Source organism: Tautonia rosea (assembly GCF_012958305.1).
GTDB lineage: Bacteria > Planctomycetota > Planctomycetia > Isosphaerales > Isosphaeraceae > Tautonia > Tautonia rosea.
This window is the reverse complement of record NZ_JABBYO010000014.1, coordinates 57,672-115,342: the sequence shown is the minus strand read 5'-3', so window position 1 is coordinate 115,342 and position 57,671 is coordinate 57,672. Positions and strand designations below refer to the sequence as shown.

The following is a 57,671-nucleotide window of genomic DNA, read 5'->3' as shown; positions in this document are numbered from 1 at the left end:
CTCGCGTGAAGCCTCCTGGCAAGGCTTCTGAGAATCAAAAGAACGCAGGATAGGACTGGGAGGGGGATGCGGTACCGCTTTGTGCCTGAGTCTCGAGGAAACTGGCATCGGGGAGTGAGGGCTATCGACGCGGGATCGGGCGTCGTATTCTGACCCGCAATCGAGAGCCGAACCTTGAGTCGCGGAGGGACTCAGCGCCAGAGTTTGTCTCAGGGGCAACCTTTGATGATCCGCGAGTCAGTTCCGAGCACCTTGAGTTCATTCCGGAGACGACAACTGATGAATCGACGCCAATGGCTTCAACTCTCCGCAGGAATGGCCTGGGCTCCCGTGGTTCGTCCGTTTCGGGTCGAGGCGAAGGATGAGGATTCGGAGGACGGTGTCCTGGAGCTTGGCTCACGTCGAGAGCTGTTCGTTGATCGATTTCTGGTCGATCGGATGGAGGGAGACGCTAACTTTTTATTGGCACGACCTCGGGACGAGGGGGTAGCCCTGCCATTTGATCGTCCCTGGGAGGGGGCATTCTGCGGGTATGCGACGGTGTTGCAGGATCAAGGGCTTTTTCGACTCTATTATCGGGGGCTACCCCGATCGGGGAGAGACGGCAGCGACAACGAGGTGACCTGTTACGCGGAATCGACCGACGGACGACACTGGGACCGTCCCGAGTTAGGTCTGTTCGAATATGAAGGACAACGCACAAACAATCTGGTGCTGGCCCATCAGGCCCCCTTTTCGCATAACTTCTGTCCGATGATTGATCCGCGGCCCGAGGTGCCTGCGGGCGAGCGTTACAAAGCCCTTGCTGGCACCGGGAGAACCGGCCTGTGGGCCTTTTTCTCGGACGACGGCCTGCGCTGGCAACGAACCGGTGACGGGCCGGTAATCACCCAAGGGGCCTTCGATTCCCAAAACGTCCCCTGCTGGTCGGAACACGAAGGGCGCTATCTGTGCTACTTCCGTGTCTTCAAAGATGGCTTCCGAAGGGTCGCTCGAACGACTTCGGAAGACTTCCGGAACTGGACCGAGGCGGAGTTGATGACCTACGACGACGATCGGCCGATCGAACATCTCTATACAAATCAAACAAGTCCGTATTTCCGTGCTCCGCACCTGAATGTGGGGATCGCGGCGCGGTTCATGCCCGGTCGTCGGGTGATCTCGGTGGAACAGGCCGAGGACATTGGAGTCGACCCTGGTTACTTCAACGATTGCTCGGATGCTGTTTTGCTTACCACAAGAGGAGGTTCAGTATACGATCGGACGTTCATGGAAGGATTTCTGATCCCGGGGATTGGTCCCGAGAACTGGGTCTCTCGGACAAATTATCCGGCCTTGAACGTAGTGCAAACCAGTGCTCATGAAATGTCCTTCTATGCCAATCAAAACTATGGGCAGCCGACCGCACACCTAAGGCGCTATGCCTTGCGACTCGATGGGTTTGCCAGTATCCGAGCCGGGTACAACGGCGGGGAGTTGATCACGAAACCGATTCGAGTGGAAGGAGGCACGCTGGAGTTGAACTTTGAGACATCGGCGGCCGGAGGCATCCGGGTCGAGGTGCAGGATGCTGAAGGGAACCCCCTGCCCGGCTTTTCGCTGGATGACGCAGTGGAAACGATCGGGAATGAGATCGAGCGCTCGGTCTACTGGAATCATGGGTCTGATGTCTCGGGAATGGCGGGACGCCCGATCCGATTGCGATTCGTCTTGAAGGATGCTGGATTGTACTCCATGCGATTCAAGGCATGATTACGTAAGGAGCAGACGATCGTGACGATTGTGGAGCTGGAGGTCTGCCCGCTGATTGGGGCGACGGTGGACGGGGGCTGGCCCCAGGGGCATGAGCCTCAAGAAAACTTGCATACTCTCGTCATTCTCCGCACCGAGGACGGACTGGAAGGGCTGGGGAGTTGCTTTACGTCGGGCTCCTTGGTTTCAGGAGCAATTGAACTGCTCTGGCCGATGCTTAAAGGGGCCTCGGCGGAGGAGCCGGAACGGGTCTCGGAGACGCTTCGGCAGTCGAGCTTCTGGCAAGGTCGCGGTGGATCGGTCGAACACGCCATCAGTGGGATTGACCTCGCCCTGTGGGACCTGATGGGGAAGATCTGCGGTCAGCCGGTTTCGCGACTGCTTGGAGGGGATTACCGTCAATCGATTAAGCCTTATGGGTCGATTCTTTTTGACGAACCCGAGCCCCTTTGCAAGACACTGGCCGATGTGGTGGAACGAGGGTTTCGAGCGATCAAGCTCGGCTGGCGACCATTTGGGCGTCGGGATCGCAAATTCGACGAGCTGCTCGTGAAGACGGCTCGGAGGGAGGTGGGAGACGAGGTCGATTTGATGGTCGACGCAGGTGGGAGCGAGCAATTCTGGCCGCACGGGGTGAACTGGGCTCGTAACACGGCTGAAATGCTGGCGGATTATGCCATCGTCTGGTTCGAGGAACCTTTGCCTCCGGATGACATTGAAGGATACGCGCAACTCACTCGGGTTTCGCCGGTACCGATTGCAGGAGGAGAAGTCCTCACGAGAAGACAGTCGTTCATGCCCTGGATTGAGCGACGCGCGGTTGACATTCTCCAACCCGACTGCACGAAGAATGGCGGCCTGACTGAGTCGAGGCGGATCGCATGGATGGCGAGTGAGCATAATCTTCAGGTCGTACCTCACGGCTGGAATACGGCGGTCGGCCTGGCTGCGGACCTTCAATTCTCAGCGGCGATTCCGGTGGCCCGCTACGTCGAATACCTGACGCCGTGTGCGTACCTTGATGCGATTACAGTGGAGCCATTTCGACTTGACGATCGGGGCCACCTGGAAATCCCCAGGTCGCCAGGGTTGGGAATTGAGCTGGACCCCGACGCATTGAAACGGTTCTCGCCAACGCGAAAGGTGTTTCGATGAGTGAACCGAGCTCTTTGAAAAGGGTCCTGGCATGAGCACTCGATCAGTCGTTTTGCCCGAAGCCGTTGATCTCGAATCTCCAGGGAGGCGCGATTACTGGGTGGCCCTGGAACACGATACGATGTGGGGAGTTCAGTTGATTCCCTTGACCGTGTTCGTTGGTCCTCGCGTGGAAGTGGGCCGGGGATTGGTTGCGTTCGGGGCGACGCACGGAAACGAGTACGAGGGGCCTGCGGCAATCAAGGGGTTGCTTCATGAGATCGAAGCGGATCGGGTGAACGGAAGAATCATATTGATCCCGGTCCTGAATCCTGAGGCGTTTCGGACGGGGACGAGGGATAGTGTCGAGGCTGATGGCGTGAACCTCAACCGTGCCTTCGTGAATGCGGCTGGACATGGCGCACCGCTCGGGGGAATCACGCACCGCATTGCTAGGTTTGTCCGCGAGCAAATCTGGCCTCATGTGCATGTTGTGCTGGACCTGCATTCGGGGGGTCAGCAAATTCGCTTCGCTCCGTGTGCGAGTTTTCACCCGATCGACGACCCTGAGCAGGCAAAGGCGACGGCGGAGACGGCGCGATGGTTTGGGACTCCGTTGATCATGGTTTACCAGAACCGAACACCCGGATTGCTGACGAGTGAGGCAGAGCGATTGGGAAAGATCACGGTGGGAACGGAGTTGGGATGGGGCGAGGCGGTTCTCTCGCAGGGGGTACGCTCTGGTCGCCAGGGAGTACTGGCGGCGGCGATCCGTCACGGACAGCTGGAGGGGGAGATCGAACCAATCGATCATCATGCATCTGGAACACAGAAATGTGCAGCCATTGTTGATTTTGAGTGTTATGTGCCCGCACCCTTTGCCGGACATTATGAAGAAGTCTTGCGATGTGGTGCGCGGGTGAAGCGAGGAGAGTTGGTGGGACGCCTCCATGACTTTGCTCGGATCGACGAGCCTGCCTGGCCGGTAACGGCGCCGGTCGATGGGATTGTGGTGGGCCAGGCATGGGGGGCTCGGGTGCGGCAGGGGCAATTCATTTGCTGCGTGGGAATCGAGCAACCCTGGTGATTCAAAGGGAGAGTCGGTTCATGAGCGTTGACGATCGGATGCGTCCCACCAATGTTCGCTGGGGCGTGTTCGCCATGGCCTGCGGGATGTCGTTTCTGCTTTACCTGCATCGATATACCTGGAACATCATTGGTCCAGAGCTCCAGGATTCGTATGGCTTCTCGAATACCCAGGCGGGATTTCTCTTTTCCCTTTTTTATTACACCTACGCTGCTGGTCAGATTCCCAGTGGTGTGATCGTCGATCGGTTCGGACCGCATCGATTCCTCGTGGCAAGCGTGATTGGCTGGTCAATCTCGCTGGCGGCGTTGGGACAGACCGGATGGCTCTGGCTGCTGGGAGCCTGGCGTTTGTTGTTCGGGGCGACTCAGGCGGGATGCTACCCGGCTTTGACGAAAGTGACGCGTCAATGGTTTCCGATCGCCAGGCGAACGGTTCTGCAAGGGTGGATCGCCACCACGTTCGGGCGGGGAGGTGGTGCGCTGTCTCCCATCTTACTGGGAACGGTGTTGATGGGGTGGTGGGGCCTGTCGTGGCAATCGGCGCTACTGGTGATGGGGGGGATCGGGATTGGTTACGCAGTGATTTTCGCCGTGTTTTTTCGAAATTCTCCTGAGGAGCATCCCAAGGTCAACGAGGCGGAACGTGAGTTGATCGAGTCGGGTCCCCGAGTCAGCAAGGGGACCGCGCGGGTGGTTCTGCCACCGAAGCGGGCCTTAAAGAGTCGAAGTATGCGGTTTTTTGTGCTCCAGCAATTTCTCGATGCGGGATCGGACGTGGTGTTCGTGGCCTTGATCGGCACGTACTTTCTCCGCGCAAGAGGCTTCGACATCAGTCAGACGGGATGGCTGGCTAGTCTTCCGCTTTGGGGCGGAGCGATCGGGGGGATTGTTGGCGGATGGCTTAACGATCGGTTGATCGCTCAGACAGGAAATCGCCGATGGGCGCGGAGCGGGGTTGGCTTTTCGGGGAAGCTGATCGGGTGTGTGATGCTCGCCTTGGTCGTCGGCCAATCAAGCGGTGTGGCGGCGGCCTGGGTGTTGATGATCGCCAAGTTCTTTAGTGATTGGAGTCAGCCGACGGTCTGGGGAACCTGTACCGATCTCGGGGGACGATTCAGCGCAACGGTCTTCAGCATTATCAACACGGCCGGAACGTTGGGAGGCGTGATCATGCCAATTATCTTTGGGCTGGTCCTTGACGCGTTCACGACCGAGTCCATCGGGCCGTCTGGGCCCACGGCGACGACTGACTGGGGCCCCTTATTTGTTTTGCTGGCGACCATGTATCTCGGCAGCGGCATTTGCTGGCTCCTGATCGACTGTACCCAGTCGCTTGATTCCGAAGAGTGATTCTTCAGACGGAAGTCCAAACACGGTTTTTCTTCGAAGATGGAGGTGATCGGCATGTTTCGATCAGCAACTGAATATCGCTACAATCGATTGACCTGGCCGGAGATCAACGAGGCGATCGGGCAGGAAAAGCTGATCATACTGCCCACCGGATCGACCGAACAGCACGGCAGTCATTTACCTCTGGATGTGGACCTTTTTCTGTGTGAGTCGGTTTGCCTGGAAGTCGGGAGACGGGCAGCAGACCGGGTGCTGGTCATGCCACCGATTTCGTATGGATTGAACCTGCACCACATCGATTTTCCAGGAACGATTCATATTGAACCAGACGTTTTTATTAATTTCTGCTTGAACATTACGAAGAGCGTAGCATACCACGGGTTCAAGAAAATTTTGATTGTGAATGGGCATGGATCGAACGCGCCGTTGATCGACCTGATCGCCCGAAAAACGGTGCTGGAGACGGAGTCGCTTTGCTTTGCCACGACATACTTCTGGTTCTTGATGGAAGCGTTCGAGAAGATCCGCGAGTCGAAGGTGGTGGCACATGCGGATGAGTTTGAAACCTCTCTGTACCTACATTTGGCGGGTGATCGGGTGCAAATGGACAAGGCGGTCGAGGATAATGACCGGATGGGCAAGTACGTGAGTAGTGATAGCACGATGAATTATTTCGTGCGATTCAACGACTTCTGGGGCCGGTGGACAAAGACCGGAGTTCACGGCGACCCGACCAAGGCAACCGCAGAGAAAGGAAAAATCATCTTCGAAGCTGCCGTCGAAGGTCTGATTGGTCTGGTGGACGAGTTACGTGAATGGCCGATCGAGCGGCGGGCGGACATGCATACACATCCGGTACAATCTCAGATTCGCTGGACCTGAAGCCCAGTTGGTGTGGTTCAGGTGTGTTGAACGAACGTCTTTTTGCTAGGCTGGATGAGTACGATCACGGAACTACGTTCGCATCGTCCTGGCCAGGTCTTGTTGAGCGGAAGCCAGTCCAATGAAGATCAAAAGTTACTGGGTGTGTGTCTGGCTTCTACTTCTTGGATTTCAACAGGCACAAGCCTTCGACGACGAGCGGTCGACAACCGATTTTTTTGAAAGAACGATTCGCCCGTTGCTGGTTGAGCATTGCCTCTCGTGTCATGGGGACGAGACGCCCGAGGGAGGGCTATCGTTGACGAGCCGGCAGGCGTTGCTTGTTGGGGGACATTCCGGCCCCGCCGTCGAGCCAGGTAAGCCGGACGAGAGTTTCTTGATCGAGGTGGTTCGGTATGACTCGGAGCCAAGGATGCCTCCGAAGGGGAGGTTGTCCGACCAAGAAATCGAGGCACTCACGCAATGGGTTGAGATGGGAATGCCGTGGCCAGATGCCCCGGAGTCGGGGCAGACCCCTGCAGGATCGTCTGCGTCGCTTGAGGAGGCTGTGGCAAGGCACTGGGCGTTTCAGCCGGTTCGATCGGTCACTCCTCCCGAGATTCGAAACTCGGAGCGCGCGCGGACTCCGATTGATCAGTTCATTCTTGATCGGCTCGAATCGGAAGGGTTGACCCTGGCGCCAGAGGCGGATCGCCGCACATTGATTCGGCGGGCCTCGATTCATTTAACCGGCCTTCCTCCGACTGCGAACGAGGTTGAATCGTTTGTCACCGATGATTCCGCGGATGCCTATGATCGACTCGTCGATCGCTTGCTCGATTCCCCCCAGTTCGGTGAACACTGGGCACGGAAGTGGCTCGACGTGGCGCGGTACTCTGACACAAAAGGGTATGTATATGCACGTGAGGAGGCGTCGTGGGTTCACGCTCAGTCGTATCGCGACTGGGTAATTCGGGCGATCAATGAGGATCTGCCGTACGATCGGTTTCTTCTATTGCAGGTGGCTGCTGATCAGGTGGCGGACGATCCGAGCGATCTGGCAGCGATGGGATTTTTGACCCTGGGTCGACGCTTTCTCGGGGTCAAGCACGACATCATCGACGACCGGATTGACGTGGTCACGCGAGGGATGCTGGGGATGACCGTCGCGTGTGCGCGTTGCCATGATCATAAATATGACCCGATACCAACTGCAGATTATTATGCCCTCTACGGAGTCTTCCGAAACTGTGCCGAGGTTGTGGTTCCAGCGTTTGATGACTCGGAAGCCGGTCTCAAACACGCTGCCTTTGACGATGGCTTGCAGGAGCGTCAAGAGGCGCTACGCGACCGGTTGAATGAGGAACGGGCCGCGGCGGCCGATCGGGTGAGGGAACGGGTGACGCAGTATCTCGTTGCGCAGTTCGCGCTCTCGAAGTATCCGGACGAGGCCTTTAGTCAAATCTTGACTGATCGTGATCTCATTCCGGCATCGGTTCATCGCTGGCAAGAAACGATTGATCGGGCGGGGAGAGTGGGAGATCCCATCTTCCGAGCCTGGCATGAATTTACCCGACTGCCCGAGAAAGGCTTCTCGGAGCGAGCGGCAGCAATCAGCAGGTCTCTCTCCGGAGAATGGAGAGACGAGGTGAATTCGAGGGTTGCTCAAGCATTTGAGAAACCACCGATTGATCGAGACGACGTCGCAACACGCTATGGAATGCTCTTTCAGGAAGTGATCGCCGAATGGGAGGATCGACTGTCCGAGGCCGAGGCGAAGGGCACTCCCCGACCGGACGGACTCGACGATCCCGATTCAGAGGCGATACGACAGGTTCTGTTTGGCCCGGACTCTCCTTGCGAGGTTCCCGACGAATCCCTGGTGAATATTGAGTTTTTCTTCCCGACTCAGACGACTGTGGAGCTTTGGAAGCTTCAAGCGGAGGTCGATCGCTGGCTCCTTCAATCGGCTGAGGCACCACCGTTCGCGACGATCCTGGTCGATCGGGACAGGTCGATCGAGCCAAGGGTTTTCCGGAGAGGAAATTCGGCGAGTCCGGGAGAGGTGGTCCCTCGACGCTTTCTCCAGGCCATCGCCGGGTCAGACGCAGAACCCTTCACGGAGGGGAGTGGTCGTCGAGAACTGGCCCAGGCGATTATCGATCCGACCAATCCCTTAACCGCCCGAGTGGCGGTCAACCGGGTCTGGATGGGCTATTTTGGAGATGGGTTGGTGCGATCTCCGGGAGACTTTGGTACGAGAGCCGAGCCCCCGAGTCATCCTGAGTTGCTCGACTGGCTGGCGTCGCGGTTCATGGAGGAGGGGTGGAGCCAGAAAGATCTGCATCGACAGATTGTGCGATCGGCGACGTTTCGACAATCGTCTCGCGGTCCGAGCGATCCGAAGGTGCGGGCTTTGGCCCTGCAGGTTGACCCTGAGAACCGACTTCTTTGGCAGATGCCGGTGCATCGCCTCACGTTCGAAGAGTTGCGCGATGCCTTGCTCAGGGTGTCAGGATCCCTTGATGAGCGTATGGAAGGGGCCGCGGAGCCGATGTTCTCGCCCCCGTATTCGACCAGAAGAACCGTTTACGGGAAGGTGGATCGGGAGAACCTTCCGAGTGTTCTTCGCGTGTTCGATTTTGCAAACCCTGATTTGCTCATCCCTCAACGATCCGAGACCACGGTGCCACAGCAGGCGCTTTTTTTCCTGAACCATCCGTTTCTGTTGGAACGCGCCAGGGAACTGGCCGGACTGGCGGAGATCATCGAGGTGGAGGATGAGCGGGAGCGGGTTCGTCGGCTGTATCAACGTGTCTCTCAGCGAGAGCCGTCCTCGGTAGAAATGGAGGCGTCGCTCGCGTTGGTGCGAGCGGCGAAGCAGGGACCGAACGAGGACCGATCCCAAACCTCGAACGACTGGCAATATGGATATGGGAGGATGGACGAAGAGTCGGGCCGCTTGGTGGACTTCCAATCGTTGCCTTACTTCTCGGGAACCGCCTGGCAAGGGGGGGCATCGTGGCCCGACGCACGTTTGGGGTGGCTGCAATTGACCGCCGAGGGAGGGCATCCGGGGAACGACCGGAATCATGCTGTCGTCCGACGATGGGTTGCCCCGAAGGAGATGACGATTCGCGTTGAATCGATCTTGATCCACGACGTAAACCAGGGAGACGGGGTTCGAGGGTTCCTGATCGGCAGCCGAGTCGGGTTGATCGCGTCGGCAGAGGTTCAGGATGGTCGAGCATCGCTTGGTGTCGAGGCGCTTTCGGTCCAGCCTGGTGATTCGATTGACTTCGTGGTGGATCTGAAGGACTCGCTCAACAGTAATCAGTTTCTTTGGGCACCTGTACTGACCGAAGTGGGTGTTCAGGAGGCAACGACCTGGGATGCGACGATCGACTTTTCGGGAAAGGGTACCGATCGGCTTGGTCCCTGGGAACAACTCGCCCAGGTGTTATTGATGTCAAATGAGTTCTTGTTCGTGGATTAATTTTGGCCATCGGGAGCATGTCTCATGAATCGCCCGGATCAGGATCGAGGTGGGATAAGCCGTCGCGAATTGTTGACTCGATCAGGGTTGGGTCTGGGAGCGCTGGGAGCGCTGGGAGCGCTGGCGGATTCGGGTTCCCTGTTCGCGTCTCCGATCGAGTCTGAGGCGGGAAGTCTCGCGCCCAGGGCTCCGCATTTTGCCGGCAAAGCAACACGGGTGATCCACTTCTTCCTGAACGGTGGTCCCTCGCATGTGGATACGTTTGATCCCAAGCCAAGCCTGTCCCGCTACTCCGGTCAAGCCCTTCCGGAGACCTTCCTGACCGAGCGGAAGACTGGGGCAGCGTTTCCGTCGCCATTTCGATTCCGACGATATGGCGAGAGCGGGATCGAGGTCAGTGAACTGTTTGCAGAGACGGCGAAGCATATCGATGACATTGTCGTGATTCGGTCGATGTATGCCCAGGTTCCCAATCATGAGCCATCGCTCATGTTGATGAATTGCGGCGACTCGGTCCAATCACGACCAAGTGTCGGGTCGTGGGTGCTATATGGCCTGGGAACGGAGAATCAAAATCTGCCCGGTTTTCTTGCGCTTTGTCCGGGAGGGTATCCGATCAAGGGGGTCGAGAACTGGCAGGCGGGGTTCTTGCCAGGCGGGTATCAAGGAACCTACATCGATTCGAAGCATGAAACGATTGATCGATTGATTGAGAATATTGAGCATCCTCACGTTACGACTGAGGCCCAACGGAGGCAACTCGATTTGTTGAGGGTATTGAATTCGGAGCATCAATCGACCTTGACCGACAGTCGGCTTGACGCTCGCATTCAGTCGTTTGAACTCGCGTTTCGTATGCAGATCGAGGCGGCCGAAGCCTTTGACCTTTCGCGAGAGCCAACGCACATCAGGGCCCTCTATGGAGACGGTGTGCATGGTCGGCAAACTCTGATCGCACGTCGGTTGATTGAGCGCGGTGTGCGTTACGTGCAACTCTGGCACGGGGCGGGTCAGCCGTGGGACAACCACGACCAGATTGAGGCCAATCACCGACGTCTTGCAGCGGAGATCGACGGCCCCATCGCCGCGCTTCTGACCGATTTGAAGGCACGAGGACTGCTGGACGAGACGCTCGTGCTCTGGGGAGGGGAGTTCGGACGCACACCGACCGTTGAGTTGTCGGCCGATGGGACGTCGATGCAAGGGCGCGACCATAACCACTATGGGTTTAGCGTCTGGATGGCCGGTGGGGGGATCAAAGGAGGAACAACCTTCGGCGCAACCGACGAATTCGGATTCCGGGCGGAGCGCGATCCGGTCAGCGTGCACGACCTGCACGCCACCGTGTTGCACCTGCTCGGGTTCGACCATGAGCGGCTCACGTTTCGCTATGCTGGTCGTGATTTTCGCCTGACCGACGTTCATGGACGGGTGCTGAACGAGATCATCGCCTGAGGAGCATTCCTCCGAAGATCCGACAACTATGTCAAGGACGAGCCCCACGAAACTGCGACGGGGCAGTTGCGTGGGGAGTTGATCGATCGAGAACGGATGTGGACTGGACTTCGTTCCCGAACGTCAGATTTCGCCACTCATTCGGCAGGCACCCTTCGTCTAAATGACGAGGGAATGACCCCAATCGGTTTTGATCACACGTGTGATCGGGGAGTCTTCAGCAAGGGTCATTAGCGGAGAGGGTGGGATTCGAACCCACGGTACGGTTTGACCCGTACACGGCATTTCCAGTGCCGCACCTTCGGCCACTCGGTCACCTCTCCGTGTTCTAACTGCTTCGGACTAAGTTACTTGCGATGGAAGGATTTGTAAAGGTATTCTTCGGACGAATTGTCGGAAATCAGGTTTACGGAAGGCACCATAACTGATTCTGAGCGAGTGTACGATAAGGAGGCGATTGGGAGCAAGGGGAGCGAAACCTTTGGGGTGATTCGGGACGGGGCATTTTCAATGATGGTGCCCGGGGTGGGGGACCCTTGGTCGCTTTTCGATCAGAGTTGTGTATCCTGAGAGACACCACGTCCTTGTGGATGGGCGAGCGTTCTGGCTGTGCCGCCGTAGTGAGAGAGAAGTCCATGCTCCGTCAGCCTCTCCCTCGAACCTGGGGCTACGGGATCGCCGTACTGGCCGTCCTGGTTGCCTCGATGGTGCGCCTGGCGATGGAGGGGGTGTTCGGGCCGCATCATGGGTTTGGAACGTTCTTGCTCGCCGTGGTTGTCGTGTCGTGGTTGGGGGGGGGCGGTCCTGCAATTCTGACGCTCGTTCTCGGAGTGGTCGTCGAGTTATGCGTCGTCCTCGTTCCCCGGGCGTCTCGCGAGATGGGTCAGGCGTCCGATTAGATGGAGCTGATCCTCCTTGGAGTGGTCGGGGTCCTGCTGGTGGTGCTGAGAGAACGACGGCGAGTGACCGCTCGGCTTGGGTCCACTTCGATCGTGGATCTGGGCAGGGACGATGGTGAGAGGTCGGAACGAAGCTTGAAGCAGGAAGAGAGTGAACAGCGATTTCGTCAACTGGCCGACACGATGCCTCAAATACTCTGGACCGCGGATCCCGAAGGAGTGGTCAAGTCGTTCAATCGACGCTGGTATGAATATGCGGGAATGACCATCGAGGAGGCGGTGTCGCGGGAAGGATGGCTCGCGGCCGTTCACCCGGATGACCAGCCTCGGATTCGAGCGATCAGGAAGCGAGCCTTTGGACAGGGGGATCTTCTTGAGGCCGAGGTTCGGTTGCGGCGGAGCGATTCGACGTATCGATGGCATTTGATTCGGTCTGTGCCGGTGCGGGATGAGTCGGGACGGCTGCTTCAACGGTTCGGAACGGCGACCGATATCGACGATCGGAAGCGAGCCGAGGAGCGTTTGCGAGTCAGCGAGGGGCGACTTCGACTGGCGCTTCAGGCAGGTCGCATGGGGACCTGGTACTGGGATGTCCATAGCGATCGGATCGACTGGTCTGACAACTTGGAGGAGGTCCTCGGAGTGTCTCCGGGGGCGTTCGATGGAACCCTGAGCGGGTTTCGTCAACTGATCCATCCCGAGGATCGAGCGCGAGTGAAGGACGCAATTTCCCGAGCCATCGCCACGAGGTCGGGAGACGAGGTCGAGTTTCGGATTTCCCGACCCGATGGCTCGGTGGTCTGGCTCCTCGGTAAGGGAAAGGTTGAGACAGACTCAAGTGATTGCCCGGTCCGCGTGCTCGGGCTCGTGATGGACATCACCGCAAGAAAGGAGGCGGACCGAGAACGAACCGGGCTTCTCACGAGGCTCACGACCCTGGTGGATCATACCCCGTTGGGGGTCATCGAGTGGGACGCTGAATTCGTTGTGACGCGTTGGTCAGGTCAGGCGGAAAAACTGTTTGGGTGGACGGCAAAGGAGGTCATCGGAACGCGGATTGACGAGGTTCCGTTGCTCTTCGAGGACCGTGAGCAGGTCGAAGCGATCAAGGATCAGCTCCTCGACCCGACAAGCAGGTTTGTCGTGGCCCACAACCGAAACAGAAGTCGGTCGGGCGATCCCCTTTGGTGTGAATGGTACAACTCGGTCCTGCACGACGAGATGGGGCGAATGGTGGCCGTGCTTTCGCTGGTGCTCGACGTGACAGAACGGTGCCGGATCGAGGAACGCCTGCGATCGGAACGGGAGCGGGTTCAACTGGTCGCTGATGCGGTTCCAGCACTCCTGTCCTACGTTGACGCGAACGCCTGTTATCGATTAAATAATCGTTCGTATGAGCGATGGTTTGCGATGAGTCGCGAGGATGTCTTTGGGAAGCACATGCGGGAGGTGCTGGGCGATTCTGCCTGGAGGACGATTCGACCGCATGTCGAGGCGGCGTTGGCTGGGGAGGAGGTGAGCTACGAGTCGGAAGTTCCGTATCGGGACGGGGGAACGCGCTGGATCAGTGCGACGTACACTCCCGACGTGGGCGAGGGAGGGTTGGTTCGGGGTTTTGTGGCGCACGTGACGGACATTACTGAGCGACACCTTCGCGAGGAGGAGTTGCGAACGAGTGAAGCCCGGTTCCGCCAATTGGCCGAAGCCATGCCTCAGATAGTCTGGGTGGCCGACCCGACAGGCCAGGTTCGATATCTGAGCCGTCAATGGGCAGCGTACACCGGGATGCCGACCGAGGAGGGAATGGGGGATCGGTGGGTGAAGAGTGTTCACCCGGACGACCGATCCGGATTGATCAACCGTTGGGAAACGTCAGTTCGGGAGGAAACCCCCTATCGAACCGAGTTTCGATTACGAGACTCGAACGGCCAGGACCGATGGCACATGGTTCGGGGGGTTCCGGTGAGGGACGACAACGGTCAGGTCGTACGATGGTACGGTACGATCACCGATATTGATGAGCCGAAGCGGTTAGCCGAAGCGCTTCAGGACGCCGATCGTCGCAAGGATGAATTTCTGGCGACCCTGGCTCATGAACTGCGGAATCCTCTTGCCCCGATTCGCCACGCCGTTGCCTTGCTCCGGAAACAAGGTCCGCCTGATCCTGAGTTGCAATTGCATCGTGACGTCATCGACCGCCAGGTTGGAAACATGGCCCGGCTGCTTGATGATTTGCTTGATGTTTCTCGCATCACCAGCAACAAGCTCGAGCTGCGACGCGCGAAGGTCGACGTGGCCTCGATTGTTCAGGTGGCCGTGGAGACAAGCCGGCCGTTGATCGAGGCGGGAGGGCATGAGTTGACCATTGACATGCCGTCCGAGCCCATTGTGCTTGATGCCGACCCGACGCGATTAGCTCAGGTTTTTTCGAACCTCCTGAACAATGCGGCGAAGTATTCGGACGTCGAGGGACGGATCACGTTGACGGTTCGGCAAAAGGAAGGGCAGGTTCACGTCTCGGTGCGCGATACGGGAATCGGGATCGATGAGGAGCACTTGACCCGCATCTTTGAAATTTTCTCACAGGTCGAGCCGGCCCTCCACCGATCGCAAGGGGGGCTCGGGATTGGGCTGGCCCTGGTGCGGGGTCTCGTTCAGTTGCACGGTGGGACCGTCGAGGCACGGAGCGAGGGGATCGGCGCCGGCAGCGAGTTTATTGTCCATCTTCCGCTTGCTGAAATGGATCAGACCGAGTCGCTGACGACCGAGCGAACCAAAGAGAAGGGAGACTTCCGTATCTCTCGGCTTCTTCTGGTGGATGATCACCTGGATTCGGCTCAGACACTCGGGAAGCTGCTGGGCCTGGCAGGTCTTGATGTACGAATCGCCCACGATGGGCGTTCGGCACTCTCAGTGATCGATGAGTTTCAACCTGAGGTGGTGGTCCTCGACATCGGATTGCCCGACATGGATGGGTACGATGTGGCCCGACAGATTCGGAGCCAGCCTGCGGGGGCCTCACGGACGTTGATCGCGCTGACAGGATGGGGCCAGGCCTCAGACCGTCTGCGATCGCGTGAGGCCGGCTTCGATCAACACTTAGTCAAACCTGTGGACCCGGATGAATTGCTGGACCTTCTTCGACAGTTGTACCCGAAATCGATTCCCTGATGATGAGATTTCCCTGATTCTTGAACATTTCCTTGTTCCTTGCGGTGGCGGAAGAATTCGATTGAGGTTCCCGTTATCGTGGAACCCAGAAGGCAAGCCCCACGAAGCCTGATCGTCAGATCGTGCGAATCGAACCACGAGCAATGACCAACTCGGGGACGATCGGGACGAGGGGCGATGCGATCGAGCCGCTGGTATGGTGGAGGATTGAGAACGGGTCGGCGCCCGACGATGGTGGAATCTCGGTGATGGAGAAGAACCAGGCGCTCGGGTCTGCTCGGTCATCCAAGCCTGGACACTTGCCAGGACGGGCGTTACGCTCCAATCATCGTGTTCACAGCGAGTCGGCGGTCATGGGTGTGTTGGAGACAGCATCACCGGTTGATCGGGAGCAATTTGCAGAGACAGAAGCGAAGGCCTGGACTGCAAAAAGCCAGGCCCTTCCGGCGTCTTGAGAGAGTGCGAACGCATCATGATGGCATACGAACGTTCCCGACGATCATTCCTTCGCATGGGCTGCGTCGCGGCAGGAACCGCTGCCCTGGTCGCCCGATCGGAGGGTGCGAACGCAGGCGGTGAGGGTGGAGACCTTCTGGCCTATGTCGGCACGTTCAGCTCTCCGCTGCGCGATGTCTTGCCAACGCAAGTCGACCTGCCCCCCGGCAATGGACGAGGGATTCATCTGTTTCGCGTGGATCGAAAGACCGGAGCGATGACACCGGCTGGTCTGTTCGAAATGGGGACGAGCCCGAGCCACCTGGCCGTGAACGCGAACGGGACCCGACTGTATTCGGCAAACGAAACGGATCGGATCGACGAGGCAAATCAGGGGACGGTCAGTGCGTTCGCCATCAATCCGGCGGACGGTCAGTTGACCTTGCTCAGTACGGTGCCGTCTGGAGGAGCGGGTCCGACCTATGTGAGCATTCATCCGTCGGGTCGTTTTCTCCTGGTGGCAAACTATTTCGGGGGATCGGTGGCGGTGGTACCGATCCTTGCAGATGGTCAGCTTGGGGAGGCCACAGAGGTCAAGGTCGATGAAGGTGAGATTGGCCCGACGCGAGCCACCCACGCACCACCGGGGAGCTTTGCCATCAGTGGCCATGATCGGACCCACGCCCACATGATCGAGGCAGATCCTTCGGGGCGTTTTGTGCTTCACGTGGATCTGGGCTTGGATCAAATCTTCGTTTGGGAATTTGATGATCAAACGGGGACGTTGAAACCGAGTGAATCGCCAGTTGTCTCATTGCCCCCTGGGGATGGTCCTCGCCATTTCCATTTTCATCCGAACGGACGCTGGTTCTACTCGATTCAGGAGGAAGGATCGACAATCGTTCTGTTCGACTACGATTCCGAGACGGGAAGGTTAAGTTCGAGGCAGACGGTTTCAAGCTTGCCGCCTGGATATGCAGGAAGTAATTTCTGCTCCGAGATCCTGGTTTCTCAGGACGGCACCCATGTTTATGCAGGCAACCGGTTGCATGACAGCATCGGGATTTTCGAGATTGGCCAGGATGGTACGTTGACCATGGTCGGCAACGAATGGACTCGCGGGAATTATCCTCGGAGCTTTGGCTTCGACCCGACCGGAAACTTCCTTTATTGTTGTAATCAGAGAGCCGACCACGTGACTGTCTTTCGTGTGAATCGGGACAGTGGAGGCCTGGAATTCACGGGCCAGTACGTACCCGTCGGCAACCCGTCTTGCATCCTGTTTCTCGACCTGGCGAGGGTGAAGCCAGCGTCGTGAAGGGAAGAAGTCACACGCTCCGGGATTTCGGAGCGTGATGGAGAGGCGTCCTGATCATTCGCCTCAGGAACGGTAGTGAGGAACCGTTACTGGGGTCTTGGTGCGTTATCGCCCAGCCCAGTAGGCGACTTCGGGGGTGTAGCGATTTCCTGCGGCGATGCCAGGGGGAAAGGACGCGTTAAGGCGTTCGAGTTCGCCGGGGGTCAGGACCACCTCAACAGCCTGAATATTGGCTTCAAGGTGGGTGCGTCGCTTCATGCCGGGGATCGGGACGACCTGATCTCCCTGAGCGAGGACCCAGGCCAGCGCGATCTGCGCGGGCTGGACAGCGTGCGCCTGGCCGATCTCCTCCAAAGGTCGGAGTAAGGCGAGGTTGCGGGCAAGATTCTCGTCGGTGAATCGAGGATTGCCGGCTCGCCAGTCGCCTTCGGAGATGGCGTTTCGACTGGTCAGGGCTCCGGTGAGGAATCCTCGACCGAGGGGACTGAATGGGACGAATGCGATGCCGAGCTCTCGACAGGCCGGCATCACGTCAGCTTCAGGCTCACGGGTCCAGAGCGAGTATTCCGATTGCAAAGCGGCGATCGGATGGACGGCATGAGCGCGCCGGAGCGTGGCTTCGGAGACCTCGGACAGCCCGAGGGCACGGACCTTCCCCTGTGCGACCAGTTCAGCCATCGCCCCGACGGACTCCTCGACGGGGACATCGGGATCGATCCGGTGAAGGTAGTAGAGGTCGATCACGTCGGTGTTGAGTCGGGCCAGGCTCGCGTCGCAGGCGGATCGGATGCGATCGGGGCGACCATCGACGCCGACCGTCTCGGTGCCGTCGGGTCCGGGACGCTTGACCCATCCGGTCTTGGTGGCGAGGACGAATTCGGAGCGACGGCTGGCGAGGACCCGACCGACGAGTGACTCGTTGTGTCCGTTCTCGCCGTAGGAGTCAGCGGTATCGATGAGGGTGATGCCGCGGTCGAGGGCGAGGCGTAACGTGGCTTCGGACTCAGCCTCATCGGCAGGCCCATACGAACCAGACATTCCCCAGCATCCCAGGCCGATGGCCGAAACACCTAGCCCACTCTTGCCAAGAGTACGATGGTGCATCGAGGGTCTTCTCCAATGAAGTTCGAGGAGTCACTGAACCGTTTACACAGTTTCGGGAAACAACACTTCGGAGGGTGCCCGAACGTTCGATGAAGCACTGGTCAGGTCATTTCTGCTGACGACGGGTGCGGGCCTTGATTGCAAGCTCAAGGCGTCTTCCAAATGGTGACAGGATGAGAAGGGCCAGCAGGGTGATGAGCAATGCGGAGGCCGGGCGACCGAAGCCGACCGCCATGCCGAGCGACGCGGTCAGCCAAATGCCGGCTGCGGTCGTCAGGCCATGGGCATGGGACCGATCGCTCGATCGGAAGATGACCCCCGCACCCAGAAATCCGACCCCGGTCAAGAGCCCCTGGACGACCCGACTCAGGTCACCTCCTGAGATACCGATCAACTCGGCGATGAGAACGAAGGCGGCAGAGCCGACTGCGACCAGCATGAACGTTCTCATCCCCGCCGATCGAGACCGGAGGGTTCGTTCCAGACCGAGCACGCCTCCGAGCAGGGCGGCGATGCCGAGGCGAAACATCGTTTGGATCAGGCGGGAAACCTCGCCGAACTCTGCAAGATCGGGACCAATGGCATCAACGAGCAGTTGCCAGAAGGCGTCGATCATGCTCGACCCCGAGAGAGGAATGGCTCGCGTACGTCGGCAACGCAAGGCCCGCGGGTCGAGCGCAACAGCGACTGAAATCGCAAACGCACAATACCACGGGAGCGTATGGGAATCGAACCCACCGACGACCTGTCTCCAGGCCGCCCAACTGGTTTTGAAGACCAGGGCCGGCACCAGCCGTGCGTCCGCTCCCCGAAGGAAGGAGTTTGATCGTAACGAATTGCCGAGGATGCCGCGAGGGGTGGCTGGTCTCGTTTCGAGCGCATGGTAAAGGCCAGTGCGGGTCAAGTTGTTCGGAATGAGGAGGGAGAGCTTGCTGAATGGTTGGCGATGGGCGACGAATGACCTTTACGGCCGATTCTGGCTGTCTCGGAGTGAGAGCGGCGGGGGCTTCCGGTGAAGCCTGACCGCCGTTACGATGCTCCCAGCGAAATTCGCTGGAGGCTCGCTGACAACCTCAGCAGAATGCCGCAATGTCCCTTTATTGTTTTCCGATCAGGAGTTGCACGCGATGGCCTCGGACCCGACCGCAAAAGATCAGAGGCAGCCATCTCAGCAGATCGAATCTGTCAAGATCTTCTCATATCCAAAGGTCATTTTCCTTTGGCCCACGATGGTGTTTGCACTGATTTGTGGGACAGGCATGCTCATTGTCGGTGATCTTGAGACGACTCCCGAACCTCCGGTCACGCCCGAGGCGGTGGAAGTGGTTCAGGCCGCCGAAGAAGGTCAGGGAGAAGGGGCCCAGGTGGCCGAGGGTCAGGTCGAAGCGGAACAGGTGGCGGAGATCGAGGTGCCCCCTCCGGGAGCTCGACGTTTTTCGAGCTGGCAGAACATTTTCGGAGCGGTGTTTCTGATTGTGTTCGCCGTGAACATGATGGTCATGTCGCTCGATTTCCCCAGGTTCACGCTGATTGCGGTGATCCTGTTCGCTCTGACATTGACCTTCTTGCTGCTCTACCTGGCGTCGCAGGGGGTCGACTTCCTGTCTCCTTTGACGGCGCTCTCCAGGCATCTTTACTTCGCGGCCAACGCGGGCTTCTTCTTTGCGATCGCGTTCATTCAGGCGGTGATGTACGCGATCATCTGGGCGACGCGATACCTCGACTACTGGGAAATTCGCCCGAACGAGGTGTTGCATCACCACGGCCCGTTGAGCGATCTCGACCGCTATCCGACGATTCAGTTGAAGTTCTCGAAGGAGATTCCGGACATCCTGGAATTCCTGCTTGGGCTCGGGGCTGGGCGTCTCGTCCTGAACTTCTCGACGAATGATCGGGTGGTGACTCTCGATCACGTGCTGTTCATCAACTCGAAAGAGGATCAACTGAAGCGGTTGATGAGTCAGCTCCAGGTTCGGATTCCGGGTCAGGAGGTTTGATGCTGGTGTTCGACCAGTCCTGATTTGACCCGCCTGATCGTCCTTTTCCTCTGGAACGGGGCGATCAGGCCGCTTCGCGTTGGGGAGCTTGATCGGCAAGCAACTCGTCTCGGACGGGGCCGAGCAAGGCGGCTTCCAGATCGGCCAGGCGTCGGGCGATCTGGGCGCCGTCGAGTATGCGGTGGTCGTAGATCAGCTTGACGGTGACTCGGCCGCTCGCGTCAATCGGGCCATAGGTCAAGGTCGTAGTCAAGGGGCTGATCGGGTGATACGACTCGGCCCCGAGGCTTCCGTAGCTGGAAAGACCGAAGGTGCCGAGCCGCTTTGCGCGCTTCGGTCCTGAGACGTGGAGCGTCGACCACCAGAGGAAGCGTCGGATCGGGGCGGGATAGCTACTGATTCGGAGCATCTGGCGGAAAAAGCCAACCTTTTCGATCGGCCAGGTTCGGTACTCGTCGAGCGCTTTTTGAAGCTCGGCGATCGGTTGCCGTTCGGGGGCTCGAAACAGACCAACGACGATGACGGGTTCTCCGTCGTGCTCCCGTTCCATGGCCAGCGAGGCGATTGAAAACGGGTGTTCGTACAACCTGAGATGCGGGACGCTGAGCAATGCCCGTCGCAAAGGTGGGTGAGCGTCGCAGACGATCCCAAACCCCTTGAGAAAGAGGACCGCCCACGACGGCCGTAGCGGGTGGGCGCGCCGGGCGTCGGCCAGGGGGCCGAGATTCATTGTCCGGCCGACCGGCACCGAGGGGACCTTTGACGCATAGTGCATCATGTCCAGGATGAACCGGCGGGGGCCGGAAAGCGGCAGCGATCGTCCCTTGGGCTCGGGCATCCGTGCACCTGCGCGTCGGGGAAAAGTCATGGAGAAGAGGACGAATCAGATGAACAATTCGTCACTTTACTGTACCAGCAAGGTTATCGCGCCTTCCGCACCATGGATCCGGATGCCCCGAAGCCAGGGAGCTTCGTCGCGGAACCGATTCCATGTGTCTTTCACCGTGAACTCGGTTTCTGTCGGCTGTCCGCCCTCCGCAGGGACAGCCACGACAAAGAAATCCTGAATACCGTCGTCTGGAGGAGACTCATACTTACCCGGGATGATTCGGGGATGCTGGGGGAGGGCTCTCGGGTCAATAGCAGTCACGGTGACGCTCAAGCTCGGTGGGTCGGTTGGCTCCACGGCACATTCGGCACGAATGATGTCTTTGACGACTTGAAGACCGCCGGAGCTTTTCTGCTGCCTGCCTTGGGCGAAACAGAGGCCGGCAAGTACGCAGGCCAATGTTACGCTGGCGGCCGTGATCAACCCATTTTCCCGCAGGACGTCCATGGCTTCCTCCAGATCGTCTTGTTCGGAAGGGAGATGATCGCTCGGAACCATACGACGATCAGGCCGTTTCGGGAAGGGGAAACGAATCGGGAGCAAGGGCCGTCAAGCCTAGAAATGCGATGCCGGCAAGAAGGAAGGAACGCAACCGATGAGTGCGAACGCAACGGTCCAGGTGCATCTGGTGCCGACCTTGATTCTCGAAGGGGCGCTGGCGGGGGGGGTGGCAGTGGTGGTCGATGTCTTGCGAGCGACCTCGGTGATGGTCCGGGCTCTGGCGTCGGGATGTGACGCGATCATCCCTTGCCTGGAGATCGAGGAGGCGAGAGACGTGGCTCGGGCCTTGCCCAGCGGTTCGGCCGTGCTGGCGGGAGAGCGTCAAGGGGTGGCGATCGAGGGGTTCGACTTCGGCAACTCTCCGGGAGATTTCACTCCAGACGTCTGCCGGGGGAAGACGGTCGTGATGACCACGACCAACGGGACGAGGGCGATTCTGGCGAGCCTGGAGGCCGATCGGGTCTTGATCGGAGCGTTTGCCAACCTGAGGGCGATCCGGGAGGAGCTGCGCAATGAGTCTCGAACGGTCCACATCGTCTGTTCGGGGACGGATGGCTTGGTCAGTTTTGAAGATACGCTGCTGGCTGGAGCCATCGCCAGTCATCTGGATCGGGTCGAGGGATTGTCGTTGGGAAACGACTCCGCCAGGATTTCGGCCCGAGCCTGGCTGAGCGTGACCTTTGGCAACGAGAATCTCGACGAGGTGCTTCGCACCGGCCGAGGAGGGCTGCGGGTGTCGGAACTCGGGCTGGGACGGGACATCGTCGAGGCCGGTGCGGTGGATACGATCGGCATCGTTCCGGAATTGCGGCGCGATCCGCTTCGAATTGTGAGGGCGGGGGCGACCAGAGAGGGCGGCATCGGTTAGAATCGTGACTCGATTCACAAACGACCGGATGAGGCGGGCGTTCCCGTCCTCTCGATCAACGAGTCGATCCCGTTAGCCTTGAATCCGAATGACCCCCTTCGAGAGCGGGGCGGCCCATGCCAAGGTCTGCCCCAGGAGACGCGACCTGATGGACATGGAGAAGATCGTTTCCCTTTGTAAGCGTCGCGGGTTTATCTTCCCGTCGAGCGAGATTTACGGGGGAATCAACGGCTTCTGGGATTACGGCCCGCTGGGTGTCGAACTGAAGCGGAACATCAAGGACGCCTGGTGGCGCGACTGCGTTTCGGGACGGGATGACATGGTCGGGCTCGACTGCTCGATCATCATGAACCCGAAGGTCTGGGAGGCGTCCGGACACGTCGGCGGGTTCGTGGACCCGATGGTTGATTGCCGACAATCGAAGGAACGCTATCGGGCCGACCAGCTTTACGTCTTCGGTTTGGCCCGCGAGATGCCCGACCCGCACTCGGCCCAACATGCCTACGAAGGGGCAACCGGCCGGATGTTCCCGGATTGGGTCGAGGTCTGTGTTTCGGGAGTGGGCGCGTCGCCGCTCGACGCCTGGGACGCGGTGCGGCCGAAGGCGGCGAAGCTCTTGAAGACGAAACCGGCGAATCTGGGAGAGCCGCCCGCAGCGACAACGGTCCTCTATCTTCACCTCGCTCCCGAGCAGCGCGACCGTGTCCTGGGACCCGCGGCCGACGAGCCGGGCACGCTGACCGCCCCTCGGCAGTTCAACCTGATGTTCAAGACGAGCGTCGGGGCCCTGGAAGATGCGTCGAGCATTGCCTATTTGCGTCCCGAGACGGCGCAAGGGATCTTCGCCAACTTCAAGAACGTGGTGGACACGAGTCGGGTGAAGCTGCCGTTTGGGATCGCCCAGATCGGCAAGAGCTTCCGGAATGAAATCACGCCGAGGAACTTCACGTTCCGGTCCCGGGAGTTCGAGCAGATGGAGATTGAGTTCTTCTGCCGTCCCGAGGAGTCGGAACAGTGGTATGCTTACTGGAGGAACGAACGCTTCAACTGGTATGTGAAGCACGGTTTGCGGAGCGATCGGCTCCGGCTCCGGGATCACGACCCGGACGAGCTGGCCTTTTACTCGAAGGCAACGGCCGACATCGAGTACGAGTTCCCGTTTGGCGTCAGCGAGCTGGAAGGGATCGCCCATCGGAGTGATTACGACCTGAAGCAGCACCAGCAGTTCAGCGGAAAAGACCTGACGTACTTCGACGAAGAATCCAAGCAACGCTTCCTGCCGCACGTGATCGAGCCGTCGGCCGGTGCGGATCGAGGGACGCTGGCGTTCCTCTGCGAGGCGTATACCGAGGACGAGGTGGGCGGAGAATCACGCACCGTCTTGAAATTCCACCCAAGGTTTGCGCCGATCAAGGCGGCACTTTTCCCACTCGTCAAGAAGGACGGGATGCCGGAGAAGGCGGAGGCGATCTACCGCGATCTGAAACGACGACACAATGTCTTCTATGATGAGAAGGGTGCGATTGGCCGCCGTTATCGCCGCCAGGACGAGGCGGGAACACCGTACTGCATCACCGTGGATGGCCAGACACTGACCGATGGCACCGTGACGATCCGAGACCGCGATTCTTTGGTGCAGAAGCGCATTGCCTCGGAGGGGATATCTCGACTGGTAGAGGATCTGCTCGACGGTACAACCGACATCCAAGCGATCGGATCCTGATTTTCCTGGGACGAGCGGCCAGACCGACATCGCACGCATTGGGATTCTTGGCCGATCGGAAGACACGACCCACCGCCCCTACCCTCACCTTCAGCGACGAGACAGGATTTCGCATGGAGCCGTGCATCAACCAGGCCACGACGCTCGGCACGCCGTTTGAGGCAGACCTTCCCGCGTACAGTCGGGTTGGCTGGCAAGCCGTCGAGCTCTGGATGACGAAGCTGGAGGAGTTCCTCCGGACCCACTCGATTTCCGAGGCACGATCGATGCTCGAAGGGGAGGGACTTCGTCCTGTGGCAGCCTCGTTTCAAGGTGGGTTGATGCTCTCTCAAGGAGCGGAACGGGCCACTCACTGGGACCATTTTCGGCGTCGGCTCGACCTGCTGGCCGATCTGGGGGTGCCGACCCTGGTGGTGGTACCTGACTTCGTTTCCGTGCCAGGTCCGGACGATCTGGCTCGGTCAGCCGCATCGATCACCGAAGCGGCCGAACTCGCGGCGACCAAAGGGGTGCGGCTAGCCCTCGAATTCCAAAAGACCGCCCGCTTCTGTGCGAGCCTTGATACGACGCTTGCCCTGATTGCCCAAAGCGGTGCGCCGAACGTCGGGGTTTGCTTCGATGCGTTCCATTACTACACAGGACCGAGCAAGTTTGAGGATCTCGGATATTTGACGGCCGAGAACCTTGCCCTTGTGCAACTGAGCGACCTGAGTGGCGTCCCCCGAGAACTGGCGAGTGACTCGGATCGCATCTTTCCGGGAGACGGTGATCTTCCCCTGGGACCGATTCTCGAACATTTCGGCCGAATCGGTTATCAGGGGCCGGTTTCACTTGAAGTGCTGAACCCCTTATTCTGGGAGATGCCCGCCGATCGGGTGGTGGGTATCGCACTGCAGGCGATGGAACGAACGCTGGGAGACTGGTTGACGCTACCCGAATCCGAGGCACCGGAGGCGGAGGGCTAAGCCGTGTCGATCGTGATGGTGAACCGATCCCCGGTGGCGATCTACCGGGAGGAGCAGTGGTTCCACGGCTGGATCTACGCGGTCCTTCTCGGCATGGCAGGGCTTGCGCTTGGCGCGGTACTGTGGTCCTATGACCCGAATAGCCTGATTGACGACCTTCGCATGCACCGGGGGTTTCCTCTGGCCATTGCCGTGGGACTCAGTGTGCCACCGATGCTCGTCGTCGGACTGCTTCGGATGACCACGGAAGTGTCGCCGACAGAGCTTCGCATCTGGTTTGGCCTGGTGCCAACCTACCGGCACGTCGTGCCCTTGACCGAGATTCGGGGCGTTGAACCAGTTCGATACCGCCCTCTGGCAGATTGTGGCGGCTGGGGATTCCTTCGGAGTCGAAATGGCGACCGCGTCTTCACGGCAAGGGGAGATCAGGGTGTTCGAATAACCCTGCACGACGGCTCGACCCTCCTCATCGGGACCCAGAGGCCCGATGAGTTGGCGAGGACACTCGATCAGGCGGTACGCGACCTGTCCTAATTGGGAACGGACTGACGTCGGCCGACGAGCTGAGGCTCAGATCGTGAGGGTTCGGTCCCTCGCGATCACTGGCCAGCGATCGACGATCGTTCCGCCCTGAATGGCAAGGGCCTCGCGATGAAGGGCGCAGGTTGGGCAGATATGGACGGGGATGGCGAGAACGGGAGTGCCAGGGGGAAAGTCCGCGGCAGCAGGCGTTTCGACCATGAGGTGCTCCTCATTCTGGCGACCCAGCTTGGCGTCGGGAATCCCGAGCACTGCAACGCGGTCGCCCATCGGGTCGGAGGCGACGGCCTTGGTCCCAATGTCGAGGCAGAGTAAGCCCGGCTTCGGTCGGCTCGCCACGCGGCCGAGGAGCAGGGCCGCCGGAGTAAAGGGAAGGTCCGTGAATTTCGCGCCGTAGCCGACATCGTGCAGGACCACCGTTCCCGGAGAGCATTCGAGGTTTGGTAAGTCCAGTCCTGCGTAGATCGGGAACGGCGGTGTGCCTCCCATAACGATCCGAGGGACAGGAAGCCCCTGAGCTTCGAGCCGGTCTCGCATGGCCGTGACCTGCTCGACGATGCGCATCACGAGTGATCGGCGCTGGTTGAGGTCGGGATCGGAGGAGTGGCCGTCGTAGGCGTGCAGTCCGTCAGGTTCCAGACCGGGAAGTCGGGCGATCTCGGCGTAGAGGGCGTCGGCCTCGGGACCGGGGATGATCCCGGTCCGGTTCATGCCAACGTTCAGGTCGATGAGGGTGGGGATCGATCGGCCGACCCGGGAGACGGCGTCGGAGAGGGCCCGAGCGGGTTCGAGCTCGTCGACGACAGCGCGGAAGGTGGTCTTGGGATAGGTCGTCAAGAGTCGCACTATCCGATCGACATTCGGCCCGACCGCCTGGTAGGCGAGAAGGACGTCGGGAGCGCCGGCCTGGGCGAGCATCTCGGCTTCGGCAATCGTCGCGCACTTGTGTTTGGTGATGCCCTCCTCCAGGGCCATCCGAACGATGGCCGGCATCTTGTGCGTCTTGACGTGAGGACGAAGTCGGGCGGGGTCGCCGACCATCTCGACCATCTTGCGGAGGTTCTCGCGGACGAGGTCTACGAAGATGACGAGCGAAGGACTCGGAATCTGGGCGAGGTCGTCGATGCGGTAGCGCTCGGCGGCCTCCTGGGGAGAGAGCATGGGCATGGTCAGTTGACCTTGAGACAGAGAGTGGAAACGGATTGCCTGTCGAGGCGTCGGTCTGGCTCGTGCGGCTGGCAATCAGGTCTCGGATTCGAGACAATATCAGCTTTTCCGCGATCGGGCACAACCCACCGCATTCTCCCCACCTCCAAGCAACGCGAGGCATCGCCCCTCATGGCATTCGATACCCGCCACCGCAGCCGAATCCTACTCGATGGTCCGAGTCGAGCAGCCGCTCGGTCCTACCTCAAGGCGATTGGCTTTACCGATGACGACCTACGCAAGCCGATCATCGGGATCGCCAATACCTGGACCGAGACGATGAACTGCAACTACCACCTCCGCACCCTCGCGGAGGACGTGAAGCGAGGCATCCGCGAAGCCGGGGCCACGCCGATGGAGTTCAACACCGTTGCCATCAGCGACGGGATCACCATGGGCACCGAGGGGATGAAGACCAGCCTCGTCAGCCGAGAGGTAATCGCCGACTCGATCGAGCTGATGGGCCGAGGGCACTACTTCGATGCCGTCATCTGTCTGGCAGCCTGCGACAAGACGATGCCCGGTAGCGCCATGGGTCTGCTGCGGCTCGACGTGCCGGGCCTGGTCCTTTACGGTGGCTCGATCGCCCCGGGGCATTATCACGGCAAGGACGTAACCGTTCAGGATGTCTTCGAGGCGATCGGTGCTCACTCACGAGGCCGGATGACCGACGAGGAGCTGCATGAACTCGAAGGCGTAGCCTGCCCCGGTGCCGGCGCCTGCGGCGGTCAGTTCACCGCGAATACAATGGCGCTAGCCTTCGAGTTCCTCGGAATTTCTCCGATCGGGACCGCGAGTCCTCCGGCCACCGACCCGAGGAAAAAGGAAGTTGCGTACAAGGCCGGCAAGCTCGTCGTGGAACAACTGTCGAAGGGGTTAAAGCCGAAAGAGCTGCTGACCCGTTTAGCCTTCGAAAACGCGATTGCCGGTGTGGCTGCAACGGGGGGATCGACCAACGCCGTGCTCCACCTGCTTGCGATCGCCCGGGAAGTCGGCGTTCCCTTGACGATCGAGGATTTCGATACCGTCAGCACCCGAACTCCGACGCTGGCCGACCTGAAGCCAGGTGGGCGGTTCGTTGCCGCCGACCTCGACCGCGCTGGGGGCGTTCCCCTGGTGGCTAAGCGACTGATCGAAGCCGGGAAGCTCGATGGCTCGCAGCGGACTCCGAGCGGTCGGACGATCGCCGAGGAGTCGGCCGTGGCGGTCGAAGAGCCGGGGCAAGAAGTGGTTCGATCCCTGGATCACCCCCTGAAGCCGACCGGCGGACTGGTGATTTTGAAGGGGAACCTTGCTCCCGAGGGATGTGTGATCAAGGTTGCCGGCGCGGAGCGGATTTATCATCAAGGACCCGCGCGGGTGTTTGACTCTGAAGAAGAGGCGATGGCCGCAGTGCTCTCGGATCGGATTCAGCCGAACGACGTGGTGGTGATCCGCTACGAAGGTCCGGCGGGCGGTCCAGGGATGCGGGAGATGCTCGGCGTCACTGCGGCGATTGTGGGTGCGGGGCTGGGAGAAACTGTTGCCCTGATGACCGATGGCCGTTTCAGTGGCGCGACTCGAGGACTGATGGCCGGTCACGTGGCCCCGGAAGCGGCCCGAGGCGGACCGATCGCCGCGGTTCGAGACGGCGACGTGATCACTTTCGATATTGCCAACCGACGGCTGGACGTGTCCCTCTCTGATGACGAGCTGAAGGATAGACTGTCGTCCTGGACTGCCCCGAAACCGAAGTACGAGACCGGTGTCATGGCCAAGTATGCCGCCCTTGTCTCCTCGGCATCCGAGGGGGCCGTCACCCGTGTGCCGGTGCCCCAGCCCGACCCGAAAATCTGACCATCTTGCAAGGAAAGGGTGATTTTGTAAGCCCTGGGGCCATCCCGAACGGGTGGTCCCGGGGTGCTCTGGAAGGAGCGGTCGAGACGAGAAGTTCGGCAAGAATCTGTTTGACACGCTGAATGGCCCCGTTAGGATAGAGTTAGCTCGAACCCGCCTCGCGTCGTCCCTGTCGAGACGCACTGGCCTCGGTCGGCGCCGAACTGTCGGGCCCTCCGCATCGAGGTTCGTCATACCTGCCCGTGCTCTGGACGACCGTACATCAAACGCATGTGACTGGCGATCGTGCGTCGCGATCCCCTCGGCGGGCCCTGGTCCCGGCGATCGTGGAACGATCTGGAGTGATCGCCGAGTGCGATCGCGCTCCGGTGCTGCGATCTCTCCGGACAGTTCCGGCGAGGTGTCGGCGTGTTCTGGAAGCTTGTGTTGACGATCGCCATCATTTTGCTCGTCGTCGGGCGCACCTCGGTTCTTCGCAATCCGATTGTCCGACTGGTGCTTCCTCGATCGTGGCAGACGGCCCTGTCGCTCTTGCCGTCATCGATGCCGAGACGCGAACCGCACTCGCGTCGGGAAGCAGCGTCGCCAACGACCGAACCCCCGAACAATCTACCATCTCGTCGATGGCTCGACGGGAAGGTCCGGCTCATCCTGTTCGTGCTGTTCCTTCTTGGAATTGCCGCGTGGATGGCGACTCGGGCCATGATCACGATGGAAACAGATGCCGGGGCAACTTTGCCTCCGCCTTGATCCCTTGATCTGCGTCAATCTCTTCTCGGTTTCCCAACGGCTTACATCCCGACTTGCTTCGCTCGTCGCTGTCTCTCGACCTGACCCACTCCGGAGGCTTCCCCGATGTTCCAGGACCTGTTCATCGTCGCCGTTCTTCACATGTTTGGCCCCTGGGAAATGGCGGCGATCGCCATGGTCTCGCTCCTGATTTTCGGCAATCGCCTGCCCGGCGTGATGCGATCGCTGGGCAAGAGTGTGACCGAGTTCAAGAAGGGGATGAACAGCATTGAAGAAGAGATCGAAGAAGGCGCAACCGCTGACGCGAAGAAGCCCGAGGCTGCGACCAAGGACGTCTGATTGACGGGACAGATCGACGGGACGATCGCGTGATTCGCGTCTCGATTGTCCCTCGTGTTCCTCCCAAAGGCGAGCCCGCATTGACATCTTTGTGTGGAGTGCTTCCGATGCTCTATGCCTTTCTCCCCGGGGTTGGCCCGCAGGAGATGGTCGTAATCGCGATCCTCGGCGTCTTGCTGTTCGGCAAGCGGTTGCCGGAAGTGGGGAAGTCGCTGGGCAAGGGAATCGCTGAGTTCCGCCGAGGATTCAGTGGTGTTGAGAACGAACTGAGGTCGATCGGCCGCCAGGCAAGTTCGACCTCACCGACACCCATGCGATCGTACAGCAGCTCGACCTCCAGTGCTGCTCCGGCCGTCACCAATGATCTCACCCCCGATCCGACGGTTCCCAAGTTCGAGCCGCCGACCGCCGCCCCCTCCCCTGCCCCTCGGGGCCAGACGGCTTCGGCCTACGATCCGCAACCTTACCACGACTGATGGTTCGGGGGTCGTTCTGATGATCGGCCCCTTCGGGTCCCGAAATCCCTACGAGTCACCGTCTCCTCGCCAGGAACTGACCCTCGACTTGGGAACGAGTGTCGGCTCGGAGCGGGGGATTTTCTCGGTGACGTTTCAGGTCACCCATGACGTGATGAAACGGGCCGGTAAGGGCGGGCTTTCTCCGCTCATGATGACCGGTTTCGTTCTCATGCTGGCCCTGATCGGCATGGGTCTGGCCGTGGTTCCGTTTCTTCGGGAACATGGTGTTACCAGGGATTCTCTCCGGGTGCTTTTGGTCTCGGCGCTTCCGATGCTCGCCCTGGTTGGTGCCATCGTCTGGATCAGTGTCCGGAAGCGAGGACGAGGATCGCAGGAGACGCCCTTCGAGACGACGGTGGTTCTGACCCCCTCTGAACTTGTGATCCGGGATGAAGGTCTCGCCGAATTGCGTCGATCATGGTCGAGCATTCCCAACGTTTCCCATAACCGATACCGGATTCGATTTGATTTCTTGATGTTTGATCCAACGACCGGTCGGTTCACCAGCCAGGTCCGATCGTGCCGATCCGGGCCTTCGAATCGGATGCGGACGAGGCCGGGTTTCTGTCGAACGCGAGGGCGTTCATCCAGGCTTGCAATACCGCTGAGGGTCCCGGACTGATCCGGGAGCGAGGTCATCGGGTTGGAGCGTTGAGGTGATCGCCGACCCCTCGCGTGCCGATGGCGGCGAGAATGGCCTCGGCATCGTAGACGCAACCTCCCCAGGTCCCGCCGCTGAGTGACTGGAGCGCGGCCCAGAGGTGGGTATCGTCGGGGAGATCGGGATCGGGAGAGAGGTCGGGGTGGGGCGAACGTTCCAGGAGAATCTCCTCGCCGCGTTCGGGTCCGAATTCGTCCGATCCGATGCCGACCAGATCAACCCGACCGACCAGGCGAACGCGATCGACCTCGATCCGGATCAGGTCACCGTCGCGGACCCGCCCGATCGGACCGCCGGCCAAGGCCTCGGGTCCGACGTGGCCAAGGCAGGCTCCGGTCGAGACGCCGGAGAAGCGGGCATCGGTGATCACGGCCACATGCTTGCCGAAGGGGAGATGTTTCAAGGCGGAGGTGATTTGGTAGGTTTCTTCCATGCCGGCTCCCATCGGGCCGCGTCCCATGAGGACAATGACGTCTCCGGGAGCGATGGCAGTTTGCCCCCCCTGCCCTTTGATCGCGGCGATGGCGTCACGCTCTCGGGTGAAGACGCGAGCCGGACCAACCTTGCGGTAGACGCCATCGTCGTCGACCACGCTGGGGTCGATGGCAGTGCTCTTGACCACCGACCCGAGCGGCGCGAGGTTGCCGATCGGGAAGGTCACTGTGCTGGTCAGGCCGCGTTCTCGGGCACGACCGGGATTCATGATGACATCGTCCGGATCGACCCCGTCGAGCCGGTGCAAGGTGTCGCGAAGACGGACCCGTCGTTCGGAAGCCTGCCACCAGTCAAGCACCTGACCCAGCGATCCCCCGGAAACAGTCGGGACGGAGTCGTCGATCAATCCCAGGTCGCGGAGGTGGAGCATGACCTCGGGAACTCCTCCGGCGAGGAAGACGCGGACGGTCGGGTGGTCGTCCGGCCCGTTCGGCAGGACGTTAACGAGCCGAGGCACCCGGCGGTTGACCGCTTGCCAATCGTCGACGGTCGGACGTTGTAATCCGGCCGAGAAGGCAATGGCCGGGATGTGCAGCAAGAGGTTCGTCGAACCTCCGAAGGCGGCATGGACGACCATCGCGTTGCGGACGGCAGTATCGGTGAGGATGCTGGAGAGAGGAATGCCCCGGTTGGCCATGGAGGCGACGGCGCGGGCGGATCGGCGGGCCATGTCCTCCCAGATCGGTTGTCCGGAGGGGGCAAGGGCCGCGTGCGGGACGGTCATCCCCAGCGCCTCGGCGACTACCTGCGTGGTGGCGGCCGTGCCGAGGAACTGGCAGCCGCCGCCGGGAGTGGCACAGGCTCGGCAGCCGAGGTCGGCGGCCTCGGCCAGGGTCAGCTCACCATGAACATAGCGTACGCCGATCGTTTGGATCTTGCCGGCGTCTTCTCCTCGGGAAGGCGGTAGGGTCACGCCACCAGGAACGAAGACGCAAGGAAGCTGCTTCGAGCCGGCCAATGCCATCAGCATGGCGGGAGCCCCCTTGTCACAGGTTGCGACCCCGATGACTCCCCTGCGGCGGGGGAGGGATCGGATGAGCCGCCGCATGACGATGGCGGCATCGTTGCGATAGGGGAGGCTATCCATCATGCCGGTTGTGCCCTGGGTCCGACCGTCGCAAGGGTCGGTCACGGCTCCGGCAAACGGTAAGGCGCCGATCCTGCGTAGCTCCTCTGCAGCGGCTCGCACGAGCAGGCCGATTTCCCAGTGTCCGGTATGGTAGCCGAGGGCAATCGGCCGGCCATGATCGTCTCGAAGGCCACCCTGAGTGCTGAGAATGAGGAACGGGTCGTTTGCGGAGGTCGAAGGCTCCCATCCCATTCCCGTGTTTTGTGAGAGTCCGAACAGATCACCCGAGGGCCAGGAGCGGAGCATCTCGTCTGTTAAGGGAAGAGCGCCTTCAGGCCCCTCAGCACGGGTCTGGACTTCGAGACACTCAGCGGGGGCTTCGACGATCTCGGAGAAGTCGAATAAGCGATTCCGGTCCATGGTCTTTTCAGCCTCAGACGGAGAACAGCGAGTCAACGACCGTATGGTTTGCATTCCTTCATGACGAGTTCGACCATCTTAGCGGTCCTGTTCGACGATCGCATCCGATTGGCATACGAGATGCTCGGGAATCGTTTGTCACAGTCCCTCTTCGCAGTACATCTGGATCGGGGCAACGACGCTTCAGCGGATGTTGATTACGAGGTCGTTCAATCGAGGTGAGTCATGGAAACTATTGGAGCAGTCATCGGCTGGATCGTGTTTGGGCTTGTGGTCGGTTTGCTGGCTCGTCTCCTTCATCCGGGAAAGGATGAGATGGGTTTACCGACGACCGTCCTCCTGGGGGTTGCCGGGTCGTTACTGGGCGGTGGATTCTGGTATGTGTTGCGAGGAGGAGGAGACTCGTTCAGTCCCGGGGGATTCTTCTCAGCCCTGATTTTTGCCATTCTCTTGCTGGCGTTCGGCGTGTTTGCCAATGATGCTCGATCGAGCAAGGTCCGGGGTTAACCTCTCGGCTGGTACGTTCACGTGACCTTCCTCGGGTCGGTTTCGAGGCGTTGTTTCTTCATCATGAGGCCGAGATGGCAACCACAAAACCGACCCGAGTTGAGGCAGAACGGATTGCTCCCGAGGCAACGTCCGAAGAGCTGTTTCTGGACCGGCTCGCCTGGTTCATGGATGCGAATTTTCGAATTCCGGGGACCAAAATCCGGTTCGGTGCCGACCAACTCGCGGGTCTGATCCCAGGAGTCGGCGACCTGGCGGGGGGAGCCGTACAGGCGGCATTGATCTTGATGGCCATTTACTACTACAAGCTTCCGAAGCGCATTATCGTTCGCATGGTCCTGAACTCGGTCCTGGACACGACGGTAGGAGCGGTTCCCATCGTTGGTGATCTGTTTGACGTGGCATTCAAGGTCAACATGCGCAATGTGCGATTGTTGCGCGATGCCGCCGCGAAAAAGCGAGGCGCGACCGAATCAACTTAATGATTCGTCGGTCGCGCCGAAGTCGGGTGGGGCGAGAGATCAAAACAGTTCCTGGATCGCGTGACCGTTGTCAACAAGGCGGATGGGCTGGCCGTCCGGAGTCTGGAAACGGTGCTCCGGATTAATGCCAAGCGCGGTAAAGAGGGTCGCGGCCAGGTCACTCGGAGTGATCGGACGATCGATCGGTTGATCACCCCGATCATCAGTTGCCCCGAGAACAAGGCAAGATGGCATGCCTCCTCCCGAGAGAAGGATGCTATTGGCTCGGCCGTGGTGGTCGCGACCGGCGGCATCGTTGATCTTCGGGGTGCGGCCGAACTCACCCATCATGATGACGAGCGTTTCGTCGAGCAGGCCACGCTCGTGCAGGTCGGCGATGAGGGTCGACACGCCGCGATCGATGGGCGGGGCAAGGGTGTCGCGAAGCATCGGGAAATTGTTCAGGTGGGTATCCCATCCCACAGGACCCGCGCCTTGATCGTTGACCGTGACGAAGGAAACTCCGGCTTCCACCAGTCGCCGGGCCAGGAGGAGTGACTGGCCGAGCTGAGTCCGACCGTAGCGGTCGCGGAGCTTGGAAGGTTCGGTGTCGATCTGAAAGGCCTTTTGCGCGGCACTTGAGGTGAGAAGGTCGAATGCCTGATCGGAAAAGGCGTCTCGGCTCGTTGTTAGCGGAGTATCGATGACGGCATCGGCCGCAAATTGATCGAGGGTCGCAACCATGGACCGACGGCGTCGGAGGCGATCGAGCGTGAGACGGTCGGGAGGAGTGAGGTCGCGGACGCGGAAGCCGTCCTGATTCGGATCGCCACCGACGGCAAAGGGATCATAGGCAGGGGTGAGATAGCCGCTTGAGGCAAAGAGCGGGGCTGAAGGAATGGCGGTGTGTGGTGGGAGGGTACTGGCGTTGAACCCTCGGACCTTGGCAACGACGCTGCCGATGCTCGGATAGACCAGGGCCGGGCTTGGTCGGTAGCCGGTTAAGAGATGGTGCGAGGCTCGGTCGTGCTCGGCCTCGGGAGAGGTGACGCTTCGGATGAGGGTTGAGCGGTCGAGGACCTGGGCAAGCTCGGGGAAGATCTCGCTGATCCAAACACCGGGAACGGACGTTTCGATCGGATCGAATTCGCCTCGGAATTCGCTTGGAGCGTTGGGCTTGGGGTCGAAGGTATCGATGTGACTGGGGCCGCCGGAGAGCCAGATCAGGATGCAGGACTTCGCCCGAGGAGTACCGGCGAGGGTCGCTTCTGTTTCGTAGAAGTTCTGACGAGCGGCAAGGGAACGGAGGCGAAAGACGTCGTCGAGGGCCAGACCGAATGCGCCGAGCACTCCAGCCCGGAGTACTGCTCGACGGGATGGTCCGGGGCAGGAGCGGGACGGGGGAGTCGATCGCATGACAAGGTCCCTTGATCTGATTGAAGTTGGCCGACGAAATCAAGACGGAAGTGGATTCGCCCGGATCAGTGATTGAACGCAAACTCTCGGGAGTTGAGCAAAGCCCAGAACAGATCTTCGGAAGCGTCTCGGACTGAGTCGGACTCGTCAAGCAAGGAGGCCCAGTATTCGGTTTCCTCAACCGATGGCTTGCGACAAAGGGTCCGGAGGTAGAGGTTTTCCACGATCTCAGCGTGACTCGGTTCGAGTTCAAGGAGGCCGGAAAGGTAGCCGTCGAAGCGACTGATTCGGTCGTCGATCGCGTTCCCTCCGACGAGTAAGAGGGCCTGGCGAAGGCTGAGAGTCGGGGTCGCGACGGTCGAGCAACCGGCCACGCGAGGGCATCGGCCAAAGGTGTCGAGGAGAACGCTGGGAATCGCGGGATCGCTGATCTGGACTGCTTTACTGGAGCGTAGTGTTCCCTGACTGGCTCGGCCCAGATTAAAGAGGAGTTCGGTGTCGGTGGCCTGAGCGAGTGCGTCGGCCATCTGGTGAGCAGTCAAGGGACGCGGGGTCTGATGGGAAAATAATCGAGTATCTCCCTCGTTGCCCGGAATGGGACGGGAGGACAAGCCGTAGGCTTCCGACGTGGCGATGGTGCGGATCAGATGGCGAAGGTCGAATCCGTGAAAGACAAAGTCTTCAGCCAGAGCGTCGAGCAGTTCGGGGTGAACGGGTGGGTTGGAATCGCTGAGATCATCGCTCGGCTCGGCAAGGCCACGACTGAAGAATTGAGCCCAGGCCCAGTTCGCTGCTGTTCGAGCGAAGTAGGGATTGTCGGGCGCGGTGATCCAGTCGGCAAGGACGGTTCGAGGGTCGATGTCGACAGCAAGTGAGACCGCTGCACCTCCTGGAAGGGTGGGCTCCGCCGGTTCTCCGGTGCGGAGATGCAGTATTCGTCCCTCAGGGTTTACCCGGACGTCCTCGGTCGCCATCATGCCGTCGACGCCCGGGCCTCCTCGACCGACTTTGGCGAAGAATGCGGCCAGTCCGTAGTAATCATCCTGGGTCCAGCGATCGAACGGGTGGTCGTGGCATTGGGCACAGCGGAAGCGGAGTCCGAGGAAACGCTGGGCGGTTAACTCCGCCTGGTCGCGGGCGTCCTGGCCCTCAAGGGCGTAATTGACCGGGCCTCCGTTCAGGTCGTTCGGATTCCCCAGAGCGGTGAGCAACGTGTGGACAAAATCATCCCAGGGGGTGTTGGAGGCAAGCTGCTCCTTGACCCAGTCGTTATAGCGATAGACACCATTACCGAAGCGAGCCTGGCTGATTTGAAGAAGATCGCCGAGCTTCAAGTGCCAGAAGTCGACAAACAAGGGATCGTTCATGAGACGATCGACAAGTTTGATCCGTCGGTCGGGATCGGTGTCTTCGAGGAAGGTACGGATCTGGTCGGGACGGGGCTGCTGGCCGGTCAAATCGAGCGAGACGCGACGTAAAAAGGTTGCATCGTCCGCGGGAGGACTGGGAGGGACGTTGAGTGATTCGAGCCGAGCAAACAGGTGTTCGTCGATCAAATTCCGACGAGGGAGCGCGTCGAAGTCGATCTCAAGATCAGGATTCATCCGCGAGCCAATGCGGCTGGAGATGACAGAAGTCCGATAACGGACGATCAGATCCGTCTCAGCACGTCGGAGCAACGTGACTCGGCCTTTGTCATCGACCGAGGCAGTGGCATCGTCCCGAACCTCGAAGCGGGAAAGTCGGGTCACGTCGCGCTCTAGGCCGTCGTCGAACGTGGCAACGACTCGAACCTGATGAGTGCCGGGTTCGGGCAGGCGAAGGTCTTTGGGGAAGACCTCGACCGAGGCGAGTTTGCCGTGCCCCTCGCCTCGGTGTCTCGGAGCACCCGCTTCGATCCACCCGTGGAGAATTCTCGCGGCCTCAGAATTCGCAGGAAGCGCTGGTCCTCCTCCATGAGGAATCCGTCCGAGCCCCTTGAGAAGCAGAAGGCTCGTTTCTGGGTTTGTCAGGGAGAGGCGACGGCCCGCGGCATCGCGAGTCAACGCCACGTAGTCGGAGTCGGGATCGTAGCCGAACAGGGATAGATGGAAACCGTTCTGTCCATCAGCCTTTCCGTGACAACTGCCCGCATTGCAGCCGAATCGCGTGAACACCGGAATGATGTCAGTGGCAAAATCCCAGGATCGCTCGGCGGAGCGCTCGATGACGACCTCGGCCGAGACGGACGTGCCATCGGGAAACACGGCGGTCACGGTCTCAGTCCCCGATCGCTGAGGAAGGACGTAACCTGGACCCTCGAATTGGACTCCATCTTCGGTCGATGATTCCCACGAAATCGCATCCTGAATCAGATCGCGGCGAGTTCCGTCAGGATGAATCTGAGAGACCAGAAATTGGAGCCCGGGCGCGTCGGGGGGAAGGATGACCGACGAGGGCTCGATGACCAGGGTCGGAACAGGCAAAGCATCAGCTGGGGCCGGGGCCTTTTCGGTCATCGGCTCCAGCGGAGTTGAGACCAACGATGGGTCGGATTGCGATTTGCGATCGGAAACCTCCGGCGGCTGATTCCCTCCACAACCGGGAACGAGGACCGCCGCGACGAGCATCAGCCAGCAATGGCGAAACACGCAAGGATGCATTCGTCAGGTCTCCAATCTCAATCGACGTCTCGGCTTGATTGGCGGGTAAGTCGGAAGCGCACGATCGCTCGGTGATTCGCTTGATCAATCCTAATCTTCTCGGCGAATCAGGAAAAGAAAAATCTGACAAGCGTCAGAGGACAGAGGAAGTCTCCGGAGGTCACAATGCGCTTGAGCACGGCTTTAGCAATTTGAGCGATGCGCGGCGAGGGCAGTTGACGAGCGTGACCGACAGGGTATGATCAAACAGATATTTCAGTCCAGACCGAAATGGATGAACCTCTCGTGGAACTGACACCTGCGGCGTTGAAGTTTGTGTTGCACTGGGGAGAAATGGGCCAGGCGTGGGGGATCAACCGCACCATGGCCCAGGTGCATGCCCTCTTGTTCATTTCGCCCGAAGCTCTGGACGCGGCGGCGATTAGCACGTTGCTTGGGGTTAGCCGATCAAACGTCTCGACGAGTCTCAGGGAGTTGATTACGTGGGGAGTGGTGCGGCGAGTGCATGTGATTGGGTGTCGTTGTGATCGGTTTGAGGCGTTGAAGGATGTCTTCGAAACGTTCCGGGTGATCATGGCGGAGCGGAAGCGTCGGGAGATGGATCCGACGATCGCGTTGCTGGATCATTGCGTCTCGGAAGCAAAGGCTGCAGGACCCGACGAAGCTTACACTCGGGAACAACTGGAGAAGATGCTCGAATTTACGCGGATGGTGACGATGTTTTACAGTCACATCGACCGCTTGCCGAGTTCTGCCTTACAAGCCTTGTTCAAAGGGGGAGCAACGCTGTCCCGCCTCTTTGGGCCCGGTCGGCCGTCCGCGAGCTCAGGATCGGAGCGTGATGCGGTTCCGGTTGGATCATCGACTCAAGCGAAGTGATGGTTCGGGCGAGAGATCGGAGAAGGAGATGACCGGCCTTAGAATGGGACGAGTCCACCGGAACCTGAAGCAGGTTTGGGCTGTGGATTCTCAGGTTTCGGTTGCGCAGGTGGCTGGGATGCACGCGCGTCCGGCGTTTGGGATGCTGGAGTATTGGGAGCAGGTGCCGGGTGAGACTCGGTCGAGCGGACCAGCGGACTCCCGGAACTGACGGTGGATGACCCGTCCAGGTCCTGGGAGCGTTGGTACGCGTCGAGATAGGCACGATACGCTTCGTCATCGAGATAGCGTTCGATCAGCGATCGAGTCTCGGCGAGTTCGGCCTGGGCGGTCCGGGTTAGAATTGGGACTCCGAGTTCCGCCTGAGACAATTGGGCATTCTCGGAGAGTCGGGCAAGGCGCTCTTCGAACTCCCGACGAGGAGTAAGCTGGTCGTATTCGTCGAGCAGTCGCTTGACCTCATCCCAGGCTTGCCCTGACGCCCTTGCCTCAAGCCGAGCCTCGAGTACTCCGCGCTGAGCGATCAGATCGACGATTTCATCCTGGAGTGCTTTCAGGCGAAATTCGAGGGCCACCGCCTCGGGGCGGGGCTCAACAGGGATTTCACGTTCCTCGGAGGATTCACCTGGAAGGACCGGAAACTCACGGAGGGGCTCGATTCCTGCGTCGAGGAGTCGGAGCATCACGAGCTTGTCGGAGAATTTCGGTGGCAAGGTGATACGACCTTCACGATCAGTGGTGCCAACCTCGGCAGCGACGCGATCGCGTAGCCCTCGAGCCGTAAGTACATAACCGGCGGCAGGACGCTTCTGATCTCCTTCTCCGGAGACGAAGCGAAAACGGGTTGGAACATCAGCAGGGTTTATTCCAAGCGCAACCAGTCGATATCGTCCTGCAACCTGCTTGGGCAACGGTTGTCGGAGGCCGCTGACAATCTCGCATTGAGCGAGCGAAGCTTCGACCTCGTCAACAGAGAGGTACGTGAAGGGGATGGATCGGATCTCTCGGATCGTGGAATTCGGCCCGAGGAAGATCCAATAGGGCCGGAAGACCAGCCCGGATTCCACAACACGCCCCAATTGATCGGAGGTCGGAAGGGCTGCGCCCTGAACACGGAGCTCGGCTCCCGGATCGGATCGAACGATTTCGGCGATGGGCGCGAAGATGCGTCGGGTCAATTCGAACACGGATCGGGCGGCATCCCTTGGGTAGGGAGCAGGCTGACGGTAGAGCGGGCCAAGCTGACGAGTTGTGGCGTCGAACTCTCGACCAGAGAGACGGAATCCCCCCCCCGTCGGTTCAGAATCGATCCGAAGGAACCAGCCTTTCTCGGCTCCTTCGACGAGAGGAGCAATTATCGCAGGATCGAGTTGCTGGGGAGATCGACCGAGCAATGGGCCTTCGTCAGGCTGAATCTCAATTTGCCAGGGAGCCCCGACAAAACGATGAGCGAGGTTAAGCCACTGATCAAGAATTGCTTGGGCAGAGGCCTGGCCCAATCGCGCGGCCGGATCAATCGAGAACCAGACGCGGATGGAGTAGGGAAGAAGCTCGATCTCAGGGGATGTCGCGGTGTCAATCGAGGAGGATGCATCCTGTGCCCGGACCTGGCCAGATGCAAGCGACAACAAGAGGCCAGGGAGGATCAGGGAGAAGCAAGCGATCCGGTGCCAGGCAAAGATCCGACTCATGGTTTGTCTCGGGAGAACCAAGGTTCGATCGTCCACGACTCGATTCCCTCATAAAGCTCGTCGACTTCATGCGATGGGCCTGTCAGTCGGGTTCGCCAGGCGAACCGTTCTTCCAGCTGCCAGAGGGGCAAAATCGGCAATTCGTCGCGCGTTTCGCGGTCGATGGTCAAGAGTTGCTCTCGAGCAGAGGGCAGGTCTTGGACCTGTTCGAGCTGGAGTAATAGTTGCAAAATTCGAGTGCTCGCGAGTGCTCCCAGGCCGTCTGCTTGAGGAGGGGCCGCATACCCAGGGCAGAGGACCGGCCCGATTTCAAGAATCGGGTCGTTGATCGGGGCAACGCGATACGCCAGGTCAAAGCGAGCGCCCTGGCGTAACTCACTTTCCAGATCCGACTGTGGGCGCTCAACGGCGGTGAGCGACACCCCAGCATCTGCAAAGGCATCGACCAGCTTTGATGCGACCGCGCGAGCTGTAGGAATTGCTGGGTATGCAAATGTCAATTCAATCGCGTCAACACCCATCTCCTGTTTTGCAGCTCGGACAAGCATCCTGGACAATATCGGGTCGTGAGTCAGCGGGGGAACCTCCGGATCGTCAGCGGGCGAACCGACAGGAAAGGGCCCGTCACTTGGGATCGAAGTCTCATTGAGTGGAGCCCGGAGAACCCGTTCCTGAAGGAGTTCGACTCGATTGATCGCGAAACTTAGTCCACGACGGAGGGAACGGTTGCGGAGCAAGACATTTCGGCCATCGAGTGCGATCCAGTGCATCCGGGGTGCCCGATAGCGACCGATCTGAATTTCGGGATCGGTTTCCAACTCGTTGATACGATCGAGTGGTACCGATTCAAGCAACGTGACATCCCCTCGTCGCAATGCGGCCACCGGGTCGATCGGGGAATCCAGTCGCCGTTCATTGATTCGAGCAAGCGGCGGGGTTCCTTCTTCCAGTCGATCGGCACGATCGATCCGTGAGGTGGTTCGGGTCAAGGGGCCGAGCGTGAAGGAGCCGCTGCCGATGGGTCTGGGTCCGGAAGGGGTCCAGACAAGGCCGTCTCGTCCCGCATGAGCAGGTCCGACAGGCAGAAGAAGCCAGGCAGCCGGATCGAGCGGCGCGCGGTTGAGGATGATTTCGATTGTCTTTTCGTCGATGGGCCTGACACGAGAGAGCAGATCAGCCCACCGAGCATCGTAGCCAATTGTGCTGGGCAATGCGCGATCGGTGAGGGTTCGAGCCACGTCGATCGCGTTGATGACCCGAGAGCCATCGTTCCAGGAAATGCCTTCCTTGATCCGCAGTTCCAGTCGCCGGCCGATATCTCCGACACTCAAGTCAGCCGCAAGCTGGTTGGGGAGCTCCCCTCGGGTGGCCTGATCGGACGATTCCGAAAGGATGGGACGGTACAGCAAGCTCATGATGCGAGCATCGGCCGGACATTCCAGGAACGGCCCCGGACGTCGGGGTATATCGATCACAGCGACGTCGAGAACCGGAGAGAGTTGGAAGGATTCCCGGTATCGATCTGCGATCTCCTCCTCACTCGGCCAGACGCGGAGCGCATCGGCAAGTCGTTCCACGCGGTCGGCTCCGGAGAGGCGTTCCGCTTCTTCGGCCAGCCGTTGCGCCCGGGAGATGAATCGTTGCTCCATCCGAGCGACCTCGGGGGCGTCCGGGGTCAGGATGCGAAGCTCGTTGAGGACACGACGGCCCAGGGCATACGCTCCCTGCTCGATGGCCAATTCGATTCGGCCGGCATAGCCTTTGGCGAGAAGAGGCTTGAGGTTTGGGGTCTCTGGTGCTCGTTCATAAAGCTGTCCGAGCAACCGAAGTCCATCGTCCACCCGGCCACGATCAAGGGCATGCTGCCCTTCGAGAAAGATGATTCGATCGGCCGTTTCTTGTAGCCCCCGCCAGTTTGGATCACGAGAACGGACCGCAAGAACCAACTCAAATGCGCGGTCGAAGTCGTTGGACTGGGCGCGACGAAGAGCCTCGGCCAGGAGAATGTCGTCGAAATAATCGGCCGATTGAATCGATGTAATCTTAACAAAATAGTCTTTTGGATCGTCTTCCTGGGTTCGGATAACGATGGCGTTGTCACTCGGGTCGCGATTGAGTTCGGGAGCCTTGCTGACAAGGAGCCCCCCAACGCGTTCGAATCGAGGAGACTCCTTTGATTCGGCTGCGCGGAGTTCTTCCTTGTCGGGGAGCGGTCGAGGACTGACGGGATCCACAAAGAGGATAGTGCCGTCGATCAAGGTGAGGCGGTCGAAAGGCGGGTCGCGCAGGAGGTCGCGATTGGCCGGGATCGAAACATCTGGGAGTTGTTTCGCCCATGATTCGACACTCAAACCTGCCAGGACGACACCGCCAAACGTGACCAGGAGAGGAATGGTCCGAGGGGCACGCCGAAGGCTTCGCATGAGGGTCTGATCCATCGAGGAGACGCAGTACGACATGATGTGAGGCGAATGCCCTCCTGGAATTATCCTATCGCATGAGGGTCTTTGAGGAAACCGGGGGGAGAAAACTCGCAATCGGTAGATGAGCCAGCAAAGGAACCGCGTGACCTGAACTGAGGAGCGTCGTAGAATCATCGCGACCTGACCCGACCGACTTTGCCCGGACGGGTCGAGAGATGGCTTCCCCTCCTCACGATTTGGGGATTTCTCGATGCGATGGAATTGCAACATGACTCGATTCAGGCTTCTGACGATCGGACTGCTGGGCCTGATGATCGGCTTGGCAGACGCTCAGACTGCGAACGGAGAGACGAAGCTCCTCCGATACCCGGACTTGCATCAGTCGACGGTCGTGTTCACCTATGGCGGAGATCTGTGGACTGCTCCGGCAGAAGGGGGTATCGCCCGTCGCTTAACGACTCATCCGGGACTTGAACTCTTTCCGAAATTCTCTCCGGACGGGTCGCAGATTGCCTTTACGGGCCAGTACGACGGCGACGAGCAAGTTTACGTCATGCCAAGTCACGGAGGAGTTCCGAAGCGTTTGACCCATTATCCGGCGCGAGGGCCCCTGCCTCCACGATGGGGATACGATAACCAAGTATATGGCTGGACGCCGGATGGATCATCAGTCCTCTTTCGATCGATGCGTGACGGGTGGGATCTCACAGATACGAGGCTATATACAGTCTCTGCGAAGGGAGGCTTCCCCGAGGCCCTACCAATGCCGATTTCGGGAGGCGGCGACCTGTCTCCCGAGGGAAACCAGATTGTTTACTCGCCGTTGACCCGAGAATTCCGATCGTGGAAGCGGTACGAAGGTGGATGGGCTCAGGATCTCTACATTTTCGACAGGGAGAGTGCGGAACTGACGCCGGTTTCGCACTCGAAGCGGACCGAGCGCGACCCGATGTGGATCGGCGACGCGATTTATTTTTCCTCGGACCGATCCGGGACGCTCAACCTTTACAAATTTGATCCCGAGTCCGAGGAAACCACCGCGTTGACCGAGGAATCGACGTGGGATGTTCGCTGGCCGAGCAAGGCTGACGACGGCCGGATTGTTTTTGAGAAAGCAGGAGAGCTCTATGTCCTGAATGTCGAATCGGGAGATGTGCAGAAGATCTCAATCAGTGTTCCGGATGATGCACTGCCCCGCCGTCCACAGCGGATTGATGCCTCTGACGTACTGGAAGACTTTGAATTGAGTCCGAAAGGGGAGCGGGTCTTGTTTGTCGGCCGGGGAGACGTGTTCAGCGCCCCGATCGAACACGGACCAACCCGCAACCTGACGCGATCTCCAGGAGCCCACGATCGCGCAGCCCGATGGTCACCGGATGGAAAATCTGTCCTCTATGTTTCCGATGAGACAGGAGAGGAGGAAATTTACCTTGTTCCTCAAGATGGAATCGGTGAGCCAACGGCACTGACTCGCGAGAGCACGGCGAGAAAGATCAATCCGCTCTGGTCTTCCGACGGAGCACGCGTTGCGTTCGCGGATCAAACGGGCTCGATCTTCGTCTTGAATGTCGAGAGCAAAGAAGTCATCAAGGTTGCTCACGAGCCCTCGGGCCGATCGCTCGATTATGTCTGGTCTCCCGATGGGCAATGGCTCGCCTTCAGCCTGAGTGAGCCAAGTGATTATCGAGTGCTCTATCTCTGGAAAGCCGGCGACGAGGGGCCCACGCCGATAACCGATCCGATGTTTAATGCCTACAGCCCGGCCTGGGATCCTGATGGGAACTTTCTTTACTTCCTGAGCGATCGAGACTATGCGCCTCAGATCTCGACAATCGAGTGGAACTATTCCCTGACTCGCGAGGTGGGGCTGTTTGCGATGGCCCTACGGAAGGATGTTGAGCATCCCTTCCCTCCTGAAATTGATGAAGTGACGATCGACGACGATGAGAAAGTCGAGGCCGACAAGAACGGGGCCGAGGACGAGGATTCCAAGGAGGAGGATGAGGATTCGGACACCGACGACGATGAGGATGACGACAAGGATTCGGAGGAGGAGTTCTCGATCGACCTCGAAGGGCTCTCGTCTCGAGTGACTCGCGTGCCGTTGCCGGCCGACAACTACGATCAATTGACGGCAAAGGAAGGACACCTGATTTTTGTCCGTTCCGGTCCGTTTTTTTACGGTCGTGAGTCGGGCGTGAAGCCAACCCTCGTGATTTTTTCGATCGAAGATCGTAAGGCAACGGATCTGGCCGAGGAGGTCAGCACCTACGTCCTCTCACAGGATGGGAAGAAGATATTGGCTCGCAACGGAGGGAATTTTACGTTGCTTGATGCGACGCCGGGCGGAAAGGATTCTGCGAAATCCGTGTCCACGGGAGGCGTCCGGGTGGATCGGGTTCCAGAGGAGGAGTGGCCGCAGATTTTTGATGAGGTCTGGAGACGATTCCGAGATTACTTTTATGTCGAGAACATGCATGGTTACGATTGGGAAGCGATTCGGGCTCAATACCGTCCGCTCCTAGAGCATGTCGGACATCGCTCGGATCTCAACTACGTGATCAGTGAAATGATCGCGGAACTCAACGTCGGCCATGCTTACATCACGGGAGGTGACTACGACGTTCCCGATCGCCCTCGCGTGGCATTGCTTGGATGTCGGTTTACGCTCGACGAGGAATCGGGACGCTATCGGATCTCTCGAATTTTCAAGGGTCAGAATGAGGAAGAGACGTACCGGTCTCCCCTGACCGAAGTGGGCGTTAACGTCAGTGAAGGAGATTATGTCCTCTCAATCGATGGCGTGGACCTGACAGCCGATCGTAACCCGTTCGAACTCTTGAGAGACAAGGCCACTCAGCCCCTGACACTGGAAGTGAGCGACGACCCAACGCGCGAGGATTCTCGGTTTGTCACCGTTCGGCCAAGGTCGAGCGAGACGGACCTGATCTACCTGGCGTGGGTCGAGGGGAACCGTCGCAAGGTGGCAGACGCTTCGGAAGGTCGATTGGGATATATTCATATTCCTAATATGGGAGCGGAAGGGCTTCGAGAATTCATCAAGACCTATTACCCACAGATTCGCAAGCAAGGGCTTGTGGTGGACGTGCGGAACAACGGCGGCGGTAACGTGTCTCAGATGCTCATCGAACGGCTCAACCGAAGCTTGCTTGGCACACGATTCAGTCGTAACAGCGATCGGGTTGGGACGTATCCGAATCAGGTCTTCTACGGACACATGGCCTGCCTGATCAATGCAAACAGCGCATCGGATGGTGATATTTTCCCCGCCCGATTCAAGCAGGCCGGACTTGGCCCCCTGATCGGCAAACGAACCTGGGGCGGTGTGGTCGGCATCACGGATCATGGGCCGCTGATCGACGGTGGGGGGGTCAATGTGCCGGAATTCGGTACAAATGACGTCGACGGCTCCTACATCATCGAAGGATATGGTGTTGAACCCGACATCGACGTGGCCAACGATCCTGCCTCGGTCCTCAACGGGAAAGACCCTCAGCTCGAACGAGCCATCGCAGAGATTATGAAGGCGATCGATGAGGAACCCTTGATCCTTCCCGAACGACCTGAGGACCCCGTGAAACTGGACTGATCGTGGAGACCACGGTTTCTTGGGGAGGTGGTCGATGGTCTTGTTCGCCTCCCCGGGAACCGGGATAGGAGCCCTCTCCCATGCAAAGACTACTCCTCGTGCTCGGTTGTGTCTTGGGAGTCACAAGTCTCCTGAGGGCAGACAACCGTCCGAATGTCCTCTGGATCATTGTTGAGGACATGTCGCCCCACTTCGGTTGTTATGGGGAATCGACGATCGAAACACCGCATGTGGACCGTCTGGCCGCCGAAGGGGTGCGTTTTGCAAACGCTTTCGTGACCGCCCCAGTGTGCTCGGCATCTCGGTCGGCATTGATCACCGGGATGTATCAGACGACGATCGGTGCTCACCACCACCGCAGTGGTCGGGGAACAGCCTCGATCGACTTACCAGAGGGTGTGGTACTGATTCCGTCCCTCTTTCAAGAGGCTGACTATTTTACCAGTAACGGTACGATCGACGGTCGAACGGGCAAAACTGATTACAATTTCAAGTTTGACTCAAACGTTTACGATGGGTCCGACTGGTCGGGAAGAGCGGAAGGGCAACCCTTCTTCGCTCAAATTCAACTGAGCGGTGGAAAGCTTCGAGAAGGAGGAAACTGGGCCAAACGAGCGGAGGCAGAACTGGGTTCTCTCACCGATCCGGATTCCGTCACCCTCCCACCCTACTACCCTCGAGACCCCGTGATACTGGAAGACTGGGCCCGGTACCTGGACGCAGTGCGTTACACGGACAGGCAGGTCGGCCAGATTCTAGATCGATTGGAGAAGGAAGGTCTTATTGATTCGACGTATATCTTTTTCATCACAGACCACGGCATTAGTCATGCTCGCGGCAAACAGTTTTTATACGAGGAAGGGATCAAGATTCCGTTCATCGTACGTGGACCAAATCTCCCGAAAGGAACCGTCCGTAGCGACTTAATTGCTCATATTGACACGTCATCGACTTCGCTGGAGCTGGCTGGGATCGCAATTCCTTCGCGGTTGGAAGGGCGATCGTTGTTTACGGACGATCACCAGCCTCGACCGTTCGTCATTTCGGCCAGAGATCGTTGTGACGAGACCGTCGATGGAATTCGAAGCATCAGAACCGATCGTTTCAAGTTAATCTTAAACCGTTATCCCGAGAGACCTTATCTCCAACCGAATACGTACAAGGATCACAAGGAAATTCTGCAAACGCTCAGACGATTGCATCAGGTCGGTGCGTTGAATGAAGCTCAGAAGCTTCATTTCGCATCGCAGCGACCCCGTTACGAGCTCTACGATCTCGTGACCGATCCGTGGGAGCTTTCAAACCTCGCCACGTCCGAAGATCACCCGCAATTGCTCACGCTTCAGCACGCGCTGCTCGAATGGATGGAAATGACGGGAGATCGCGGGGTTGTTCCTGAGCCGATTGCGATGTACGAGAGCGACATGACGCTTTATCTCCAAAGCGTAAAGCGAACCAACCCAGAGCGTGCTGCGGAGATCGAGTCCAACATCGCCCTCATGAAACAATGGCAGCGGGAAGGAAAGTGAATGCAGCCACGCAGAAGGTCAGACCATGCGGTCCTTTGCTTCTCCGATCTCGATTGAGTTGAGAGTTCCATCATGTCGTCCAGTTCTGTCGAAGCGTTTTATGACGGGAATGGCATTCCGGTCGAATTGACCGAAGTCGAACAGGCCCTTGATCATCTTTGGGGCCCAGCCGCTGAGAAGGCGGGGGGACCGGAACTTGATTCTCCAGCCGTGACCCGAGTGGTCCTGGCAAATGTCGTGCTGGTGAATCTCGGACCGAATCGACCGGAAATGGAAAAAACCATTGAGGCGATCACGACCCAGTATCCTTCTCGACTCATTATCCTGAGGCCTGACCCTCAGGCGGGTCGGAAGCTATTGGCAGAAGTCTCTGCCCAGTGTCATCTCCCGGCGCCTGGTCGTCCGCAGGTCTGTAGCGAACAGATCATCCTGCGAACCAGCGTTGAGGGTCGCGACCTGTTGCCCGGTGCGGTCCGATCGTTGGTCGAATCCGACCTCCATTCAGTTCTTTGGTGGTGCGACGACCCGCGCGAGGCTCCCGAGTTGTTCGAGCAACTGGCTGGGGAAGCCACTCGAGTCATTCTCGATCTCCCCGATCCCGAGGCCGATCCTGGCAGCTTTGCTGCGGCATTGAAGGCAGATGAGGGGCAGAAGGCGAGGGATCTGGCCTGGTTTGGACTGACAACCTGGCGAAGCCTTATCGCGGATCAATTCGATGCCCCTGTGGCGGGGAATCTCGGACGGATTGTCTCGATTCGGGTCAGGTCGAACGTGAAGGACACTGATCGACCATCCCGCGCCGCGGCATGGCTGGTTGGCTGGCTGGCTGGGCAACTGGGCTGGAAGCCCGAGGGATCGCCTCAAATTCTCGGTGATGGCCGATGTGAAGCCTCCTTGCGTGGTCGGGAGGGATTGATCAAGGTTGTTCTGGAATCGGTGATGAGCGAAATGGGTGCTCTTGCCCAGATCGAGGAGGTCGAGATCACCCTCCGACCGGATACTCACCCTGCAACCACACTCACAATTCAGTGTGGTGGCGAGGGGACGTGCGAGATCTGCGTCACGGATGGTCAAGGCTCGGGCTGCGCCTTCCCGAGACTGGTTAAGGTTCCTCGGGACGAGACGGCCCATCGCGTCTCGGCGGCTTTGCTGACGGATCGCTCAGATCCGCCTTACCATCGAGCATTCCCGATCACTCTGTGGTTGCTCGGAGGCTGAAACACGGGGGATCCCTGGAGATGCGGCCATCAGTCCAGCTCAAGGGGAGGAACAAAGCGCCCAAGAAGGCTGGAGAGTCCATCTGCCAGGGTCATCGGCTCCGGAAAAAGGTCTTGAGCCGAGGGACCGATGGCGAACGCGAAGGCTTCCTGTTCGAGGTTCACGCGGAAGATCGCCATCGGGACGATCCGCGACCGAAAATGAGTGGGAAACACACCTTCCAGGAATTGCTCGTCTTGAGGAGTGATCCGATCGGTCGTGACAATGACAGTGGTCAGACCGATCACAAATCCGTGGCCACCCGAAGGCCAAGGCGGGTATCGTCCATGAACGGCCTGGGAAACACGGAGGAGAAGTGCTCGATGCGACTCGGCACTGGCCGTGATGTCCTTCGGCTGATGAATGATCGAGACCACGCCGAGCGCCCGGCCAAGGACGGGAATCCAGTGGAGTCGGACGGGGCGTACTTCATATCGAAGCACGTCGAGCGGTGGGGCCCGAAATTCCTCTCCAGGGTCGCTCGAAGTCTGGAGCGGGTTGAGGAGGCGGGAACACTCTTGAAAAAACTCCTCGTAGGTCATTCGATGAGGCCCCGCTCCCCCCTGGCGATCCGAACCTGAGTGGCCGTAGGATAGCCGCTCAGACGATGTCAGGCCATGTGTCAGCCCTGAACTCGATGCTTCCGTCAGGTTTTCGACATGCTTCTCCGGGAGGACTGTGATGATGGAACGATTCACGAATGCCACCCTCTTGCTCGTCTTGCTTGCGGGTCCACCTGCCCTGGCAGGGGACCTGACATTGACCTTGAGCGGTACCGGTGTCGAGCTAACCAATTCCCCGGTTTATCTCTCGATCAAGGATGCGGAGCTTGAACCAGGGTCTTTCTCTTTGGTGCCGATTGAAGGAGGCGGGGCTCCTCTGGAAGCTCAGGTCATCGAGGACGGGGAATCGCTAGGGCTGGCAATGGTAATTCCTGCACTTGGAGCGAGTGAAACGATTCAATACGCAATGGTCCCATCCTCAGGCTCGTCTGACGGGGTATCGATCACGCCTGAAGGGAGTAATTTAAGGGTCGAGATCGATGGTGAACTCTTCACCATCTACCGCGCGGCGGATGGTCACAAACCGTATTTCTTTCCTGTCATTGGTCCTACCGGGGCTCCCATCACGAGGGCTTACCCAATGGAGGACGTGGAAGGGGAAGATCGGGACCACCCACATCAACGATCGTTCTGGTTTACGCATGGAAATGTCAATGGAATCGACTTCTGGGCCTCTGATCCGCTTAACCGGCCCAATCCAACGTTCGGGACGATCTCAGAATCGAATCGCCTGAGTGTCGTTGAGGGACCGGTTGTCGGAGTGATCGAAACGACCAACGCCTGGAAATCGCCCGAGGGGCAGGTTCTTTGCACAGACCATCGCGTTTGGCGCACCTATGACCTTGAAGAGGTGCGTGTGGTTGATTTCGACGTGACGATTTCCGCCGGAACATCTCCTGTCACGTTCGAAGATACGAAGGAAGGAACTTTCGGGCTGCGACTGGCTTCATCCATGAACGTCAATAAGAATACGGGAGGGCGAATTCTCAATGCCGAGGGGATACAGAACTCTGAGGCATGGGGTAAGGCGTCGCCGTGGGTCGATTACACCGGCCCAATCGGAGATGAGATCCTCGGCGTTGCGATCTTGAATCACCCCAGCAGCTTCCGTTATCCAACAACCTGGCACGTTCGTGACTATGGGCTCTTTGCGGCGAATCCGTTCGGATACAAAGACTTCAAGTACGCCGACTCAGGCACACACACGATTGCGCCGGGAGAATCGATAACACTTGGCTATCGGGTCATTTTCCACAAAGGTGACACAGAACAGGCCCAGATCGCCAAGGCTTTTGATGCCTATGCGAATCCTCCACAAGTCACCCTACGCGAGTCGGAGTGACCGAAACGTGATGGTGATCGGCCGATCGGATGATTCCAGCTTGGTCCTTGGCCTCTATTGCTGACAGGATGGAGCTGGATTGATCTGGATGGTGTCTAAGAGGCGGGAAACTCGGGAGACAGCCATGAGCGTTGAGTGCCGATCACCCCATGGACGGGCTGATCGTGAGGTTCGGTTGGCACCTCGTCGACCCATTGAGGGTCGAGGATCAACGCAAGGCGAGGCGCCTTTGGGTTGAGTAACGGAATGAGACGATCGTAAAATCCAGCTCCTCGGCCCAGTCGATACCCCCGAACATCGAACGCAATTCCAGGGATTAACGCCCAGTCGATCTCCTTCGGAAGGAATTCGAACGAGCCGGGCTTGGGTTCGGGAATGCCGAACGGGCCAGGCACGAGGTCGTCCTCGAAACTGTCAAGCCGAAAGAGTCTCAGGCGACGCTCCTTGCGATCCACGCGAGGGCAGACCACAGTCTTCCCTCGCCCGATCGCATCTTCGATCATGGATCGTGTCGCCACCTCTTCGGGAAGGTGAGCGATGAACAGGAGAACGATTTTCGCCTGGTCAAAACCGGGAAGGGTCTGGAAGCAGTCCTGAAGCGTCTGTTCCTCGTGAAGGCGGTTAACCTCGCTCATCGCCAGAATGCGGTCGACAACGAGACTACGCAACCGCGATTTAGCGGTGCGGAGAGGATCAGTCGACACCACAGATCACCCTTCGATTGAAAGAGCAAGAGCCCGAACAATGCTTCCGCAAAGAAGAAGACAAGGTACGGGCTCGATGAAGTCCTCCACCCTAATGCCGTCCAGGGCGGTTTTGAGAACCCGCAGTTCAAGTGGGGCGCTCAGATTCGCTGGCAAAGCCGAGGAATCGTACGGGCCCCTACGGGTCTTAGCGTTGGTTCTCCAATAAGCGACACCCTTCGCGAACATGGCAGAGGGTCTGGCGAACCAGACTGTGGAACTGTAGCACGTCTCACCCTGACCATCAAGAGGCGGGACTTCGATCGGAGGGGTTCATGGAACTCGCATTTCGAAGCCGCTGGATCTGGTCGCGGATGCGAGCTGCTTCCTCGTAGTCTTCCCGGGCAACTGCGTGGAGCAGCTGATCGTCGAGCCGTTCGACAGGATCGGTACGTCGTTCTCGCTCGATCTCTCGACGAAGTTTGCGAAGAAGGATCAGTTCTTGAGAGCTGTTGAGCTGATCCTGCTGATCGTACTCGTGAAAGAATCCCTTGATTGCTCGAATGGCCTGATCGAGCGCGTCGATTGCAGTGCGATGATCACTCCGGTCAAGTGCCTGATGGGCAAGTGCTCGGGCCCGCATCATGGTGACGTAGGGACGATACTGATCGAAGGCGAACTTGTCGCGATCACGAATTGCGTAGGACTTCACAAATTCGAACAGTCGGAGATTGCGATCGGTGTCTCTTGAGACGAGGTCATAGCGTCCCAGGTGAAAGAGCGCGACGTAGCGGTGATAAAATTGGATACCCTCTCGCATGAGCTCTTCGCAGTCGGAGGGTTCGAGGGTGTATCCGAGGGAGTCCGATTGGCTTTGCCTGGCCTGCATCTCATGATAGTCGAGCAATGAGTCGGCTCCGAAGGGTTTCTGACCGTCTGGCCTGCCCTCAAGTTCCATCTGGAGCAATCCAAGATCAAGCCGCATCTGAAGCTTGTCTCGGCCGTCGAGACCGGCCACGATCCGGACCTGAAAATCATCAGGGTCGTGATCCCAACCGGCGAGAATTAGACAAATATCTTTACTCACGTTCGCAGCCTCTTGACGATCCCTCGGGCACCATTGGCTCAATCTACCCGAGCCGAATCGACCCGAGAGCCTTGAGAGAAGTCTATGCCAGTCCAGGTATTTCGACGAATAAAAAGACGCCGCGACTCTCCCAGAAACACGGGATGAGTCGCGGCGTCGAGAGCAAAACGCCTGGAAAGCACTCTGAGACGATGTGATCAGAGTTCGTTGCCGTCGTGGATCATCGGTTCGAGCTCTTTGGTGTTCCGCTCGACCGCGAGGACAATCGTACGCTCTTCAACGCCATCGGGACTGGAGGAGACAGCTGGGATAATTTGACGGCTGTCAGGAAGGCTGAAGCGAACGCTGAACGATCCATCGGGGCGAAGTTTGACAGGCTCGCCTTGGAGGGTGACTTTCGCATTTGGTTCGGTCGTGCCATAGACGATCAACTCGGCATCGATTTCGAAGTGAAAATTCCTGCTTCCATTCGAGGCCTGAAGCGCACCGGTCCCGAGGCTGGAGAAATTCAGGGGGTTCATTGGACGTCGCAGGCGTTCCTCGAAAATTTCGAGGAGGTCTCGTGAGGCAGAACCGCCATGCAATGATTGCTTGAAGATGGTCTGGTACTGGGAGTCGACACTGGCCCAGTGTTCATCAAGCAGATCGTTGCAGCCGACGCGAGGAGTGGTAACCACATTGGAGCGAGCGAGGACGAAGAACCTTCCCTGCGAGGAGAGATATCCAATGTCGACCCGATACGAACGGGGGGGCTCGCAGACGTCGATGTACCAGTTGTTCACGCCCCCGTGAATCGGGATGTCTCGAACGACGCGCTCGGCATTAGACGTGGTGTCTTCGCTGGTGACATCGAACAAACGAAGAATCGGTCGAGCCCGGTGCCATTCCTGGCCCATGGCAGCCTGGGCGCGGCCGAGGGTTGTTCGGCTCAGTTCCCAGTAAGTGTGCAACCAATAGGGATCGCGCACCGAAGTGATAATTCGATCCTTGATACAACCGTGGTCCAGGGTCCTGGGAGGGGACGCCTGAACGGAAGTGTGCTCTGGTTCCGGTTCCCGGAGTTCAGGCCGGGATCGGCGACGGCGGACGTCGCGGGACTTGACTTCGCTCGTATCGTTTTTTTTGATGCTAGAAGAGCGACCAGGCAATGACGGGGGAGCGATTGCGGTGGTGAGTGCTCGGACGAGCTGGTCTTTTCGCATCGCATGCCAACCGGGGATTCCCCGGTCTTTCGCCATCCGGGCCAGCTCCTTCTTGTTGCAGTCCTTGAGCGTCTCGACAGTCATCTCTGGCCACTCCGAATCCGAGCCGCAGGCGGGGGCCCTTGCGGCCCGTCGTGGTCATCGCGGACATCATCCGTGAGTGGGCCGATCCGGAGAAATCCATGTCTCCCGGACTGCGAACTGGCGGAAGCAGCCGGAACGTTCACTCAGAGGATGTGAACAGTTACCAGAAGAGCAGAACACTAACCCACAAGAAAACACCGAAGGCGGCCGATTGATCGCCCAATAGGGTGATCAACTCGCCGCCTTTACGAAGAAGTCCGAATTGTGAGTAAGCGTGTGCCCATCGGCAAGCCCTTAATCGGCTCTGAGGGACGCAGACAATGCTTCCAGCTACGATGTTGATACCATTATTTACCACTTCCTGTCAATGAAAAAAATGTCCAGGGTGTCCATCAACGGACACTTGCAGCGAGTTGGTACAGTTTCCGGCATGAACGGGTAAAGGCCGCGGCCAATCTGTGAAAAATTTCTCAAAGTGGGGTCTGGGGAGTTGACAGCACTGGTCTGTGCGATGTATCAAGTGATTCCATCAGGGATCACTGGAAGGTTTTCGAGACCCGTCTCCACGCTCGTCGTAATGATCCCGTGCGGGTCCTTTCGTAAGAGTGACTGGCCCCTTGCAACATAGGGCCGAGGTGTTCCGGTTGCCTTCCCCTTCATCCCCGAGTCCCGTATCGGCTGGGTTTATCTGGGCGTATCGGATCTCGACGTTAGGTCTTGAGTTCTCCTTGCCCGCGGTGGCAGGATTCGCTCTCGATCGACGTTGGGGGACCGCACCGACGGCGACTCTCGTGGGAGCGTGCCTGGGCTTTCTCCTTGGCATGTTTCACATGGTTCGGCTTGCCTCCTCAACCCGATCGAACGGATCGCGTGGGTGACCCCCCTTCGGATTCGAACGATTTCCCCCCCGGCGAACTCTCGAACCTTAACGATCATCCATGGCCGACGAACACAATCCACTCGACCACGTTATAGATCACCCGACGCTCGAAATCCCGTTCCTTGGAGAACTGGATTTGCCTGTCCTGTTCGGGATTCAGGTGACGCGGTTCATGGTCATGGAAGCGGTCGCCGCGCTTTTGATGCTCGCGATCTTCATTCCGCTTGCTCGTCATGCGGCCCGTCAGAAGGTGACTCGAGGCCGTCTCTTGAACGTCTTCGAAGCGATTCTCGTCTTCATTCGAGACAAAGTGGCCAGACCAGCCATTGGCCATCATCATGCGGATCAGTTCTTGCCCTATCTCTGGACCGTTTTTTTCTTTGTGCTGATCTGCAACTTGCTGGGAATGATTCCCGGCGGGGCTTCAGCCACGGGAAATATCAACGTCACGGCGACGCTGGCTCTGATGACGCTCGGAGCTGTTGTTGTGGCGGGCGTCAAGGAGATGGGGCCGGCTGGTTTCCTGAAAAACCTTGTGCCGCATATGGACGTACCCTGGATCATGAAGCCGTTTCTCTGGCCGCTGATGTTCGTCATCGAGGTGGCTGGCCTCTTGATCCGGCACGTGGTGCTCTCGGTACGACTATTTGCGAACATGCTCGCTGGCCACATTGTGCTGGCGGTGATCCTTGGCTTCACCCTGACGGTGTCGGAGGCTGCCCTCTACATCAAAGGGCCTGTCATTGCCGCCAGCGTCGGCGGTGTGGTGTTGCTAAGCCTGCTCGAACTATTCGTCGCGTTCCTGCAGGCATATATTTTCACCTTCTTGTCGGCGTTGTTTATCGGTGCGGCCGTCCACTCGCATTGAGTTCGCGGCGGACGGGCTCTCCAGCGGCGGGTGTCCGCTGGTTTTTTTGCCCTCGCCCCATCGATCCCCTGCCCCACAACCCCTGAGGAGTGTTCCCCCCAATGTCCTTCGCGAAGATCGCCGCCCCGATTCTGGTCTTCACCGCCGCCCTGCTGGTCCCGGCTATTGCCTCGTTTGGCCAGGACGGCTCGGCCGCCGTGTCCTTCCAGGCTGAATCGGCTGAGGATGCAGCTCGGATCGCAAGTGCCGCTTCTGCCAAAGGTGCGTTCGCGGACTCTCGAGCGTTGGGTGCCGGTCTGGTGATTATTGGTGCCGGTTTCGGAATCGGTTTGCTGACCCGGTCGGCCGTGGAAAGTATGGCCCGTCAACCGGAAACCGCTGGTAATGTTCAGACCGCGATGATTATCTCGGCCGCGTTGATTGAAGGTGTCTCCTTCTTTGCCTTGATTATCATCGGTTTCATTCTTTCCGCGTACTGAGTCGAGCCACGAAACATCCGAGAGCATAAAGGGTTCTCGGATGTTTCGAGATGAATCTCCCTTTTCGTTCGCTTTCGCATACCCTGATCGCCGCGAACCGACACGATCGCGAGGCCCCCCTGCGATGCTCCGGCGCAAGCTATCGGCCTTCGGGCCACTGATGACAACACTGATCACCCTTACGGCAATCTGGATTGGTGGTCACGTTTCGGCAGTTGCCGCACCGCCTTTCGAGGATACGGCTCAGGCGGACGCTACTCATGAAGGCGAGCCGCACGGCGACACTCACGCCGCAAGCGAAGGTGAGATAAATATCCTCGCTGCTGAATCTTCTCTTGCGATTTACACGGTTATTGTCTTTTTCCTGCTCCTGGTCTTGCTCTACCGATTTGCTTGGGGACCGATCTCCAAGGCACTTGAAGATCGCGAGCAATCGCTGGAATCTGCGTTCCGAGAGGCAGAGAACGCTCGGGCTGAGGCAGCTGCCTTACTCGAACAGCATCGCAAGCAAATGGAACAGGTCCAGGATCAGGTCCGACAGATCATGGACGAAGCCAACCGCAAAGCCGAGACGGCATACCAGGAACGACTCAGCCAGGCTCGTTCTGATGCGGAAGCAACGGTCGAGCGAGCCACCCGAGAAATTTCGGCGGCCAAGGATCAGGCAGTTGCTGAACTGTACGAACGTTCGGCCGATCTTGCAGTCACGGTCGCCGGGCAGGTCCTTCGGCGAGAAATCTCGGGGGATGAGCATCGTCGCCTGATCGAGGTGGCTTCTCAGGAACTCCAGTCAGTCGGTCCTAATGGTCGAGGAGGACTCAGTTGATGAGCAGCGAGGAGTCATCTCCCGATGTTCGAGGGACCGTTTTCGACGAAGGTACCGAAGCGGTCTCTCAGAGTTATGCGACCGCACTGCTCAATGTTGCAGCAACCACCAACGAGACCGAAGTCATCCTGGGCGAACTCGATGAGTTCGTCACTGATATTTTTCAAAACCAGCCCGTCTTTGCGAGCTTGTTGTCCGAGGGAATCACAGATCAACAGCGTCGTGATCAACTGCTGGTTTCGACATTTGAAGGCCGAGCTCACCCGACACTTTTGAATTTTCTCAGGGTCTTGAACCGCCGGGGTCGTCTCGGCCTGGTCCCCATGATTGCCCGAATCGCTCGGACCATCTGGCATCGGCAAAATCATCGCATTCCTGTAACCGTTCGATCTGCCGTTCCA

Annotated in this window: 46 protein-coding genes and 2 tRNA genes (1 of these 48 only partly in view); 32 read left to right on the top strand and 16 right to left on the bottom strand. The window is 59.1% G+C overall.

The window, feature by feature from the left end; genetic code table 11:
- The first annotated feature begins 279 nt into the window (after window positions 1–279).
- The 7 genes from HG800_RS21430 (at window position 280) to HG800_RS21400 (ending at window position 11,137) form a co-directional block, all read left to right on the top strand.
- Window positions 280–1,752, top strand: a complete 1,473-nt coding sequence (locus HG800_RS21430; protein ID WP_206352382.1) for a hypothetical protein — start codon at window positions 280–282, stop codon at window positions 1,750–1,752.
- A 21-nt stretch (window positions 1,753–1,773) separates the two neighbouring features.
- Window positions 1,774–2,907 (top strand): mandelate racemase/muconate lactonizing enzyme family protein, encoded by a 1,134-nt coding sequence (locus HG800_RS21425; RefSeq protein WP_169979313.1) that lies wholly within the window; start codon window positions 1,774–1,776, stop codon window positions 2,905–2,907.
- Window positions 2,908–2,938: 31 nt separating this feature from the next.
- A complete protein-coding gene (locus tag HG800_RS21420; RefSeq protein ID WP_169979311.1) occupies window positions 2,939–3,973 on the top strand; it encodes a succinylglutamate desuccinylase/aspartoacylase domain-containing protein in 1,035 nt (344 codons plus the stop codon).
- Window positions 3,974–3,993: 20 nt separating this feature from the next.
- Entirely contained in the window at window positions 3,994–5,325 is a 1,332-nt protein-coding gene (locus HG800_RS21415) for an MFS transporter (RefSeq protein WP_169979309.1), read from the top strand.
- Between the two features lie 54 nt (window positions 5,326–5,379).
- Window positions 5,380–6,207, top strand: coding sequence for a creatininase family protein (locus HG800_RS21410; RefSeq protein ID WP_169979307.1), 828 nt, complete (start codon window positions 5,380–5,382; stop codon window positions 6,205–6,207).
- Window positions 6,208–6,328: 121 nt separating this feature from the next.
- On the top strand, window positions 6,329–9,682 hold the full coding sequence (locus HG800_RS21405) for a PSD1 and planctomycete cytochrome C domain-containing protein (RefSeq protein ID WP_169979305.1): 3,354 nt from the start codon (window positions 6,329–6,331) through the stop codon (window positions 9,680–9,682).
- 24 nt (window positions 9,683–9,706) lie between these two features.
- A complete protein-coding gene (locus HG800_RS21400) occupies window positions 9,707–11,137 on the top strand; it encodes a DUF1501 domain-containing protein (RefSeq protein WP_169979303.1) in 1,431 nt (476 codons plus the stop codon).
- 234 nt (window positions 11,138–11,371) lie between these two features.
- Here HG800_RS21400 and HG800_RS21395 read toward each other — a convergent pair.
- Window positions 11,372–11,460, bottom strand: a tRNA-Ser gene (locus tag HG800_RS21395).
- Window positions 11,461–11,772: 312 nt separating this feature from the next.
- Between HG800_RS21395 and HG800_RS21390 the strand changes: the two genes are divergently transcribed.
- The 3 genes from HG800_RS21390 (at window position 11,773) to HG800_RS21380 (ending at window position 16,960) form a co-directional block, all read left to right on the top strand.
- Window positions 11,773–12,036: a DUF4118 domain-containing protein gene (locus HG800_RS21390; protein WP_169979301.1), complete on the top strand. Its 264-nt coding sequence runs from the start codon at window positions 11,773–11,775 to the stop codon at window positions 12,034–12,036.
- Window positions 12,037–15,207, top strand: a complete 3,171-nt coding sequence (locus tag HG800_RS21385; RefSeq protein ID WP_169979299.1) for a hybrid sensor histidine kinase/response regulator — start codon at window positions 12,037–12,039, stop codon at window positions 15,205–15,207.
- A gap of 472 nt (window positions 15,208–15,679) precedes the next feature.
- The gene (locus tag HG800_RS21380) at window positions 15,680–16,960 is read left to right on the top strand and encodes a lactonase family protein (RefSeq protein ID WP_169979297.1); all 1,281 of its coding nucleotides are present in this window, start codon (window positions 15,680–15,682) and stop codon (window positions 16,958–16,960) included.
- Between the two features lie 105 nt (window positions 16,961–17,065).
- Here the strand turns inward: HG800_RS21380 and HG800_RS21375 are convergent, their stop codons facing one another.
- The 3 genes from HG800_RS21375 to HG800_RS21365 all read right to left on the bottom strand — a co-directional run bounded on the left by HG800_RS21375 (window position 17,066) and on the right by HG800_RS21365 (window position 18,873).
- Window positions 17,066–18,064: an aldo/keto reductase gene (locus tag HG800_RS21375; RefSeq protein ID WP_169979295.1), complete on the bottom strand. Its 999-nt coding sequence runs from the start codon at window positions 18,062–18,064 to the stop codon at window positions 17,066–17,068.
- Between the two features lie 106 nt (window positions 18,065–18,170).
- Window positions 18,171–18,680: an MgtC/SapB family protein gene (locus tag HG800_RS21370; RefSeq protein ID WP_169979293.1), complete on the bottom strand. Its 510-nt coding sequence runs from the start codon at window positions 18,678–18,680 to the stop codon at window positions 18,171–18,173.
- Window positions 18,681–18,776: 96 nt separating this feature from the next.
- Window positions 18,777–18,873, bottom strand: a tRNA-Sec gene (locus HG800_RS21365).
- Window positions 18,874–19,191: 318 nt separating this feature from the next.
- On the opposite strand from HG800_RS21365, the gene HG800_RS21360 reads away from it, so the two are divergent.
- A complete protein-coding gene (locus HG800_RS21360) occupies window positions 19,192–20,061 on the top strand; it encodes a hypothetical protein (RefSeq protein WP_169979291.1) in 870 nt (289 codons plus the stop codon).
- 64 nt (window positions 20,062–20,125) lie between these two features.
- Here the strand turns inward: HG800_RS21360 and HG800_RS21355 are convergent, their stop codons facing one another.
- Window positions 20,126–20,899 carry a hypothetical protein gene (locus tag HG800_RS21355; RefSeq protein WP_169979289.1) on the bottom strand — a complete coding sequence of 258 codons (774 nt, stop codon included), beginning with the start codon at window positions 20,897–20,899 and terminating at the stop codon, window positions 20,126–20,128.
- A gap of 66 nt (window positions 20,900–20,965) precedes the next feature.
- Complete coding sequence (locus tag HG800_RS21350) at window positions 20,966–21,397, bottom strand: hypothetical protein (protein ID WP_169979287.1); 432 nt, start codon at window positions 21,395–21,397, stop codon at window positions 20,966–20,968.
- Between the two features lie 148 nt (window positions 21,398–21,545).
- Here HG800_RS21350 and HG800_RS21345 point away from each other — a divergent pair, with 148 nt between their 5' ends.
- The 4 genes from HG800_RS21345 (at window position 21,546) to HG800_RS21330 (ending at window position 25,541) form a co-directional block, all read left to right on the top strand.
- Window positions 21,546–22,319 carry a 2-phosphosulfolactate phosphatase gene (locus tag HG800_RS21345; protein ID WP_169979285.1) on the top strand — a complete coding sequence of 258 codons (774 nt, stop codon included), beginning with the start codon at window positions 21,546–21,548 and terminating at the stop codon, window positions 22,317–22,319.
- A 148-nt stretch (window positions 22,320–22,467) separates the two neighbouring features.
- A complete protein-coding gene (locus HG800_RS21340) occupies window positions 22,468–24,042 on the top strand; it encodes a glycine--tRNA ligase (protein WP_169979283.1) in 1,575 nt (524 codons plus the stop codon).
- Window positions 24,043–24,155: 113 nt separating this feature from the next.
- On the top strand, window positions 24,156–25,007 hold the full coding sequence (locus tag HG800_RS21335; RefSeq protein WP_169979281.1) for a sugar phosphate isomerase/epimerase family protein: 852 nt from the start codon (window positions 24,156–24,158) through the stop codon (window positions 25,005–25,007).
- A gap of 3 nt (window positions 25,008–25,010) precedes the next feature.
- A complete protein-coding gene (locus HG800_RS21330; protein ID WP_315852076.1) occupies window positions 25,011–25,541 on the top strand; it encodes a hypothetical protein in 531 nt (176 codons plus the stop codon).
- Window positions 25,542–25,577: 36 nt separating this feature from the next.
- Here the strand turns inward: HG800_RS21330 and HG800_RS21325 are convergent, their stop codons facing one another.
- The gene (locus HG800_RS21325) at window positions 25,578–26,714 is read right to left on the bottom strand and encodes a D-TA family PLP-dependent enzyme (protein WP_206352381.1); all 1,137 of its coding nucleotides are present in this window, start codon (window positions 26,712–26,714) and stop codon (window positions 25,578–25,580) included.
- 171 nt (window positions 26,715–26,885) lie between these two features.
- Here HG800_RS21325 and ilvD point away from each other — a divergent pair, with 171 nt between their 5' ends.
- The 5 genes from ilvD to HG800_RS21300 all read left to right on the top strand — a co-directional run bounded on the left by ilvD (window position 26,886) and on the right by HG800_RS21300 (window position 30,818).
- Complete coding sequence (gene ilvD, locus HG800_RS21320; protein ID WP_169979279.1) at window positions 26,886–28,589, top strand: dihydroxy-acid dehydratase; 1,704 nt, start codon at window positions 26,886–26,888, stop codon at window positions 28,587–28,589.
- A 408-nt stretch (window positions 28,590–28,997) separates the two neighbouring features.
- Window positions 28,998–29,339 (top strand): hypothetical protein, encoded by a 342-nt coding sequence (locus HG800_RS21315; RefSeq protein ID WP_169979277.1) that lies wholly within the window; start codon window positions 28,998–29,000, stop codon window positions 29,337–29,339.
- Window positions 29,340–29,444: 105 nt separating this feature from the next.
- A complete protein-coding gene (locus HG800_RS21310; protein WP_235963861.1) occupies window positions 29,445–29,678 on the top strand; it encodes a Sec-independent protein translocase subunit TatA/TatB in 234 nt (77 codons plus the stop codon).
- Between the two features lie 107 nt (window positions 29,679–29,785).
- Window positions 29,786–30,154, top strand: a complete 369-nt coding sequence (locus tag HG800_RS21305) for a Sec-independent protein translocase subunit TatA/TatB (protein ID WP_169979274.1) — start codon at window positions 29,786–29,788, stop codon at window positions 30,152–30,154.
- A gap of 19 nt (window positions 30,155–30,173) precedes the next feature.
- On the top strand, window positions 30,174–30,818 hold the full coding sequence (locus HG800_RS21300; RefSeq protein WP_169979272.1) for a hypothetical protein: 645 nt from the start codon (window positions 30,174–30,176) through the stop codon (window positions 30,816–30,818).
- Between the two features lie 13 nt (window positions 30,819–30,831).
- Here the strand turns inward: HG800_RS21300 and HG800_RS21295 are convergent, their stop codons facing one another.
- A complete protein-coding gene (locus HG800_RS21295) occupies window positions 30,832–32,841 on the bottom strand; it encodes a YjhG/YagF family D-xylonate dehydratase (protein WP_169979270.1) in 2,010 nt (669 codons plus the stop codon).
- 225 nt (window positions 32,842–33,066) lie between these two features.
- Here HG800_RS21295 and HG800_RS21290 point away from each other — a divergent pair, with 225 nt between their 5' ends.
- Together HG800_RS21290 and HG800_RS21285 are read left to right on the top strand one after the other, a co-directional pair.
- On the top strand, window positions 33,067–33,348 hold the full coding sequence (locus tag HG800_RS21290) for a GlsB/YeaQ/YmgE family stress response membrane protein (RefSeq protein ID WP_169979268.1): 282 nt from the start codon (window positions 33,067–33,069) through the stop codon (window positions 33,346–33,348).
- A gap of 74 nt (window positions 33,349–33,422) precedes the next feature.
- A complete protein-coding gene (locus HG800_RS21285) occupies window positions 33,423–33,830 on the top strand; it encodes a DUF4112 domain-containing protein (protein ID WP_169979266.1) in 408 nt (135 codons plus the stop codon).
- A 39-nt stretch (window positions 33,831–33,869) separates the two neighbouring features.
- Here HG800_RS21285 and HG800_RS21280 read toward each other — a convergent pair whose 3' ends face one another.
- Both HG800_RS21280 and HG800_RS21275 read right to left on the bottom strand, forming a co-directional pair.
- On the bottom strand, window positions 33,870–35,225 hold the full coding sequence (locus tag HG800_RS21280) for a DUF1501 domain-containing protein (RefSeq protein ID WP_169979264.1): 1,356 nt from the start codon (window positions 35,223–35,225) through the stop codon (window positions 33,870–33,872).
- Between the two features lie 65 nt (window positions 35,226–35,290).
- Window positions 35,291–37,867, bottom strand: a complete 2,577-nt coding sequence (locus tag HG800_RS21275) for a DUF1549 and DUF1553 domain-containing protein (RefSeq protein WP_169979262.1) — start codon at window positions 37,865–37,867, stop codon at window positions 35,291–35,293.
- Window positions 37,868–38,152: 285 nt separating this feature from the next.
- Between HG800_RS21275 and HG800_RS21270 the strand changes: the two genes are divergently transcribed.
- Window positions 38,153–38,746 carry a GbsR/MarR family transcriptional regulator gene (locus HG800_RS21270; protein WP_315852075.1) on the top strand — a complete coding sequence of 198 codons (594 nt, stop codon included), beginning with the start codon at window positions 38,153–38,155 and terminating at the stop codon, window positions 38,744–38,746.
- 38 nt (window positions 38,747–38,784) lie between these two features.
- Here the strand turns inward: HG800_RS21270 and HG800_RS21265 are convergent, their stop codons facing one another.
- Together HG800_RS21265 and HG800_RS21260 are read right to left on the bottom strand one after the other, a co-directional pair.
- Window positions 38,785–40,437, bottom strand: coding sequence for a hypothetical protein (locus HG800_RS21265; protein ID WP_169979258.1), 1,653 nt, complete (start codon window positions 40,435–40,437; stop codon window positions 38,785–38,787).
- Window positions 40,434–42,860, bottom strand: a complete 2,427-nt coding sequence (locus HG800_RS21260; protein ID WP_169979256.1) for an ABC transporter substrate-binding protein — start codon at window positions 42,858–42,860, stop codon at window positions 40,434–40,436. Before HG800_RS21260 ends, HG800_RS21265 begins: the two co-directional genes overlap by 4 nt.
- 268 nt (window positions 42,861–43,128) lie before the next feature.
- Between HG800_RS21260 and HG800_RS21255 the strand changes: the two genes are divergently transcribed.
- The 3 genes from HG800_RS21255 to HG800_RS21245 all read left to right on the top strand — a co-directional run bounded on the left by HG800_RS21255 (window position 43,129) and on the right by HG800_RS21245 (window position 49,217).
- Complete coding sequence (locus HG800_RS21255; protein ID WP_169979254.1) at window positions 43,129–46,470, top strand: S41 family peptidase; 3,342 nt, start codon at window positions 43,129–43,131, stop codon at window positions 46,468–46,470.
- An 80-nt stretch (window positions 46,471–46,550) separates the two neighbouring features.
- The gene (locus HG800_RS21250; RefSeq protein ID WP_169979252.1) at window positions 46,551–47,999 is read left to right on the top strand and encodes a sulfatase family protein; all 1,449 of its coding nucleotides are present in this window, start codon (window positions 46,551–46,553) and stop codon (window positions 47,997–47,999) included.
- A gap of 72 nt (window positions 48,000–48,071) precedes the next feature.
- Entirely contained in the window at window positions 48,072–49,217 is a 1,146-nt protein-coding gene (locus HG800_RS21245) for a glucose-6-phosphate dehydrogenase assembly protein OpcA (protein WP_169979250.1), read from the top strand.
- 29 nt (window positions 49,218–49,246) lie between these two features.
- On the opposite strand, the gene HG800_RS21240 is transcribed toward HG800_RS21245, so the two are convergent.
- Window positions 49,247–49,798 carry a hypothetical protein gene (locus HG800_RS21240; protein WP_169979248.1) on the bottom strand — a complete coding sequence of 184 codons (552 nt, stop codon included), beginning with the start codon at window positions 49,796–49,798 and terminating at the stop codon, window positions 49,247–49,249.
- A 223-nt stretch (window positions 49,799–50,021) separates the two neighbouring features.
- Between HG800_RS21240 and HG800_RS21235 the strand changes: the two genes are divergently transcribed.
- A complete protein-coding gene (locus HG800_RS21235) occupies window positions 50,022–51,161 on the top strand; it encodes a DUF6807 domain-containing protein (protein ID WP_235963860.1) in 1,140 nt (379 codons plus the stop codon).
- 95 nt (window positions 51,162–51,256) lie between these two features.
- Here the strand turns inward: HG800_RS21235 and HG800_RS21230 are convergent, their stop codons facing one another.
- The 3 genes from HG800_RS21230 to HG800_RS21220 form a co-directional block, all read right to left on the bottom strand.
- Window positions 51,257–51,865 carry a 5-formyltetrahydrofolate cyclo-ligase gene (locus HG800_RS21230; protein ID WP_169979243.1) on the bottom strand — a complete coding sequence of 203 codons (609 nt, stop codon included), beginning with the start codon at window positions 51,863–51,865 and terminating at the stop codon, window positions 51,257–51,259.
- 283 nt (window positions 51,866–52,148) lie between these two features.
- Window positions 52,149–52,931, bottom strand: a complete 783-nt coding sequence (locus tag HG800_RS28275; RefSeq protein ID WP_169979241.1) for a UvrB/UvrC motif-containing protein — start codon at window positions 52,929–52,931, stop codon at window positions 52,149–52,151.
- A 197-nt stretch (window positions 52,932–53,128) separates the two neighbouring features.
- Entirely contained in the window at window positions 53,129–54,217 is a 1,089-nt protein-coding gene (locus tag HG800_RS21220) for a DUF4912 domain-containing protein (protein WP_169979239.1), read from the bottom strand.
- Window positions 54,218–54,822: 605 nt separating this feature from the next.
- Here HG800_RS21220 and HG800_RS28500 point away from each other — a divergent pair.
- From HG800_RS28500 to atpH, 5 genes are all read left to right on the top strand, one after another.
- Window positions 54,823–55,095 carry an AtpZ/AtpI family protein gene (locus HG800_RS28500; protein WP_390622643.1) on the top strand — a complete coding sequence of 91 codons (273 nt, stop codon included), beginning with the start codon at window positions 54,823–54,825 and terminating at the stop codon, window positions 55,093–55,095.
- Window positions 55,096–55,155: 60 nt separating this feature from the next.
- Window positions 55,156–55,965: a F0F1 ATP synthase subunit A gene (gene atpB / locus HG800_RS21210; RefSeq protein ID WP_169979235.1), complete on the top strand. Its 810-nt coding sequence runs from the start codon at window positions 55,156–55,158 to the stop codon at window positions 55,963–55,965.
- A gap of 101 nt (window positions 55,966–56,066) precedes the next feature.
- On the top strand, window positions 56,067–56,444 hold the full coding sequence (gene atpE, locus HG800_RS21205; protein ID WP_169979233.1) for an ATP synthase F0 subunit C: 378 nt from the start codon (window positions 56,067–56,069) through the stop codon (window positions 56,442–56,444).
- Between the two features lie 124 nt (window positions 56,445–56,568).
- Window positions 56,569–57,270 carry a F0F1 ATP synthase subunit B gene (atpF, locus tag HG800_RS21200; protein ID WP_169979231.1) on the top strand — a complete coding sequence of 234 codons (702 nt, stop codon included), beginning with the start codon at window positions 56,569–56,571 and terminating at the stop codon, window positions 57,268–57,270.
- Window positions 57,270–57,671, top strand: partial view of an ATP synthase F1 subunit delta gene (atpH, locus tag HG800_RS21195; RefSeq protein WP_169979229.1) — the 5' portion only. It continues 234 nt past the right edge of the window; the window shows 402 of its 636 coding nt (coding positions 1–402); the start codon lies at window positions 57,270–57,272; its stop codon lies beyond the right edge, outside the window. The genes atpF and atpH overlap by 1 nt, the downstream gene beginning before the upstream one ends.

Excerpts from the sequence above, each read along its gene's own strand:
- HG800_RS21300 (WP_169979272.1), top strand. The coding sequence starts at position 30,174 with ATGATCGGCCCCTTCGGGTCCCGAAATCCCTACGAGTCACCGTCTCCT.
- HG800_RS21370 (WP_169979293.1), bottom strand. The coding sequence starts at position 18,680 with ATGATCGACGCCTTCTGGCAACTGCTCGTTGATGCCATTGGTCCCGAT.
- HG800_RS21275 (WP_169979262.1), bottom strand. The coding sequence starts at position 37,867 with ATGCATCCTTGCGTGTTTCGCCATTGCTGGCTGATGCTCGTCGCGGCG.
- HG800_RS21360 (WP_169979291.1), top strand. The coding sequence starts at position 19,192 with ATGGCCTCGGACCCGACCGCAAAAGATCAGAGGCAGCCATCTCAGCAG.
- atpE (WP_169979233.1), top strand. The coding sequence starts at position 56,067 with ATGTCCTTCGCGAAGATCGCCGCCCCGATTCTGGTCTTCACCGCCGCC.
- HG800_RS21260 (WP_169979256.1), bottom strand. The coding sequence starts at position 42,860 with ATGCGAAGCCTTCGGCGTGCCCCTCGGACCATTCCTCTCCTGGTCACG.
- HG800_RS21305 (WP_169979274.1), top strand. The coding sequence starts at position 29,786 with ATGCTCTATGCCTTTCTCCCCGGGGTTGGCCCGCAGGAGATGGTCGTA.
- HG800_RS21310 (WP_235963861.1), top strand. The coding sequence starts at position 29,445 with ATGTTCCAGGACCTGTTCATCGTCGCCGTTCTTCACATGTTTGGCCCC.
- HG800_RS21240 (WP_169979248.1), bottom strand. The coding sequence starts at position 49,798 with ATGACCTACGAGGAGTTTTTTCAAGAGTGTTCCCGCCTCCTCAACCCG.
- HG800_RS21380 (WP_169979297.1), top strand. The coding sequence starts at position 15,680 with ATGATGGCATACGAACGTTCCCGACGATCATTCCTTCGCATGGGCTGC.
- HG800_RS21390 (WP_169979301.1), top strand. The coding sequence starts at position 11,773 with ATGCTCCGTCAGCCTCTCCCTCGAACCTGGGGCTACGGGATCGCCGTA.
- HG800_RS21325 (WP_206352381.1), bottom strand. The coding sequence starts at position 26,714 with ATGCCCATGCTCTCTCCCCAGGAGGCCGCCGAGCGCTACCGCATCGAC.
- HG800_RS21355 (WP_169979289.1), bottom strand. The coding sequence starts at position 20,899 with ATGCCCGAGCCCAAGGGACGATCGCTGCCGCTTTCCGGCCCCCGCCGG.
- HG800_RS21245 (WP_169979250.1), top strand. The coding sequence starts at position 48,072 with ATGTCGTCCAGTTCTGTCGAAGCGTTTTATGACGGGAATGGCATTCCG.
- HG800_RS21295 (WP_169979270.1), bottom strand. The coding sequence starts at position 32,841 with ATGGACCGGAATCGCTTATTCGACTTCTCCGAGATCGTCGAAGCCCCC.
- HG800_RS21375 (WP_169979295.1), bottom strand. The coding sequence starts at position 18,064 with ATGCACCATCGTACTCTTGGCAAGAGTGGGCTAGGTGTTTCGGCCATC.
- HG800_RS21415 (WP_169979309.1), top strand. The coding sequence starts at position 3,994 with ATGAGCGTTGACGATCGGATGCGTCCCACCAATGTTCGCTGGGGCGTG.
- ilvD (WP_169979279.1), top strand. The coding sequence starts at position 26,886 with ATGGCATTCGATACCCGCCACCGCAGCCGAATCCTACTCGATGGTCCG.
- HG800_RS21290 (WP_169979268.1), top strand. The coding sequence starts at position 33,067 with ATGGAAACTATTGGAGCAGTCATCGGCTGGATCGTGTTTGGGCTTGTG.
- HG800_RS21220 (WP_169979239.1), bottom strand. The coding sequence starts at position 54,217 with ATGACTGTCGAGACGCTCAAGGACTGCAACAAGAAGGAGCTGGCCCGG.
- HG800_RS21265 (WP_169979258.1), bottom strand. The coding sequence starts at position 40,437 with ATGAGTCGGATCTTTGCCTGGCACCGGATCGCTTGCTTCTCCCTGATC.
- HG800_RS21400 (WP_169979303.1), top strand. The coding sequence starts at position 9,707 with ATGAATCGCCCGGATCAGGATCGAGGTGGGATAAGCCGTCGCGAATTG.
- HG800_RS21250 (WP_169979252.1), top strand. The coding sequence starts at position 46,551 with ATGCAAAGACTACTCCTCGTGCTCGGTTGTGTCTTGGGAGTCACAAGT.
- HG800_RS21285 (WP_169979266.1), top strand. The coding sequence starts at position 33,423 with ATGGCAACCACAAAACCGACCCGAGTTGAGGCAGAACGGATTGCTCCC.
- atpB (WP_169979235.1), top strand. The coding sequence starts at position 55,156 with ATGGCCGACGAACACAATCCACTCGACCACGTTATAGATCACCCGACG.
- HG800_RS21430 (WP_206352382.1), top strand. The coding sequence starts at position 280 with ATGAATCGACGCCAATGGCTTCAACTCTCCGCAGGAATGGCCTGGGCT.
- HG800_RS21345 (WP_169979285.1), top strand. The coding sequence starts at position 21,546 with ATGAGTGCGAACGCAACGGTCCAGGTGCATCTGGTGCCGACCTTGATT.
- HG800_RS21385 (WP_169979299.1), top strand. The coding sequence starts at position 12,037 with ATGGAGCTGATCCTCCTTGGAGTGGTCGGGGTCCTGCTGGTGGTGCTG.
- HG800_RS21255 (WP_169979254.1), top strand. The coding sequence starts at position 43,129 with ATGACTCGATTCAGGCTTCTGACGATCGGACTGCTGGGCCTGATGATC.
- HG800_RS21420 (WP_169979311.1), top strand. The coding sequence starts at position 2,939 with ATGAGCACTCGATCAGTCGTTTTGCCCGAAGCCGTTGATCTCGAATCT.
- HG800_RS21350 (WP_169979287.1), bottom strand. The coding sequence starts at position 21,397 with ATGGACGTCCTGCGGGAAAATGGGTTGATCACGGCCGCCAGCGTAACA.
- HG800_RS21340 (WP_169979283.1), top strand. The coding sequence starts at position 22,468 with ATGGACATGGAGAAGATCGTTTCCCTTTGTAAGCGTCGCGGGTTTATC.
- atpF (WP_169979231.1), top strand. The coding sequence starts at position 56,569 with ATGCTCCGGCGCAAGCTATCGGCCTTCGGGCCACTGATGACAACACTG.
- HG800_RS21335 (WP_169979281.1), top strand. The coding sequence starts at position 24,156 with ATGGAGCCGTGCATCAACCAGGCCACGACGCTCGGCACGCCGTTTGAG.
- HG800_RS21405 (WP_169979305.1), top strand. The coding sequence starts at position 6,329 with ATGAAGATCAAAAGTTACTGGGTGTGTGTCTGGCTTCTACTTCTTGGA.
- HG800_RS21280 (WP_169979264.1), bottom strand. The coding sequence starts at position 35,225 with ATGCGATCGACTCCCCCGTCCCGCTCCTGCCCCGGACCATCCCGTCGA.
- HG800_RS21410 (WP_169979307.1), top strand. The coding sequence starts at position 5,380 with ATGTTTCGATCAGCAACTGAATATCGCTACAATCGATTGACCTGGCCG.